Below are 57,671 nucleotides of genomic sequence, written 5' to 3' on the forward strand. Positions count from 1 at the left end.
TATCCTGTGTCTACGTACTATAAAGACGATACTGCACCTGAAAATGTAGTTTTACTTGGGTTTGCGATATTATCAGAGGAAGAAATTGCGAAAGCGATTCAATTATTACACACGGCATGGTTTACAAGAAAGTAAAAAACATCCTCCAAACATGAGGATGTTTTTTATTATTTATTTTCATCTAAGAATAAGACCATATGCTCTTCGTCCCAATATTGTCCGTTATATTTTAATGAACGTTCTTGTACACCGAATGTTTTAAAACCTAATGATTCATAAAGTTTTTTCGCTCCATCGTTGCCAACAACAACATCAAGCATAACTTGTTCTACTTCTAAAGATTTAGCAAGCTCAAGACATTCTTTAATAAGTGCTTTTCCTGCTCCAAGTCCGCGCGCTTTTGGAGATACATATACAGAACCGATTTTAGCTTTATGTTCTTGTTTTACATATGGTTTCGTTTCCAGTGTTGCAACCCCGATTAATTTTCCATCTTTAAATGCACCTAGCGTATAGTTTTCATCTTGTGCTAATTTTTGTGCTTTATATTCAATCGCACACTCTTTATTAATAATATCTTCATAAGAAGAGCTGAATGCTTCAGGGTTTTGCTTTAATCCTTCTACGCGAAGTTCTAAGTAAATTTCTGCTTCGTCTTTTGTTAATACATGGATATCCAATTATATCACCCTCCAAATCTTTGCAAATGTACCTTTATTTTATATTGAAATAAGAATAATTTCAAAAGCTTAGCTTATATGAGCTGTTTTTATGAACAAAATAACACCAGTAGTGTTTACTGCTACTGGTGTTTTCACACGCATATTATTCAAAAGGTAGCTCGATTATAAAGTTTGTTCCCGCTCCTAATTGGCTTGTTACTAGAATAGAACCGTTATGCAATTCTACAATTTCCTTTGCAACAGCTAGCCCGATACCTTTTCCGCCTGTAGCTCGTGTTCTAGATTTATCGACACGATAAAAACGGTCAAATATATGCGGGATATCTTCTTCAGGAATACCTTCACCTTCATCTTGTACACTTATTGTAAAAGAATCTGTTTCCATGAGTACACGTATCGTAATGGCTGTGTTTTCTGGCGAATGTTGATAAGCGTTGTGTAATAAATTTAACATAACTTGTTCCATACGTCTTTCGTCTATACAAACTTCTAAATCATCTTTGCAATATACATGAAGTTGCATTTGCTTATTTGTTAATGTTGTTTTTGTTTTTTCTACCATTCGTTCTAAAAATGGCTGAAGAAGCACTTTTTGTTTTTTTATAACAAATTGGTGTTGTTCTAATTGTACAAGCATAAATAAATCTTGGACGAGATCGGTTACACTATCCGTTTCATCCTCAATAATTTGTAAGTATTCTTCTCGCTCCTCTTTTGTTAAAGAGTCTCTCTTTGCTACCTTCGCATAACCTTTCATATAGGTCAATGGAGTTAATAGTTCATGAGCGACACTAGCGAGAAATTCATTGCGCTCTTTTTTCATATACGTAAGTTCACTCGATAAATCTTCAATTGTTTTTGCTAAACTTCCGAGTTCATCATTTCGTTTAATACCTAATTGAATTGGCTTGTTTAATTTTGACATTTTTTCTGTCGCTCTCTTCATTTTTACAAGTGGTTCTGTAATAACGCGTGAAAAAACAAAGACAGAAATTGTTGTTAAAATAATTGTTAAAACGCTAATGATAAGAAATTGGTTCATGAGTTTAAGTAACATATTTTCTAGGAAAGATGTTTTTAATAACATATATAGCTTTCCTTGAAACTTTGTTGTGTTAAGTGGGCTTACTGTTGTGATGAACTTTGATTTTTTCCAGTTCCTTTCAACGACCAATCCGCCGTCTGGGACAGTTTCTGTTTTACAAGTAAGTTGTTTTTGCATATCTTTTGTTACGGGTTCTGAGGTCGAAATAATTTTGCCATTATGGTCAGTAATAATGATAGCTATATCGGAGTTAGAAATTGATTCCGATTCAACTAAGTGTGCAGCCTCATTCGTAATATCGAACTCAGGGTACACAGGACGTTTAGGATTTTTATTATGTTCAGCGTGTTTCATTTCTTTATAATATTCATCCCGTCTCTCGCGGCTTTTAATTTTTTTACTATAGCGATTACCTTTCTCTAAAAGAGCATCTGTTTCCTCTACAATACGCATTTTTGAAAGGCTTTTATAAAAAGATACGAAAGCAATTGTTTCAATACATAAAGCTAATATTAAAAAGTATGTCCCAATTTTAAGGGAAAGTTTACTCATTTTTTCACCATACCTTATTCATAATAAAGAGTCAGTGGTATACGATTTCCCACTGACCGAAGTAATTATTCACTTTTCCATTTATATCCGACTTTATAGACCGTTTCTAGGTAATCTTCAATCGGAAATCCTTTTTTGCGTAGTTTATCACGGATATTACGAATGTGTGAGTCAATTGTTCTATATTCGATATCTGTTTCATAGCCCCAAATTTTTTCGATTAAATCATCTCGGCTATAAGCACGGTTTGTATTTTGTAAAAATAGTCCGAGTAACGAAAATTCGATAGGAGTTAATGAGATTTTTTCATCATAAACTGTGACAGTATGTTTCGTTTTATCCCACTCAATACCATTGAAACTAACAAAGCCATCTTTTTTTGTACGGCGTAATATAGCCTCGATTCGTGCGACTAATACATGCTCATCAAATGGTTTTGTAATATAATCATCTGCGCCCATCGTGAGGCCTTTCACCATATCGTAGTTTTGGTTGCGAGCTGTTAACATAATGATAGGAACGTTGGAAATTTGACGAATTTGATAGCAAGTATCCCATCCATCCATACTTGGCATCATAACATCTAATAAAATAATATCGAATTCTTTTTGTTCGATTAATTTTAGTGCTTCAAGGCCAGAGGTAGCTTTCATACAAAAATAGCCGCGAGGGCTTAAGAACAGATCTAATAATCGTAACATACGTTCTTCATCGTCTACTAATAAAATTTTTACCATAATCTTGTGCACCCCAAACTGTTCATTCTACTTGTATAGTTTACATGAAAATAATAAAAAACTCTTTTTATGTGATTGAATGGAGGGCTGATTTTTTCGCTCAGAGTAATTGACATAAAAAATGCACTAGTTTTGCACAACTATTTTTTATAATAGAAAACGTAGCGACACAAAATACCCTATGTTGCGACATAACGTCATGTCATTTTATTTATAAAATGACAATTCCATTCTATTGTGTATGTGAGATAGAGAGGGTTTTCGTATTCACCTCGCATCGGATAAGAAAAATTTCCTATCTCACACTTTTTTTAAAAGGAGATCATACACATGAATTCAAAAGAAGAAATTTCAAAAAAAGAAAAGCAAGATCGTAATACGGTTGTCATGTGCGTTGCCGTATCTATGGTTATTATTATAAGTTGCGTAAATAAAATTTTGGGGATTTTATAATATAAAAAAAAGCTGATTGCTTCTTAAGAAGCAATCAGCTTTTTTCATTGTTAGGGGGAGTGTTCATATAATAAACCAAGGTAAAATTGCTAATCCAGAAGTTACAATTGCTGTAGTAAATATTAAAAGCATAGCTCGTTTGTTTTGTTTCATGTCACATTCTCCTCTACATATCAAGTACATGCGATCAGCGTGGGATGTAGTTCCCCACTGAGTAAAGTTTCACTTTATATTTTTAGTATAATGAATGGAAAGGTTTGGTACGATCGATAAAGGTGACATGAAGATTACATTGTTGTAATGAAAAAAGCATCTTTCTTAATAAAAAGATGCTTTTGGAAAACTATATTGAAGTATTAATCATTTAAGAACAGAACCATATGTTCCTCGTCCCAATATTGACCGTTATGTTTTAATGAACGCTCTTGTACGCCGTAAGTTTGGAAACCTAATGACTCATATAATTTTTTTGCTGCATCGTTACCAACTACAACATCGAGCATAAGTTGTTCTACATGTAATTTATCGGCATTTTCAATAATTGCTTTAATTAGAGCTCGTCCTGCTCCAAGGCCACGCGCTTTTGGGGAAACAAAAACGGAGCCAATTTTTGCTTTATGTTCTTGTTTAATGAAAGGCTTTGTTTCTAAAGTAGCGATACCAATTAAATCGTTATCTTTGAAGACCCCTAGAGTATACTTATCCGGATTGCTTAATCGTTTTGCCATAGCAGCTACAGGATCCTCATGTTTCAAAACATCTTCATAGGAAGAGCTAAAAGCTTCCGGGTTCTTCGTTAAACCTTCCATACAAACTTTTAAATATATTTCTGCGTCCTCTGTCGTTAATAAGCGAATTTCCATAGTTGTAACCTCCTTGGTCGATTTCAAATAAAATAAATCCATTACTTTTATAAGAGTGTGTATGTGTTTTGTTAGCAGTCTCTTTTAATTTGTAAAAGAATGAAAAGATATATGCTACAATGTTTTGTTTTTTAATATGTAATGAAATTATATATTAACTTTATTAACTATTCAAGCCTTTAATATATTACATTTTCATAACTAAAATAACTCCTCAATTGAGGAGTTATTTTAGTTATTCGATTGATAACCATCAATTCGATGTGGATGTGTGTAAATATTGCAGGATTCATTTCTGATAAATCCTACGACTGTAATGCCTAAATCGTGAGCGAGTTGCAATGCTAGTTTTGTTGGGGCAGATTTAGATAGAACAATTTCACATCCGATTTTTGAAACTTTGAGTAAAATTTCAGATGAAATACGTCCGCTAAATGCGATAATTTTTCCTTTAACAGATATATCGTTGCGTAAACAATGACCATATATTTTATCTAATGCATTATGTCTGCCAATATCCATTCTTGATAGGAGGATTTTGTTTCGATCACAGAGCGCGGTATTGTGAACACCGCCGGTTTGGCGAAAGGTAGTGGAAGATTGTTGTAACGTATTCATTAAGTAAAAACATTCTTCAGGAGTAATTTTTACATGTATATCATGTAAGTCTTTTGCTTTTGCTGCATCGTTTACGAAAATAAAACCTTGTCTACCTTTTCCGCAGCAAGAAGTGACGTATCGTTTATTATATAAAGTTTGATAGAGCGGATTCACTTTTGATGATTTTACATGGACAATTCCGTTATCTTTTTGAACCCATAGTTCTTCAACATCGTTATAGGAAGAAATAATCCCCTCGGAAATTAAAAAACCAATTACCATATCTTCAATATAATTTGGTGTGCATACGACTGTTACATATTCTTCACCATTCAATTTAATAGTAATAGGAGATTCTGTAACAATCTCATCAAGTTGTTTTGAAAATGTACCAGATTGATAACGTACAATTGTATAAGTCTCTTGCGTAGGCCCCATATTTAATTCCCCTTTTATATGTATTTCTCTCCCACATTTATCATAAAACAATGGGAAAAATAAAAACACCTATTAACAAGAAGATCACAGATTATTTTGGTTATTATTGTATATGTACGATATAATAGAACTGTAGAATAGTGATATTTTCAAGCTTTCGTAGTTATACCTTATAACATCTAGAATCGACTTCATAAGAAAGTATTTGGGTAGAGCGTTTCAAAAATATGTACAGTAATGCGATTTTGAAAACGGATTCATGATTGTGTTGTACAGTTGGTTGTAAGGAGAGGGGAAACTATGGCAGAACAGACAGTCCGTGTAACCGTCGATGGTAAAGAATTTTCTGCATCAGGTGAAAAGACGATACTACAATTATTTAACGAGAGTAATTTGGAACATCCTCAAATTTGTCATGTACCAGAAGTAGATCCAATTCAAACTTGTGATACGTGTATTGTAGAAGTAAATGGAAAGTTATTGCGTGCTTGTTCAACGAAATTAGAGAACGGTATGCATATCGAAAGGCAGTCCCAGCGTGCAAAAGAGGCACAGACTGAGGCAATGGATCGAATATTAGAGAATCATCTACTGTATTGTACCGTTTGTGATAACAATAATGGTAACTGTAAAGTCCACAATACAGTACATATGATGGGAATTGAGGAACAGAAATATCCGTATGAGCCAAAAGTAAGTGCGTGTGAAGTGGATATGTCACATCCGTTTTATCGATATGATCCAAATCAATGTATTGCTTGTGGACAGTGTGTAGAAGTATGTCAAAACTTACAGGTTAATGAAACAATATCGATAGACTGGAGCTTAGACCGTCCACGTGTTATATGGGACAATGGTGTAAGTATAAATGAATCATCTTGTGTAAGTTGCGGGCAATGTGTAACAGTATGTCCATGTAATGCGTTGATGGAGAAATCAATGTTAGGTGAAGCTGGATTCATGACTGGATTGAAACCGGATGTGTTAGATCCGATGATTGATTTTGTAAAGGATGTAGAGCCGGGATATAGTAGTATTTTAGCAGTTTCAGAAGTAGAGGCTGCGATGCGTAAGACGAAAGTGAATAAAACAAAAACAGTTTGTACATTTTGTGGTGTAGGTTGTTCATTTGAAGTATGGACGAAAGACCGCCACATTTTGAAAGTGCAGCCTGTTTCAGATGCGCCGGTTAACGGTATTTCAACATGTGTAAAAGGCAAATTTGGATGGGATTTTGTAAACAGTGAAGATCGTATTACAAAGCCATTAATTCGCCAAGGAGATATGTTTGTTGAAGCTTCATGGGAAGAGGCTCTTGAAGTTGTTGCATCCAATATGCAGCATATTAAATCAGAATATGGAAGTGATGCATTTGGGTTTATTTCTTCTTCGAAAGTAACGAATGAAGAAAATTATCTTATGCAAAAACTAGCCCGTCAAATATATGGAACGAATAATGTAGACAACTGTTCCCGTTATTGTCAATCTCCAGCAACAGACGGTTTATTTAAAACTGTCGGTATGGGCGGGGACGCTGGAACAGTGAAAGATATTGCGGAAGCAGGCCTTGTCATTATCGTTGGAGCAAATCCGACAGAAGGACATCCTGTACTTGCAACGCGTGTAAAACGTGCTCATAAATTACATGACCAAAAATTAATTGTGGCGGATCTTCGTAAACATGAAATGGCAGAGCGTGCGGATTTATTCATTCATCCGCGCCAAGGAACAGATTACGTATGGCTCGCTGGTATTACGAAATATATTATTGATCAAGATTGGCACGATAAAAAGTTCATAGCTGAAAATGTGAAGAATTTTGATGAATATAGCAAAATGGTAGAAAAGTATACGCTTGATTATACAGAAGAAATTACGGGGATTTCGAAAGAAAATCTGAAAGAAATGGCTCGTATGGTATATGAAGCAGATGGTACTTGTGTACTTTGGGGAATGGGTGTAACGCAAAATACTGGAGGAAGTACAACTTCAGCAGCAATTTCAAATCTATTGCTTGTTACGGGTAATTATCGTCGTCCTGGTGCAGGAGCATATCCATTACGCGGACATAATAACGTACAAGGCGCTTGTGATATGGCAACATTACCAAACTGGCTTCCAGGTTACCAAGCGGTTTCAGATGATGCGCTCCGTGCGAAATTTGAAAAAGCATACGGTACTACAATTCCGAAAGCACCAGGCTTAAATAATATTGCAATGTTACTTGCGGCAGATGAAGGAAAACTGCGTGGTATGTATGTTATGGGTGAAGAAATGGCTTTAGTAGATTCGAATGCCAACCATGTACAACATATTTTAGCGAATTTAGATTTCCTTGTTGTTCAAGATATGTTCTTATCGAAAACAGCTCGTTTTGCTGATGTTATTTTACCGGCAGCACCAAGCTTAGAAAAAGAGGGAACATTTACGAATACAGAGCGCCGTATTCAAAGATTATATGAAGTATTGAAGCCGCTTGGTGATTCAAAGCCAGACTGGTGGATTTTACAAAAAGTAGCTCGTGCACTTGGCGGGGACTGGAATTATGAAAATCCAAGTGAAATCATGGATGAAATTGCATCGCTTGCACCTTTATATTCTCAGGCAACATACGATCGTTTAGAAGGATGGAATAGTTTATGTTGGGGTAGCCATGATGGTAGCGATACACCACTATTATATGTGGACGGATTTAACTTCCCAGATAAACTAGCTCGTCTATCATTAGATGAATGGGTACCACCAGTTGTAGCGCCAGATGAGTATGATTTACTTTTAAATAATGGTCGTATGTTAGAACATTTCCATGAAGGGAATATGACGAATAAATCGGCTGGTATTTTATCTAAAGTATCTGAAGTGTTCGTTGAAATCTCGCCTGAACTTGCCCTAGAGCGCAATGTGAAAGATGGTGGTCTTGTAGAATTAGCATCACCATTTGGGAAAATTAAAGTACAGGCACTTGTTACAGATCGTGTAATGGGGAAAGAGCTATATTTACCGATGCATGCAACGGTAAATGAAGAGGCAATCAATATTTTAACTGGAACGGCGACAGATCTTTATACGTGTACACCAGCGTACAAACAAACGATGGTAAAGATGCGTGTATTACGTGAAAAAGGGAATCGTCCGTTACCATCTTCAAACCCGAGAGATAAAAAGCGTAATCCGCAAAACGGTGTTGAAATTCAGCAAAAATGGCAAAGAAAACAATACGTATCACTTGTGGACTAGGGGGCGGAGATAGTGGCGAAAGAAATTACTGTAATTAAAAAGAAAGTTGTAACAGAGGAAGAACAGAAACAGCAAGTAGCAGATGAACTTCTAAATGAGCTATCTAATAATCGTGAAGCAGTAGAAGAAACGATGCAGCTTTTAGCACAGTTGCAGAAGGCCGGTATATTAGATGCGGCAATTAGTTTACTTGCTGCGAAGGAAGATGTTTCAAAAATCGCTGTGGAGCAATTAAATCGTGAACCCGTTAAAAATGCGTTAAATAATATGATGGGGGCAGGAGAAGCGTTATCTTCAGTTGACCCAGAAATAACGAAGCAAATTACGTCAAGTTTAGTTACAGGATTGCAATTTGCAACAGACGAATTAAATAGTGGTAAAAAAACAAAAGTGATGGATTTCTTTAAAGTATTAAAAGATCCAGATATCAATAGAGCTATTACATTCGGTTTTAGCTTCTTGAAAGCATTTGGACAAGGGTTAGAGAAAAAATAGAATAGATGAAAAAGTGATGGGAAGTAGCCATCACTTTTTTCATTATATGTATAAGAGTGTTCATGTTAAGCGGAATATATTATTATTAAAAAGATGGATTAGAACTGGAAATATGGAATCCATCTCAAATACCGTTTTAGAATTTGGAGGAATATATGCAACACCGTAAAAAACTATCTATACCAGGAGTAATGAGACATTCCTTTCAAACAGTTAAATTTGCTTTTTGGAATGTATTAACTTTTCAACTTGCTTATAAATTATTAGCAGCGATTGTGTTTGTTCCACTATTTGGAATCATTTTTAATAAATTATTGTATTTTGGTGGTTATGCAAATGCGACAAATGATGAATTATTAGCGTTTTTAAAGACGCCTTATGGCATCTTAGCAATCGTAATTTTATCATTGTTAGCACTGTTTCTTATCTTTACAGAATTTGCGGTGCTTATTATTATTTCGTATTTCGCTCATAAAAGACAGAAGGTGAAATTACGTCCGATTTTATATAAAACGGTAACGTATTTACCTACTCTTTTCACATATTGCTTACCAGGATTTATTTTATATGCTGTCGTATTGTTGCCTCTTTTAAATATGGGATATGAAACGGCATTAATCCCGCAAATTCAAATTCCTAACTTTATTACAGGAGAACTGTTTAAGACAACGATGGGACAAGTTGGTTATTACACGTTCTTTGCTGTAGTCGCGTATTTGAATCTTCGATGGATTTTCGTTCTACCTATTGTTGTTTTAGAGCAAAAACCATTTCGCGTGGCAGCACGTAAAAGTGCAACTTTAGTAAAGGAAAGCTTTTTTAAAGTACTATTCTTTTTAGTAGGATTTTTTATCTCAATTGGAATTGTATATGTCGTGTTTTTGGGAATGTATTTATTGTGCCTATGGGGTGTTTATGAATTTACAAACCCGAAAGGAACATTTGCATTATTAGCTGAATCAACGATTTCTGTATTTTTAACGAGTACATTGTATTTATTCAGCTTTATCGTGACGCCATTTTATATTATGGCGATTACGCGATTATACTTACAAAAGGTTCCAGTTGAGGATGTTTTATTAGAAGAAGGATTAGATTATTCGAAAACGAAAGCAGATAAATGTTTCTTCCAAAAACATCGTTGGAAATTCATTGGCGTATACATTGTAGGAATTATTACTGCGGGAATGGTCGTTGCCTTCATTGTAACGTTTATTTCAAATTCGTATAAAGAACCGATTATTATGGCGCACCGCGGGTATATATCAAAAGGCGTAGAAAATACGAAAGAAGCTGTGCAAGGTGCTATTGATGCAAAAGCAGACTACGCTGAAATAGATGTATTACAAACGAAAGACGGTGAACTAGCGGTTATACATGATTTGAAGCTGAAACGTCTCGCAAATGCCAATGTGCATGTGTCAGATTTAACGATGGCGGAGTTAAGGCAGCTTACCCTTAGTCAAGATGGACTTTCAGGACAAATAAGTACACTTGATGAAATCATTAAGCTAGCAAATGGCAAAATCAAACTTAATATAGAAGTGAAGCTTCATGGGGGCGAAAAAGATTTTGTAAACAAAGTCTTAAAAACGATTAAAGATAATGAATTTGAGAAGCAATGTGTAATTCAAACGTTACACTATCCACTTATTAAAGAGTTTAAGCGTGCAAATCCAGATATAAAAGTAGGGTATATACTGTATGCAAGTAGAGCTAACTTAAAGAATGTGAAGGCTGACTTTTACGTAGCAGAAGAATATATGTTAAATAAGAAATTAGTAAAAGAAGCAAGGAAGTTAAACAAACCAATTTACGTATGGACAGTAAATGATATGGAAAATTTAAAGGCATATTATAAGTTAAACGTAGATGGTATTATAACCGATTACCCTGAAGATGCACGTGAAACAATTAAGATGTTAAAAGAGCAAGAAGCGGAAGAAAGTGATCTGTTTGATAAAATTACTGAAACGACAGATGATTTATTTTCTAAGTTATTTATAAGTTACCCAGCTGCTAGCTAAATGCTAGCAGCTGTTTTTTTGTGAAAAGAATATATCTCTAAAGTATTGAGTAAAGTAATAACTGTATATGTATACGTTATCGCTTAGGTTTCTTACATTGTTAAATTATTGTCAAATAATAAATGATTGCTATTTATTTTGAAGCAGTATAATAAAAATAGAGTGAAAGATAATGGAATGACACGAAACCCCTAATAGAATCAATGTTTTATATATTTACACTATTCTAAATATAAAAACTTTAGGAAAATGATATGTTAGCGTTTTCATAACTTTTAAGTTATGCTAGAATAAGGACATAAGTTATTAATTATTACAAAAAGAAAAAAGAATCTCTTTTTTCTGTTAATTATAAGGGGGCATTTCATTATGCGTATTGGGGTACCAGCAGAAATTAAAAACAACGAAAACCGTGTGGCAATGACACCAGCAGGTGTTGTACATTTAATTCGTAACAATCACGAAGTATTCATTCAAAAGGGTGCAGGTTTAGGGTCTGGTTTCACAGATGCTCAGTATGTTGAAGCAGGAGCAAAAATTGTTGATACAGCTGAAGAAGCTTGGAATATGGAAATGGTTATGAAAGTTAAGGAACCAATTGAAAGCGAATACAAACACTTCAGTGAAGGCTTAATCTTGTTCACATACTTACACTTAGCTCCAGAGCCAGAATTAACAAAAGCTTTAATCGAGAAAAAAGTTGTTTCTATCGCATATGAAACAGTACAATTAGAAAACCGTTCATTACCATTACTTGCACCTATGAGTGAAGTAGCTGGTCGTATGGCTGCACAAATTGGTGCACAATTCCTTGAGAAAAACAAAGGCGGTAAAGGTATCTTACTTGCAGGTGTTCCAGGGGTTAAACGTGGTAAAGTAACAATCATCGGTGGTGGACAAGCTGGTACAAATGCTGCTAAAATTGCAGTTGGACTAGGTGCGGATGTAACAATCATCGACTTAAGTGCAGAACGTCTTCGTCAATTAGATGACATTTTCGGAAACCAAGTAAAAACTTTAATGTCTAATCCTTACAATATTGCAGAAGCTGTTAAAGAGTCTGATCTTGTAATCGGTGCAGTATTAATCCCAGGTGCAAAAGCTCCAAAACTTGTAACAGAAGAAATGATTAAATCAATGGAACCAGGTTCTGTTGTTGTAGATATCGCGATTGACCAAGGTGGTATTTTCGAAACAACTGACCGTATTACAACTCATGATAACCCAACTTACGAAAAACACGGCGTTGTTCATTATGCAGTTGCAAACATGCCAGGTGCGGTTCCACGTACATCAACTCTTGCATTAACAAACGTAACAGTACCATATGCAGTACAAATTGCTAACAAAGGCTACAAAGAAGCTTGCCTAGGCAACTCTGCATTACTAAAAGGTATTAACACATTAGATGGCTATGTAACATTCGAAGCAGTTGCAGAAGCTCACGGTGTAGAGTACAAAGGTGCTAAAGAATTATTAGAAGCAGAAACAGTATCTTGCTAATAGAAGCATTATACAAAACAAAATCGAACAATATATAAAACAACATGATAAGAGCTAAGAGTGAAGATCTCTTAGCTCTTCTTGGCAAAAGGGGGCATACATCGTGGCCAACCTATTTAAAAAGAAATCCGTTACGCAATTGTTAGGGGAAAGTAAAAGTAAAACTTTGACGAAAACGCTAGGGGCATTTGACCTAACAATGCTAGGGATTGGTGCGATAATTGGTACAGGAGTTCTAGTATTAACTGGATTAGTAGCAGCAAGAGATGCTGGTCCAGCAGTTATTTTTTCATTCATGATTGCAGCCATCGTTTGTGGATTTGCAGCATTATGTTACGCAGAGGTGGCTTCTACACTTCCTGTTTCAGGTAGTGTGTACACATACTCATATGCAACTATTGGTGAGTTTGTAGCTCATTTAATGGGATGGACATTACTATCCGTATATGTTGTAACGACTGCCGCAGTAGCTGGCGGATGGACTGGTTACTTCCATAACTTAGTGAGTGGATTAGGGCTTGAAATTCCAAAAGCACTGCTAACGATTCCGTCTCAAGGTGGTATGGTGAATTTACCAGCAGTTATCGTTACATTAATTATAACTTGGTTATTATCAAGAGGTACGAAAGAAAGTAAACGCGTGAATAACATAATGGTATTAATTAAAATTGGTATCGTTGTTTTATTCATTGCAGTTGGTGTATTCTACGTGAAACCAGAAAACTGGATACCATTTGCACCGTACGGTTTAAGTGGAGTTTTCGCGGGGGGAGCAGCAGTATTCTTTGCTTTCTTAGGATTTGATGCATTAGCAACTTCTGCTGAAGAGGTAAAAAATCCGCAACGTGATCTACCGATTGGTATTATCGCTTCGTTAGTCATTTGTACAATCATTTATGTTGTAGTTTGTCTCGTTATGACGGGTATGGTTTCTTATAAAGAATTAGATGTACCAGAAGCTATGGCATATGTGTTAGAAGTTGTAGGACAAGATAAAGTAGCAGGTGTAATCGCAATTGGAGCTGTAATTGGTATTATGGCAGTAATTTTTGCTTACATTTATGCAACGACACGTGTATTCTTTGCGATGAGCCGTGACGGTTTATTGCCAGAATCTTTCGCGAAAATTAATAAAAAGACAGAAGCGCCAACATTTACAGTTTGGTTAACAGGAATTGGTAGTGCTTTAATTGCTGGATTTATCGATTTAAAAGAATTGTCGAATTTAGCGAATATTGGAGCGTTGTTAACATTTGCGATGGTTGGTGTGTCAGTTATTATTCTTCGTAAAACACACCCAAAATTACAACGTGGATTTATGGTACCACTTGTACCGATCTTGCCGATTATTTCGATTGCATGTTGTCTATTCTTAATGGTAAATCTACCATTAAAAACATGGATGTACTTCGGTGCTTGGTTAGCAATTGGAGTAGTTGTATACTTTGTTTATTCGAAAAAACATAGTCATTTAAAAGACGATGGAAGTTCGCAGGATAATTTAGAACAAGCTAATTAAAAGCTTAATTAAAAGGGATATAAGTATAGTAAGCCTTGTGCGTCTAGGGAGCGCGCAAGGCTTTTTCTTTTGTTGAAATAAAGGGAATATATATTACTTTGTTGAATTTTTATGTCGGAATATGAAAAAAGGTGTGCGAATTGTGCATCCTTTTTTGTATGAGAATATAGAGGGTGCGGAAAATATGTATACGACTTATTAAAATGTGAACGGAATGTTCATAAAAAAAATTCAGATTTCATTGACACATATGAGTAGGCGCTCATATAATAAGAGTATAATATATATGAATGATTGTTCATATGTTCAATTAAAGAGGTGAGCTATAATGGCTGGAAATAAAGTAGAAACACCACAAGAGACATGTTCTCAAACGATAATTCATGAAGAAGTTGTAGAGCAAGTAAAACAAACAATTCCAACTGATGAAAGTTTAAGTAAAGTAGCAGAACTATTTAAAGTGTTAGGTGACCGTACACGTACGAGAATATTACATGCGCTATTTGAAGCTGAAATGTGCGTTTGTGATTTAGCTTATTTATTAGGAATGACACAATCATCTATTTCGCATCAGCTTCGTGTGTTAAAGCAAGCGAAACTTGTGAAGAATCGTAAAGAAGGAAAGGTTGTTTATTATTCGTTAGCTGACCAGCACGTAATTCATATCTTCGAGCAAGCGTTTGAACACGTAAACGAAGAAGAATAAAAAGAACGCGAGGAGGGAGAACGATGGCTGAAGCGTTAGTGAAAAAGAAACTGATGTTAGAAGGTTTAGATTGTGCGAATTGTGCAATGAAAATTGAAAAAGGTGTTGGGAATATAGAAGGAGTAAATTCTTGCTCTGTAAACTTTGCAACAAAGACAATGATTTTAGAAACGGCACAAAATAAAGAAAACGAAGTTGTTACGGAAGCAAAACAACTCGTTACAAAATTAGAACCGCATATTAAAGTGCAAGAAGAACAAAAAAATAAAATTGCTAAAGAAGTATTTATATTAGAAGGTTTAGATTGCGCGAACTGTGCAATGAAAATTGAAAATAAAGTTAAGGAAATGCCAGCTGTCTCAGAAGCAACTGTTGATTTCGTATCGAAGAAACTACGAGTAGAAGTTGCGAATAAAAGAGAACTAGAAGCGACTGTAGCAAATATAACAAATGTCGTTCAAAAGTTAGAGCCAGACGTGAAAGTTGTTCGTGAAGAGAAGAACGGTCATGACCACGGGCATAGTCATGATCATGGTGAAGCAAATGTGAAAAAGATGGTAGGGAGATTAGTGGTCGGCGGAATTTTGACAGCAATTGCTGCATTAGCGGGCTTACCACAAATGGTAACAATTCCGTTATTCGTCCTTGCTTATTTATTAATAGGTGGAGATATCGTTTGGAGAGCGGTAAGAAACATAACTCGTGGCCAAGTATTTGATGAAAACTTCTTAATGGCAATTGCAACTGTAGGAGCTTTTGCAATTCAACAATACTCAGAAGCTGTAGCAGTAATGCTATTTTATCAAGTAGGAGAACTATTCCAAAGCATTGCGGTAAACCGCTCTCGAAAATCAATTACTTCATTAATGGATATTCGTCCTGATTATGCGAATGTAAAGCTTGGAAATGAAACGAAACAAGTATCACCAGAAGATGTACAAATTGGCGATTATATTATCGTTAAGCCAGGTGAGAAAGTGCCGTTAGACGGAAAAGTAATTGAAGGAACATCAATGGTAGATACTTCAGCATTAACAGGTGAATCTGTACCACGTGAAGTTGAAGTTGGAAATGATGTATTAAGTGGCTTTGTGAACCAAAACGGTGTGTTGACAATTGAAGTTACAAAAGAATTCGGTGAATCAACTGTATCGAAAATTTTAGATTTAGTTCAAAATGCAAGCAGTAAAAAAGCACCAACGGAAAACTTTATTACGAAGTTTGCACGTTACTACACTCCAGTTGTAGTTATTACAGCGGCAATCATGGCGTTTATTCCACCACTTATTTTAGAAGGAGCTACATTCTCTGAGTGGATTTATAGAGCTTTAGTGTTCTTAGTAATCTCTTGTCCATGTGCGTTAGTTGTATCCATTCCGCTTGGATTCTTTGGAGGTATTGGTGGTGCATCTAAAAGTGGTGTGTTAGTAAAAGGTAGTAACTATTTAGAAGCTTTAAATGATGTGAAATATATTGTTTTTGACAAAACAGGAACATTAACAAAAGGTGTTTTCAAAGTTACAAAAATGGAACCGAGCGAAGGTACTACAAGTGAAGAGTTATTAGAGTATGCGGCATTTGCTGAAGTATATTCTAACCATCCAATTGCCCAATCTATTCGAAAGGCATATGGAAAATCAATTGATGAAAAAATAATCGATGATTATAACGAAATTTCTGGTCACGGTACAGTCGTAAAAGTACAAGGAAAAGAAATTTTTGCAGGTAATGCAAAATTAATGAGAAAAGAAAATATTGAATTTAAGCAACCAGAAACAGTAGGTACATTAGTTCACGTTGCTGTAGATGGAAGATATGCAGGTTATATTGTTATCTCTGATGAGGTAAAAGAGGATTCGAAACAAGCGATTCAAAAGTTAAAAGAACTAGGTATTAAAAAGACAGTAATGTTAACTGGTGATGCAAAACCAGTTGGTGAAGCTGTTGGTAAAGAATTAGGCTTAGATGAAGTTCATGCGGAATTACTACCGCAACAAAAAGTAGAAGAGATTGAAAAAATTGATGCAGCGAAGCACGGAAAAGAAAAAATTGCCTTCGTTGGTGACGGTATTAACGATACACCAGTATTAGCCCGTGCAGACGTTGGTATTGCGATGGGTGGTTTAGGGTCAGATGCAGCAATTGAAGCGGCAGACATCGTTATTATGACTGATGAGCCTTCAAAAATTGCGACAGCTGTAAAAATTGCAAAACGCACAAGAAGTATAGTGTGGCAAAATATCATCTTTGCTCTAGGTGTAAAAGGGATCGTTTTATTACTTGGTGCCTTTGGTATTGCAACAATGTGGGAAGCTGTTTTCTCAGATGTTGGTGTGACACTACTTGCAGTGTTAAATGCAATGCGTGTATTACGAGTGAAAGATTTATAAAAAAGAGGACGCGAACCGCGTCCTCTTTTTTATTGGTGATTTTGTTGAAATTGACTCAATAAAATAATATCAAATATTATTTTACTTTAAAATAGTATAATATTAAAATTTACAAATAAGACACATTCGTCTTATTATTTTAATATATTTTTTACAAATATCCATATAGTATTGAAAAAACAGAGAAGGGGAAACTTCTCTGTTTACTTTTGTATGTTTTTTTCAACTTGTTCTCGAACTGTTTGAATGTAATTCATTTTATGATCCCAGCACTCTTGGCTTAAATCGACAGGGTATTCTTCAGGGTTTAAAGTTCGCATATATTCTTCCCAAAATAGAGAGAGGCTCTGTTCATTATATTTTTGAATATCTAATATACTTGGTAGTTCATATGTTCTTTCACCGTTAACGAAAATGTCTTTATGCAGTTCACGGGCTTCAAAGTTTGTTACGAATTTACTTATATATGTGTGAACTGGATGGAACATTTTTAAGCGCTCTTCTTTTCCTGGTTCTTCAGAATCTAACGCAATATAATCGCCTTCTGCATGATCGTTAACCCGATTGATAATACGATAAATTCGTTTCAGTCCTGGAGTGGTAATTTTTTCAGGGTTAGATGAAATTTTAATTGTATCATTTAATTTTCCGTCAGTATCTTCAATCGCAACGAGTTTGTAAACAGCCCCCAATGCAGGTTGCTCAAAGGACGTAATTAATTTCGTTCCAACGCCCCATACGTCAATTTTTGCTCCTTGAGATTTAAGGTGCATAATTGTGTATTCATCTAAATCGCTAGAAGCGATAATTTTTGTATTTGTAAACCCTGCTTCATCTAGTAGTTTTCGTGCCTTTTTCGATAAATAAGCCATATCACCACTATCAAGACGTATGCCATAGAAATCAATACGATCCCCAAATTCTTTTGCAACACGAATCGCATTTGGAACACCAGATTTCAATGTGTCATATGTATCAACGAGAAAGACGCACTTTTTATGAGTTTCAGCGTATTTTTTAAACGCGACGTATTCATCGCGATATGCTTGAACGAAAGAGTGAGCGTGTGTGCCAGCTACAGGAATCCCAAAGCGTTTCCCAGCACGAACGTTGCTTGTAGAGGAGAAACCACCAATAAAGGCAGCACGCGTCCCCCAAAGGGCAGCATCGAACTCATGGGCACGTCTTGTGCCGAACTCTAAAAGCTCATCATTACTTGCAGCATGTTTCATACGTGCTGCTTTTGTGGCAATTAATGTTTGGTAATTCACAATATTTAAGAGGGCAGTCTCAATAATTTGTGCTTCACCAAGTGGTGCATCAACACGTAATAAAGGCTCGTTATTAAATACAACTTCACCTTCTTGCATACTGCGAATCGTCCCAGTGAATTTCATATTTTGTAAATAATGAAGGAATTCTTCTTCGAATTGTAATTCTGCTAAGTAAGCGATATCGCTTTCAGTAAAACTGAAATTTTCTATGTACTCTACAATTTTCTCAAGGCCAGCAAAAACAGCGTAGCCGTTCTCAAATGGAAGCTTTCGAAAATATAAATCAAAAACAGAACGGCGATTATGAATACCATCTTTCCAATATGTATAAGCCATGTTGATTTGATATAGGTCTGTATGTAAGGCATAACTATCGTCTTTATAATGAGTCATCGCGAGAACACCTCCATAATTTGGTTATAGTATACCAATTTTTCACCATTCGTAGCAAAGAAGAGATATTGATGTGAAGTCAAGAGAGAAAAAAATGAAATTATGCATATTTTTTAGAAAATTTATATTTATCAATTTATATTTCTCCAAATTTTATGTATTATTAGAGTAATGGGGGTAATGAGAATGGAGGAGGACAATGCAACAAACATTAGAAAAAATAGGCAAACAAGTCTTTTATAAACGGCTCCAGCAAAAAATGACACAAGAAGAATTATGTCAGGGCATTTGTTCTGTCTCATACTTAAGTAAGATCGAAAATGGAAAGATCGAAGCATCAGAAGAAATTCTACAATTGCTCTGCACAAGACTAGAAATTGCTGTGACGGATTTGAGAGATGTAGAAGAAGATGTGAAGGGGAAGCTAGATGAATGGTTAAATGCACTAGTTCATTTAGACAAGCAACAAGTAGAACGTATATATGAAGAGTTGCAAGGTGAAATGAAGCATGTGTTGGATTTTGAAATTATAAATTATTATAAACTGCTGTATACACGTTATTTAATTATGAAAAGGGATATTTCTGCACTCGAAGAAGAATTAGATAAGTTGAAGAAGGTATATAAAAAATATTCTCCATTTCAGAAGTTGTTATATATGTATAGTAGAGGATTATTGTGCTGTTTACAGTATAGATGGAAGGATGGGCTAGATTACAGCCCTTTCCGAACGGGAAAGCCCATCGCCTTTAGGCATGGGATGAAAGTGAGGTTGGATACGGAGTACCACTAAAAATCGCTAAGTTTGTGGTACTTTAAGTATCCAAAATATTGGTATCTTTTGTGGTGTAGTTTAAAAGTAAAACTGATACAATGTGAATATGATAAATGATTATAGAAGAACCAAAACAACTGTGTCATTAATTAACTACCATTTTGTGTTTTGCCCGCGATACAGAAGAAAAATTTTTCTTAACACAAAAGTAGAAGAACGTTTCAAAGAGTTGGTTCAAGAAATATGCGGAGAAATGGATGTTGCTATTGTCGCAATGGAATGCGACAAAGACCACGTTCACTTGTTCTTAAATACACTACCAACACTTAGTCCTGCTGACACAATGGCGAAAATTAAAGGAGTGACATCGAAGCGTTTGAGAGGAGAGTTTCCTCATCTTCAACACTTGCCAAGTCTATGGACACGTTCCTATTTTGTTTCTACTGCTGGAAATGTATCGACTGAGACAATTAAACAGTATGTTGAAAATCAAAAGACGAGGGGGTGAAAATTGTGTCACAAACAATCACAGTCAAAGTTAAATTGCTTCCAACAAAAGCTCAAATTCAGTTATTGGAACAAAGTAGCTATGAGTATATCAAAGTCATTAATACACTTGTATCTGAAATGGCTGAAGCGAAGAAGAGCACTAAGAAAAGTACAAAAGATGTTGAAGCGAATCTTCCAAGCGCAGTGAAGAACCAAGCAATTAAAGACGCTAAAAGTGTGTTTTCTACAAAGGTGAAAAAAAGTAAATACAAAGTTATTCCGATTCTAAAGAGACCTGTTTGTGTATGGAACAATCAAAACTATTCGTTTGACTTCACGCACATTTCAGTTCCACTCATGGTAAATGGAAAATCAACTCGCTTAAAGGTTCGTGCTTTATTAACTGATAAATATAATCGCAATTTTAATTTGTTAACACACAAGTTAGGTACACTTCGTATCACGAAGAAATCTAATAAGTGGATTGCTCAAATATCTGTCACAATTCCTACAAATGAAAAAACAGGAACGAAGATTTTAGGGGTAGATTTAGGTCTTAAAGTCCCTGCGGTAGCCATCACAGACGATGAGAAAGTTCGTTTCTTCGGCAATGGTAGACAAAACAAATATATGAAACGTAAGTTTCGTAGTGTTCGTAAGAAGTTAGGTGAAAATAAGAAATTAAATGCCATTCGACAACTTGATGATAAAGAACAAAGATGGATGCAAGACCAAGACCACAAAGTAAGTCGTGAAATCATTGACTTTGCAACTGATAATAACATTTCTGTTATTCGTTTAGAACAACTAACGAATATTAGACAGACGGCAAGAACAAGCCGTAAAAACGAGAAAAATCTACACACTTGGTCATTCTATCGTTTAGCACAATTCATTGAATACAAAGCGAATTTAGTTGGTATTAAGGTAGAATATGTGAACCCTGCTTATACAAGTCAAACATGTCCGAAATGTTCTGAAAAGAACAAAGCACCAGACAGAAAATACAAGTGCCGATGTGGATTTGAGAAACATCGTGATATTGTTGGGGCGATGAATATTCGCTACGCAACTGTGATTGATGGTAACAGTCAATCAGCCTAAGATGCTATACGCACTGTCTTAGGAGGGGCAATGAGATGCCCTCATCTTGAAGTCTGTTCAAAACAGAAATGGACTGCGAACGTTTAGTCATTCAAGAATCCCACCCGTCAATCCGTAAGGATTAGGGCTTGCGACTTTAGTCGTGGGAGTCTCAATTATTAAAAACAGAAGTAATGGCCAAAGAACAAGGGTATCATGAAACAGGCTTGTATTATAATATAGCGCTTGCATATACTCATTTAGATATTCATCATCTTGCAATTCATTTTGTAAATATGGCATTAGAAGGATTTCGTAGTGAATATAAGTTTAGAAATATAATTAATTGCCAAATCCTTATTGCGGTAAGTTATACAGAAAAAGGTCAGTATGAAGAAGCTTTAAAAATGTATGAGAGTATATTGAGAGAGGCCACATCTTTTGCTGATAAGGATGTACTATTAGCTATTACTTTAAGTAATATGGGAAGTATCTATTATAAAAAAGGTAAATATCAGCAAGCGAAAAAATATTATTTAGATAGTCTACAACTTCAAAAACAAATAGATTTAAACTATTTAGATACAATATACGAAATGGCATTAGTATGCATTAAATTAGAAGAATTGGAAGAGGCAAGGACATTAATTGATAAGGGAATTGATGCAGCAAAACAGGAAGAGAGATTTAATGCAAAATTATATTTGCTTTTAATGCTTAGATATAAATATTTTGAAGAAGCAAAAGATTATAAAGCATTTTTGGAAAATGAGGCTATCCCGTTGTATAAATCTGCAGGAAATAAAATAGAATTAAAGAAAGTATACGTTGAACTAGCAGAACATTTTTCCAGTTTATCGAGATTTGAAGAAAGTAATCGATATTATAGGTTAGTTATTGATTTAATGAATGATAATAAGGAGGAATAAACATGAAAAAGATGGTATTTGGAGTATTGGCGTTTATATTGACTCTTACAGTTGCTGGAGGAATACATCAATATAGCAGTAAACCTGATATTGTTGGTCAACAAGCTAAAACTGTTGAACAAGTTAATTTATAATCTCCACCCTTTCCAATCGGAAAGGGTTTTTTCAATATTTGTTCCTCAAAATTCTACAAAACTTGAGAAAAAAATTATTTGAATTTTTAGTATATTAATAGTGGAAACATAATGCTAATATAAAACTACTCTTTTTCAAAAAAAATTTTTATTAGGGGGAAGGTTCATGAAAAAGAAAAGTTTAGCGTTAGTGTTAGCGACAGGAATGGCAGTTACAACATTTGGAGGGACAGGCTCTGCATTTGCGGATTCTAAAAATGTACTCTCTACGAAGAAGTACAATGAGACAGTACAGTCACCTGAGTTTATTTCTGGTGATCTAACTGGAGCGACTGGTAAGAAAGCGGAATCTGTTGTGTTTGATTACTTAAATGCAGCAAAAGGTGATTACAAGCTAGGGGAAAAGAGTGCGCAAGATTCTTTCAAAGTGAAACAAGTGAAGAAAGATGCTGTAACTGATTCAACAGTAGTACGTATGCAACAAGTTTACGAAGGAGTGCCTGTATGGGGTTCTACTCAAGTGGCTCACGTAAGTAAAGACGGTTCTTTAAAAGTATTGTCTGGAACAGTTGCACCTGATTTAGACAAAAAGGAAAAGTTGAAAAATAAAAATAAGATTGAAGGCGCAAAAGCAATTGAAATCGCGCAACAAGATTTAGGGGTAACACCGAAATATGAGGTAGAACCAAAAGCGGACTTATATGTATATCAAAATGGTGAAGAAACAACATATGCATACGTTGTAAATCTAAACTTCTTAGATCCAAGTCCAGGAAACTACTACTATTTCATTGAAGCAGACAGCGGTAAAGTATTAAATAAATATAATAAATTGGATCATGTAACAAATGAAGATAAATCACCAGTTAAGCAAGAGGCTCCTAAACAGGATGCGAAAGCAGTAGTAAAACCTGTAACAGGAACAAATAAAGTAGGAACTGGTAAAGGTGTATTAGGAGATACGAAATCACTTAATACAACGTTATCTGGTTCATCTTACTACTTACAAGATAATACGCGCGGGGCAACAATTTTCACATATGATGCGAAAAATCGTACTACATTACCAGGAACTTTATGGGTAGATGCAGATAATGTTTTCAATGCAGCGTATGATGCAGCAGCAGTAGATGCTCATTACTATGCAGGTAGAACATATGATTATTATAAAGCTACATTTAACAGAAACTCTATTAATGATGCAGGAGCTCCGTTAAAATCGACAGTTCATTACGGAAGTAAGTATAATAATGCATTCTGGAATGGCTCACAAATGGTATACGGAGATGGTGATGGTGTAACATTCACTTCATTATCTGGTGGAATTGATGTAATTGGTCACGAATTAACGCATGCTGTTACTGAAAATAGCTCGGACTTAATTTATCAAAATGAATCAGGAGCGCTAAATGAAGCAATTTCTGATATTTTTGGTACTTTAGTAGAATTCTATGATAACCGTAACCCGGATTGGGAGATTGGTGAAGATATTTATACGCCTGGTAAAGCAGGAGATGCGCTTCGCTCTATGAGTGATCCAGCGAAATACGGTGATCCAGACCATTATTCTAAGCGTTACACTGGTACTAGTGATAACGGTGGGGTTCATACAAACAGTGGTATCATTAACAAACAAGCTTATTTATTAGCAAATGGTGGTACGCATTCGGGTGTAACTGTAACGGGCATTGGTAAAGATAAGTTAGGTGCAATTTATTACCGTGCAAACACACAATATTTCACGCAATCTACTACATTTAGCCAAGCTCGTGCTGGTGCAGTACAAGCTGCAGCTGATTTATATGGTGCGACTTCTGCGGAAGTAGCAGCAGTTAAGCAATCATTTAGTGCTGTTGGTATTAACTAAGGATTTAAAGGATAGCTATTAATAAAATACCTCAAAAATAAAGAAGGAGCCTATGCTCCTTCTTTATTTTTTTCTCCATTTTTTCCACAAATAATATAATCCGATACAACCTGCAATTGTCACAATCCACTTTGCTTCATTTGTTCCGTTCATGACATGATAGGCAGAATATACTTCGATTAACAATGCCGGTATTTTCCCTATTGTGCTGGCAATACTGAAGGAGAGTAATGACATCTTACCTAGAGCCGCAAATAAAGTCACAATACTTGATGGGATGAAAGGTATCAAGCGAAACGATAGAACGAGTAGAAAGGCCTCTCTACCTTCTACATAAAGAAGACGCTCTACCTTTGGGTATTTATTTACTTTATCGTGAGTGAACTTTTGAAGGCCCATGCGGTAAATATAAAACGAGATAATAGCCCCTAATGCTTCGCCTGCGATCGAAATAACAGTACCATTTGTTACGCCAAAGAGCTGTATATTAATGGCGGTTAAAAAAATACTAGGGATAAAACCTAAAAGACTAATGATGATGTTAATTAAGATACTAAGTGGAATTGCGATTGAATAGTATTCTGTTAAGAAATTTTGAATCGTTTCAGCCACTGTTTAAAATCCTCTATCTTTTTTTGCATTACACCACATTTCGTTTGTATAGGCAAGGGGAAATTTACATAATGTAGAAAAACGTTGATACAAAGGGTGTTTTATACCTTATATGGGTATTGGGTATGTAAAAATAGGGGTATTTTAAAATATTTTTAAAAATACTATAAAAACCTTTGTATAAAAGAGTTTTATAGTTATGTTATCGGTGATTTCATCTGGGAAATAATCGAAAAATATAGGGGGTATATATTATAAAAGGCAAAAAATAGAGGGTTGATGAAATTGCTGGGGTAAATATGGAAAAATAGATGAAAAAAATGAAAACTGATAGATTTTTTCGTTGTGAAATTGACTTTTAGTGAAGTTGCGATAATAATCATGGAAGAGGTGATATGATGAAACGAATAAGTAGTCTTTTCTTCAGTAGTTTATTGGCATTAATGCTGATCTTAAGCGGATGTGCAGGAAAAGAACAAAAAACAGAGAAACAGACAGGGAATCAAGCTACATCGGTAGAAAAAATTAGTGATAATATTTTAGATGAAATGGAAGGACCACCTAAAAATGGTCATACGATTGAAAGACATGTAGGCAAGTCAGAAGAGGATTTGAAGAATCGCTTGAAGACAGATAAAGTGTCAGCCGCAAGTACATACTATGATAAAGAAACAGCGACGAAAGCTGTAAAAGATAGCTTGAAGCAACATGACAAGGAAATTCAAGATTGGTTAAAAAATTCTAAAGAGGCTCGTCTCGTATTAAATACAACTCATTCATTTCCTGTTGGAAAAACGGTAATAAAGAAAAATATGAGTGTAAAAGACAAGTTAGTAAAAACTGTTACTGTTTTAGCAAGAGATAAGTCAGGAGAATTAGGGTTTAAGATTATTACTTCTTATCCATCTGATAAATAAGAAGGGGGAGTACATTATGTATACGACATTACAATACTTTCTTAAATCGTACTGTACGTTAAGTATTCATGAGGATGAAATAGTAAGCGTGATGGAAGAGTTTATTGAACAAGAAGACGAAGAAATTGTTTTGAAATTACGTGATGAATTAATAAATATGAAGAAAAAGAACGCGTGGGAAGAGGCGTGTGTATTAGCTGCGAAGCAAGGAAATCGTATGTGGTCTTTAGAAGAAACGAAAGACCATCTTGAAACTTTTTTACTATTACTGCAAAAGAAAAAGGCGTGATTAAATCACGCCTTTTTCTTTATGCTATTCGGTTGATATTATCTATTCTTTTGGAGTGCTTTTATATACGCTTTTTGAAATTTGTCCATTTGATATTACTTCCCCGTTTTGTGTTACTTTTTTATACGTAACCGCGGTGATTTTATCACTAGTTCTACTAACTACTTGAGAAGAAACTTCAACATTTTTACCAGTATTTGTACCGAAAATGCGTGTAGTAATACTACCTCCATTTGAAAATGCTTGAATATAAATATGATTGCCTGTATTATTTTTAAATTTTAAATCTGGACCATAATCTGCTACTGCTGCATCTTGCCCAAGTGGTAAATAATTTACTGGCATAGAATGATTGCTTCGAGAAACAATGCCTAAATCTGCCCTTAAAGCTGCACTGTATAATGTACTACTGACTTGGCAAACTCCTCCGCCTGCACTTTGTATTACTTTACCTTGTGAATATACTGCTGCAGATTTATAACCATGTGCAGCATCAGTTACGCCAACGCGACCGTTAAAACTAAATGTTTCATCAGGTGCGACAATAACCCCACTTAAAGTATTAGCTGACTTATTTACGTTAAATGATTGATTTCCGTTACGGCCAGCCATTGGAGTAGAATATTCAGCAATGACTTCTTTAATACCCATTTTCTGTATGTCTTCTGTAGAACGTTCTGGTTTTATGAATGTAACTGGTAATATAACATCTGATTTACCAGTAGTAATAGCTTCATTTGTTAAACCGCTTAGTTTCCCTTTATCAATTTTTTCTCCGTTTTGGCTTTGACTAATATTTACTGTTGAGCCTTCAATACTTAATTCTGCGTTAACAGGATTTTTTAATGTTTCATTATATTTATCTTTTATAAAGGTTTCATAAGCTGTTGCATTTAATTGTGGTGTTAATTTATAGTCACGTTTTAATTCACCGTTTTCAGCTTGCTTACGCATTTTGTAACGATTCATTACGTTTCCTTCTTGTTCTTTGAAGATTTTGTCAATAATATCTTTCTCTTTATAATTTATCCCTAAATCTTTCCATGTGTAAGTTTGTTTATCGTTTTGGAATATGTAGGTAAGGGATTTTTGATCTAACTCAGTTACCTTTTGATTAATAATTGCTTGAATATCCTTCTTATTTTTTCCGTCGAGAGAAATACCTTCAAATGTAGTATTTGGTAATGCAGTAGTATCTAATTGATTATTTAATTTGGATACATATTGATATCCCCCAACACCGCCTACACAAAGTAATATGCCCCCAGCAATTGCAGAACCAATCAGTATTTTACTTAGCTTCATTTATTTCCCCCCAGAAATTTATGTATAAATATATGTATTACATTTTTTGTATAAAAATGATGAAAATAACATTATGTACGTACTAGTATACTATTATTTTCACTGTGTGTGTAATGTTTTCATAAAAAATGTTACACCGCTGTAATAATTGTCACTTCTTGTCACAATGTGTATGAAAAATATGTTGAAAAATATAATAAAAAGGCTGTCTAGAAAGATCTAGCAGCCTTTTTATTATAATTTTTTATGTTCATTTTTATTCGTAACACCGAGATGTTTTTGAAGGGTAGTTGAAATAGTATCGACGCTTTTTTCATTTGGAACGTAATAATAAATACCACCTATATATTTATCTGTACCCTCTACTTGCATTTTTTCCATTTTTAAATTTGAATCCATTGAATTTTTTGTAATTGTCATCATATCATCAAAAGTTAAATTAGTTTTTAAATCTTTATCGACAGCGTCTAGTAGGCCACCGATTTTATTAATGGAATTAAGAGATAGTGCCTTTTCAGCAATGGCCTCTAATACAAGCTGTTGACGTTGACCACGCATATAATCACTATCGATATGACGAGTTCTAGCTAGTGCCAGTGCCTCTTCTCCATTTAAATGTTGACGTCCTTTTTTTAGATGAATGGCATCTGCTTCATCTTTACTATTTTGCTCTGTGAACTCAACTGGAACGTCTACAGTAATACCACCAAGAGAATCAACAATTTTAATAAAGGATTTAAAATTGAATTTTACATAGTAGTCAACTGGAACATCTAAAAAGTTCTCTACCGTATCAATTGTGCTGTCTACACCACCGAATACGTGCGCATGTGTGATTTTATCGTATTTATCACGTGATTTAATGTAGACGCGTGAGTCACGTGGAATGCTTACAAGTTTAACGGATTTATCGTTTTTATTAATTGTTGCAAGTAATAACGCATCTGTTCGAGTTGCTTTTCCATAACCTTTTTCCCTAATATCACTTTCATCAACACCCATAATTAGTACGGAAATATTGTCGGTCATAGGTTTAACAGCTTTTTCACGTTTACTGGACTTATCTCCTCGACCTAGTTCAGCATAAGCGTTATTTAAGACGGACTTTGCTTTACTGTATATATGGAAGGAGTAGCCTCCTGCTCCAAGTGCTACAATTAGTAATGGAATAAGAAGGAACCAAAGTAGGCGTTTTTTCTTTGAGCGTCCTTTTTTGGCTCGCGTATTGTTGTTCGTGTCGGATTTCATCATTTTTTCTCCTTTAAAACTATCAAAGTGTATACATTTAGAAGTGTATTCAAACACATAAAAAATATTTTACGCTAAATAAAAGCGATTGTACATGTATAAAAAATAGATGTTTTGATTATTTATAAGACACCTATTCGTTATTGTATACAAAAGATAGGGATAAGAAAATGATAAAATTTTACCTAATTACAACATAATGCTTACGATAATTGCAGATAAAATACTAACGAGAGTAGCTCCATATAGTAATTTAAGGCCAAACCTCGCAACAACGTTTCCTTGTTCTTCGTTTAGTCCTTTTACCGCACCTGAAATAATACCAATGGAAGAAAAATTGGCAAAAGATACAAGGAAAACAGAAATAATACCAACTGTACGGGGAGAAAGGCTATTAGAAATTTTACTAAGGTCCATCATTGCGACAAATTCATTCGTTACAAGCTTCGTTGCCATAATGCTGCCAGCCGCGACAATTTCAGAACTGGGTACACCGATAAGAAATGCGATAGGTGCAAATACATAGCCGATTAATTGTTGGAACGTAATACCGAATATAATGAGGAACAGGTCATTAATACAACTAATTAATGCGACGAATCCGATGAGCATAGCGCCGACAACAATGGCTACACGAAAACCATCAAGAATGTATTCTCCAAGCATTTCAAAAAAGCTTTGTTTTTCACCTTTGATTTCTAAAATATCTTCGTCATCTTTAACGTCGTAAGGGTTAATGATGAGTATGATAATAAAACCGCTAAATAAATTGAGAACGAGTGCAGTTACTACATATTTAGGTTCAATCATTGTCATATAGGCACCTACGATAGACATAGATACGGTTGACATAGCAGAGGCACAAAGTGTATAAAGACGGTGTTTTGGAATTTGAGCTAATTGTTTTTTCACTGTAATAAAAACTTCTGATTGGCCGACAATGGCAGAGGCGATAGCGTTGTAAGATTCTAATTTACCAAGACCATTTATTTTACTAAGAAAGTACCCGATCCAACGAATAAAAAATGGTAGTATTTTGAAATGTTGTAATATACCAATTAAAACAGAAATAAAGACGATTGGTAATAATACAGTAAGGAAAAATGGCATTTCACCTTTATTTGCAAGACCACCAAATACGAAATTTATTCCATCAGCAGCATACTCGAGTAGCTTGGTAAACAAACTGGAAATGATTCTAATAAGTATGAGGCCGATTTCTGTATTTAATAGTAAATAGGTTAAAATTAACTGTATAATAAGCATGATAAAAATTGGTTTAAATTTAATATGCTTCTTATTATTGCTAGCAATATAAGCGAGCAAGAAAACAACAATTAGTCCGACGAAAAAAGTAATGAATTTCATGGTAAGCCCCCTAAAAGAGATATTCTGCTATATATGTTTTTCATTTCAAGGGAGAATATGCATCTTTGGTAAAGAAAGGAATAGAGAGAGCATGAATATATGTAGAGTGCATCACGTTGCAATTATTTGTTCGAATTATGAGATGTCAAAGGATTTTTATACTAGGATATTAGGGTTTAAAGAGATAAATGAAGTATATAGAAAGGAACGAGATTCTTATAAATTAGATTTATGTGTAGGAGAAGAGTATCAAATCGAATTATTTTCATTTCCAAATCCGCCTGAGCGCAAAAGTTTTCCAGAAGCAGCCGGTCTTAGACATTTAGCATTTGCTGTTACAAATATAGAAGAAGCTGTGAAGCATTTAAACCAATGTGGTGTTGAGACGGAACCGATCCGTATTGATGAAATAACGGGGAAGAAATTCGTCTTTTTCCAAGACCCTGATGCTTTACCTTTAGAATTGTATGAGGTTTGAAAATTGGTGGATTTTATATAGAGTTGCTGTCCAATAATTGAAGAAACTAAAGTGAAACTTCTTTTTAAAAGGAGGTGTAACTTTAGCTAAGAAAGCTAAAGAGCATATGTGGATATTTTAAAATTATTGATGGTAGTCATTCTTATTGGGTTAACAGCATTTTTTGTGGCTGTTGAATTTGCAATTATTAAGGTACGTAGCAGTCGTATTGATCAACTCGTTAGCGAAAAAAGACGAGGTGCACTGGCAGCTAAAAAGGTAACTTCAAATTTAGATGAATATTTATCGGCCTGTCAGCTAGGTATTACAATTACTGCTTTAGGGCTTGGGTGGTTAGGGGAACCAACCATTAAACATTTACTCGAGCCGTTGTTTTTAAAATTAAAATTCTCACCTGCAATTTCCAGTACAGTTTCATTTATTATTGCCTTTGCAGTAATTACATTTTTACATGTTGTCATTGGGGAACTTGCTCCAAAGACATTTGCTATACAAAAAGCAGAACAAGTTAGCTTATTGTTATCGAAACCACTTATTTATTTTTACCGAGTTATGTATCCGTTTATTTGGGCTTTGAATGGTTCAGCGAGGGTTGTAACTGGTTTATTCGGATTACATCCAGCTTCTGAACATGAAGTAGCTCATTCAGAAGAAGAATTAAGGTTAATCTTATCTGAGAGCTATGAGAGCGGAGAGATTAACCAAAGGGAATTTAAATATGTAAATAATATTTTTGAATTTGATAATAGAGTAGCAAAAGAAATTATGGTACCTCGTACGGAAGTTGTAGGCTTATATGAGGACGAACCATTTGAAACACATATTAAAGTAATCGCGCAAGAAAAGTACACGAGATATCCTGTATTTGGTGAAGATAAAGATGAAATTATTGGGATGGTTAATGTAAAAGATTTATTTATTCGTTATATGGATGGTAATCGGGATGAGGAGTGCTCAATTATGCCATATACAAGGCCAGTTATTGAAGTGCTAGAAAATATTCCAATTCATGATTTACTATTACAAATGCAAAGAAAACACATTCCATTAGCTGTATTGTATGATGAATATGGTGGTACAGCTGGGATTGTTACACTAGAAGATATTTTAGAAGAAATTGTTGGAGAAATTCGAGATGAATACGATGAAGATGAGAATCCCCCTATAGAGCATATAAGTGAAGGTTATAAAATCGTAGAAGGAAAAGTGCTTATTAGTGAAGTAAATGATTTGCTTGGCATACATTTAATTGCTGATGATGTAGATACAATTGGTGGCTGGATTATGGTACAAAAACAAATCGTTGCTGAAGGAGATATTATTGAGAAACACGGTTTTTATTTTAAAGTCCTTGAAAAGGATATGCATCAAATTAAACGAGTGGAAATAAGGAAAGTAGAAGAATGATTTTCTATAAACTTTAATAAAAAGGATATACAGAAAAATAAATGTTTGCGCTTTCAAAAAAGGTGCTATATAGTGAAGGTGGATACTGAAAAATTCTTCTGAATGATACTCGTGTTTTTAGAGGGCGGATTTTTTGGATAAGGATTTAGAATGAAAAAGTATAGGTGATAAAAATGATAGCAACGAAGGATATACGTATAGAAAAAGATTTTTTAGGTGAAAAAGAAGTACCAAGTGCAGCTTATTATGGTGTACAAACATTACGTGCCGTAGAAAACTTCCCAATTACAGGATATCGCATTCATCCATCACTCATTACAGCAATGGCAATTGTGAAAAAAGCGGCGGCGCTTGCGAATATAGATACTGGTTACTTAGCTAAAGACATTGGACATGAAATTGCAGAAGCAGCGCAAGAAATTGTTGATGGAAAGTTTCATGATCAATTTATCGTGGATCCTATTCAAGGCGGAGCCGGAACTTCTATTAATATGAATACAAATGAAGTAATTGCGAATAGAGCGTTAGAACGTATGGGATATGAAAAAGGGGCGTATGCGAAAATTAGCCCAAACACTCATGTGAACATGGCCCAATCAACGAACGATGCGTTTCCAACAGGGATTCATATTGCAACTCTTATGATGTTAGAAAAGCTTCTTATTACAATGGAAGAACTTCATTCTGCTTTTCGTAAAAAAGCAAAAGAGTTTGATCACGTTATTAAAATGGGACGCACACATTTACAAGATGCAGTTCCAATTCGCCTTGGACAAGAATTTGAAGCGTATAGCCGAGTGCTTGCGCGTGATATAAAAAGAATTAAACAGTCTCGTCAGCATTTATATGAAGTGAATATGGGGGCGACAGCTGTTGGTACAGGATTGAATGCAAATCCTATGTATATTGAACAAGTGGTAAAACATTTAAGAACGTTTAGTGGATTCCCACTTGTTGGTGCAGAGCATTTAGTTGATGCAACGCAAAATACAGATGCATACACAGAAGTATCTGCAGCACTTAAAGTATGTATGATGAACATGTCTAAAATTGCAAACGATCTTCGTATTATGGCGTCTGGACCACGTGTTGGGTTAGCTGAAATTCAATTGCCAGCACGTCAGCCAGGTTCATCGATTATGCCAGGTAAAGTAAATCCAGTTATGGCAGAAGTGATTAACCAAGTCGCATTCCAAGTAATCGGAAACGATCATACAATTTGCTTAGCATCAGAAGCAGGACAATTAGAGTTAAACGTAATGGAGCCTGTGCTTGTATTTAATTTAATTCAATCTATTAGTATTATGAATAATGGATTCCGTGTATTCCGTGAATATTGTATTGAAGGAATTACGGCAAATGAAGAATTGCTGAAGCAATATGTTGAGAAAAGTGTTGGAATTATTACAGCAGTTAATCCTCATATTGGTTATGAAGTAGCATCTCGTATTGCACGTGAAGCAATTGAAACAGGGAAATCTGTTAGGGAGTTATGTTTAGAACATGGTGTACTGACAGAAGAGGAATTGGATATTATTTTAGATCCATTCGAAATGACTCACCCTGAAATTGCTGGAGCTTCTTTATTAAAAAATAAAAAAATGTAATGTGAAAAACACCGATCCACTTGGAGCGGTGTTTTATTTTTAAAAGATATTAAATACAGCGTTTAATTGAAGTAAGCTAATAACAGCTAAGAAGATTAAACTGTATTTCATTGCTGTTTTAAATAGAGCAGATTCTTTACCAACTAGTCCAACTGCGGCACAAGCAACTGCTACAGATTGTGGTGAAACCATTTTTGCCATTGTACCACCTACTACGTTTAAGGCAACGAGTGTAGAAGGAACGATGTTTAACTGGTCTGCTGTTACTGCTTGAAGTGGTGCGAATAAAGAACCACTTGAAACTACTGAACCTGTAATGAATACGCCAATCCATCCTAAGATTGGAGAAAGAACTGGGAATGCATTACCAGTAGAAGAGAATGCAAGTCCAAGTGTAGATGACATACCAGAGTAGTTTTCTACGTAAGCTAAAGCGATAACGCTACAAATTGTATATACTGGAGCTTTTAATTCTTTCATTGTTTCAATCATTAATTCTTTAACCATTTTACCTTTTACGCGGTAAACGATAAGTGAAACGATAATTGCTAGTACAATCGCAGTAGTTGTAGAAGAGAATACATCAAATTTGAAAACAGCTGCGAAAGGTGTATCAGCTTTTGTAATTGGTGTAGTTTTCATAACAGCATTATGAAGACCAGGGAACTGAATGTTAAATACTAAGTTTGCTAACGCACCATCTGGAGCAAATAAAGCTTTAATCGGTTTTAAGTTAAAGATTGTTACAAATGCAGTTAAGAATACGAATGGAGACCAAGCGTATAAAATTTGATTGAATGTATGTGATACTTTAGTTTCTTGTTTTTCTTCTTTAGTAGAAGATTTTGGTTGCCAAACACGTAAGAATAATGCAAGAGCAATCATACTTACAACTGCTGCGAAAATATTAGTAAGTTCTGCACCTAAGAAGTAAGTCACAGCGAATTGAGTAATAGCGAAAGAAACACCACTTACAAGAATACCTTGCCAAGTTTCTTTAATACCTTTAATTCCATCGACCATTGAAACAAGTAAGAAAGGTAAAATAATACTAATGAAAGGTAAAATAAGAACAGTTTGACGACCAATAGTTAATGCGTCAAGTTGAGTTAATTGTGCTGGCACTGTAACTGGAATACCCATAGCACCCATAGCACCACCAGCAATATTAGCTACTAAACAAATACCTGCTGCTTTTAATGGATTAAAGCCCATACCTACAAGTAGTGCGGCTGTAATAGCAACTGGAACCCCTAGACCAGCTGCACCTTCTAAGAAAGCACCGAAAGAATAAGCGATTAATAATACTTGTAAACGTTGATCATTTGTAATGCTTGAAATACTATCGCGAATAATATTGAATTGCTCTGTTTTAACAGTTAATTTGTAAAGGAAAATTGCGGCGATAACGATAGTACAAATTGGATAAAATCCAGATAAAACACCGAATCCAGCAGATGCTACAGCTACTGTTGCTGGCATTTTATAAACAAATATTGCAAGGATAATAGCGACAATCACACTATAAAGACCAGCCATGTAACTTTTCATTTTGAATCCCATTAAACAAATGATGAAACAAAAGATTGGAAGTGCTGCGATTAGTGCAGATAACCAAATATTGTTTAATGGGTCATAAATTTGTGTCCAAGTACTCATAATAATGACAACTCCTATCTATTATATGTGAAGAAATTCACATTATTTGTGAAATTATTCACAATCAACTTACATGCTTAGTATATTCTCCTTCAACACTATTGTCAACGTAAAAAAGTATAATTATTCCATAATAGTGTTAAAAGAAAAGCTTTGTTCATAAAGTAGACAAAAAACACACTCAAATGAATTTAAGTGTGCTGTATAAACTATTTGCATATTATTTTGCTTATTCAGCTGGCATGTTTCCTATAAGTGTATATTAGATGCCATCTTTTATATCGAGTATAAAGTTTGATATATGAACTGATCTGTCCTATTTGATCTAGTGTGAGGGAGGATTGGTGAGTGGATTTAAATAGGAAGTTTTGCACAACAGTCCAACCGCTTGCAATACGAATAAAAATTAGAAACAAACTTTTAATATCACATCATCTCTTTTTACTGAAAATTCCTTTTAGCGTAACAAAGAGGTTAATTATAGTTCAACTACATTACGATAGGTTATCAATTATAGACGGTATTTTACAATACCGTTACTGTGCGTTTCAATGAGGTGAAAATATAACAAAAAGCTTGATAAAACAACGTTTGCAAGCAAAGTATTCGTAGGCCATTATTTTGCTTTTTCGTTATATCATATAGTATAATATTCAAAATCAGCAAGGATTTTTTCCTGAATTTTTGCTGATAAAGATGGAAAAATTTTTCGGCTTTATAGGTTGATAAAGTTATGTCGTAACAGGAAATATAAGAACAGATATATAAATAAATAAAAAGAACATAAAAACGCAAATAAAAACGAAAATGAGGGGAACTTTATGAGCCAAAATCAATTCGAATGTCGTATTTCAGAAGAAGATGTACAAATGTTAAGAGCGTTAGCTCACCCACTTCGTCTACGTCTAGTAATGGAACTTATGCAAAGAGGAACATGTAATGTAACACAACTACAGGAAGTATTAGAAATTCCGCAATCAACGGTTTCACAACATTTAACGAAGTTAAAGCAAAATAAAGTAGTGCGCTTTGAAAGACGAGGATTAGAAGTGTATTATCAAATCCATAATGATAAAGTAAGTGCGGTAGTAAAAACATTATTTTCTTAAAATTTGAATATTATGGAAAAAGACGTATGGAATATACGTCTTTTTTTATTTGTCAGAAAGGTAGCGAGAGAGTAAATATTAGCATGTGAGGAAGAAATGACTATCAATCAACATGCTGCCTTACGGAATATATTCTAAAAGGAAAAGAAAAAATAGAAAGGAGTGTAGTAAGCAAAAGGAGGGACAGTAGTATGGATGTGAAACGTGTGAAACAAATTTTATCTTCTTCAAGTAGAATTGACGTTACATATGAGGGCGTACCAGTATGGATTGAGAGCTGTGATGAGCAGAAGGGGAGTGCTCAAGTGTATGATGTATCTAATCCTGGTGAGAGCGTTCATGTGGACGTGACAGCTTTAGAGGAGAAATAATAAAAAAGACGCTTCTCAATTGAGAAGCGTCTTTTTGTTATTCCATCATATGTGCAATTTTCTTAGAGAACATAAGAAGTACTAATCCCAGTACAATTACGATAATACCGATACTTGCGAATACTTCTAAATATCCTAAAGATTGAGTGAAAGCAGCTAATTGTCCTGCTAATAAGTTTGCGCAGCCAGTACCAGCTAACCATACACCCATTAATAATGATGCTAATTTAACAGGAGCGATTGCACTTACCATAGATAATCCGATAGGTGATAAGAATAACTCACCGATTGTATGGAACATGTAAGTGAATACAATGAATAGTAAGTTTGCCTTTATTGTAATATTACTTTCATCGCTACCAGTTTTTAATACAGCTAAAGTTAGAACTAGATATCCAATTCCTAGTAAAATCATACCTAATGCCATTTTTGTTGGGATTTTTAAATCGCCATTTTTTGTTTTCGAAAGTTTAATCCATAATGCAGAAACTGGTAATGCTAATAAGATAATGAATAGTGGGTTTACAGATTGGAACCAAGGTGTTGGAATTGTAAATCCACCAATTGTACGATCTACGAACTTATCTGTGTAAAGTGTTAAAGAACTACCAGCTTGTTCAAATCCTGCCCAGAAGAATACTACGAAACAAGTTAAAATTAAAATTGCAGCAGTACGTTTTTTCTCTTGTGTTGTTAAAGGTTTTTTCTCAATTACTTTTGCATTTTTTTCTTTAGATTTTTTCCCTACAACAGTTGTTCCGATAGATCCTAAGTAACGAGGTGCTAATAAGTTAAAGGCAATCTGACCAATGATCATACCGATACAAGCTGTTAAGAATCCATATTTATAATCTGCGAAATAACCGCAAATGAATGGAGCAACAAAAGCCCCTAAGTTAATTCCCATGTAGAAGATAGTGAAGGCACTATCACGACGAGAATCGTTTTCGCTATATAATTGACCTAATAAAGTCGAAATATTTGGTTTGAAGAATCCATTACCAATAACTAATAATCCTAATCCTAAAAATAGTCCGGTTTTTGTGTTCATTGAAAATAGTACAAAGTTACCAAGTGCCATGATGATACCACCAATAGTAATGGCATGTCGCTTCGTAATGAAATGGTCAGTTAACCAACCACCGATAATCGGTGTGAAGTATACTAACATTGTGAAAATACCGTAAATTTGAACTGCAACTGCTTTATCAAATCCTAAACCGCCGCTTACTAAGCTCGTTGTTAAATAAAGAACTAATAAGCCACGCATTCCGTAATAACTAAATCTTTCCCATGCTTCTGTAAAGAACAACAAGTATAACCCTGGTGGATGTTTTTTTGGTGATTGTTGCTCTCCAGCTTTGTCTAATTTTAAAGCTGCATCCATTTTGTTTCCCCCTAATCCTGTATAACGGATATTTATGTAATCATTTTAATTTACAAAATATTTAGAAGTCAATAGAATTATATGGAAATAGAAAGAAAATTTCTAAAAAAGTTCTATTTTTCTTCGACCGTTACTGTATTTTGCCCTGAAAACGAGATGATAAGCGTTTTCAAATGTAATAATTGAATTCTAAAAGAAAATAAAATAGTGATTAATCAGAAAATTTAGATTAAAACATTTATTCTGATATAAAGAAAATATATTCTATTTACTTTCTCAATATAACATATTGGGAATAAAAATACAAAACGAAATAATGTGACATTTAAGTGAATTGAAAAATAACCAGCTCCACAGAAGGGAGCTGGTTAAGGAAATATTATTTAACAAAGCGTTTTTCGATGTCATCTAGTAATAGGTTAGCAGCAATTACACCGCCAGCTGTATTCCAAATAACATCGTCGACTTTGTATGCTTTACCATTCTTTACGGCATTTAAATTTTTAAATAGAGGATCGTTTATATATTCTTTTTCTAGTTCAGATCCTTTTTTCTCATTTCCTTTATCGAATGTGAAGTAGAATAATACGTCACCATCCATAGCAGAAATACGCTCTTTAGATACGTTACGCTCTGCAAAATCATCTTTGTTTTGATCTCCAGGACGTTTAAATCCAAGTTCTTTTAAAATAACACCAGAGAATGTATCGCCATGATAAATACGAACATCACCAGGCATGAAACGAACCATAGAGATTTCTTGATTTACTTTATCGCCAAGTTTGCCTTTTAAATCTTTCATACGTGATTCGTAATCAGCTACAACTTTTTGACCTTCTTTTTCTTTATTTAATGCTTTTGCATAAAATTTGAAGTTATCTTTCCATTCACCACGTAATGTTTCTGAGAACACAGTAGGTGCAATTGCTTTTAATTGTTCGTACACTTTTTCGTGGCGCATTTTGTTACCGATAATTAAGTCTGGTTTTAAAGAAGCGATTGTTTCAACGTTAACTTGTCCTTCATCACCAACAACTTTTACATCTTTCATTTTATCCTTAATATGTGGATACCATGGGTCACCAGTCCAAGACTTTACAGCACCAACTGGTTTCACACCTAATTCAAGTAAAGCTTCAGTTCCTTCATTTGTTAAGATAACTACACGTTTTGGATTAGCAGGAACTTCTGTTTTACCCATTGCATGTTCTACAGTAACCACTTCTTTTTTATTATCTTCTTTTGTAGATTCTTCTTTGTTATTTGATTTTCCACAAGCGCTTAAAAGCATTGAAAATGCTAGTAAAAATACAAATACTGTAAACGATTTCTTCCGCATGAAATTCATTATGTACCCCCTATATGTTGAGAATATTTTTCAATAGCAAGCATGATATTAAGCCTTTATCTTTTGATTGTCAATACATATGCCCCATAATAATTCTCATTTCCGTTGACAATGAGAATTAAGTTGAAATACACTAACAACGTATCATTATACATTGAAGGGGAAACGCTGCATGTTATTAAAAACAAATCGAGCAAAATGGATTGGATTATTTGTTGGAATCATTGCAGTCGTTATTTGTATTTGGGGAAGTATTATTTTCGGATATACAAATACGAGTTGGAAACTAGCATTGGATGCTTTTTTCCATTTTAACGGTTCCAATGAACATATTATTATTCAAAATGTACGTCTGCCTAGGGCGTTAATTGCAGCTAGTGTTGGTGCTAGTTTAGCCATTGCTGGTTGTCTTATGCAAACTTTAACTAAGAATCCACTTGCTTCTCCAGATTTTATTGGATTAAATTCAGGTGCTGCGTTCTTTATAGTTGTAGCAATTGTAATCTTTTCAGTAACATCATTATCAGCTTTCACATGGATTGCCTTTTTAGGAGCGGCGGTTGCAGCTGTACTTGTATTTGCTTCTAGTTCTTTAGGAAAAGAAGGGACTACTCCTCTTAAGTTAACGTTAGCAGGGGTCGCAATTAGTGCATTATTTTCATCATTAACACAAGGATTACTTGTGTTAAATGAAAAAGCACTTGAAGAGGTATTATTTTGGCTTGCTGGATCTGTGCAAGGGAGAAAGTTAGAAATTTTACAATCTGTATTCCCATATTTATTAATAGGATGGATTGCATCTCTTATGATGGCAGGGAAAGTAAATACATTGATGATGGGAGAAGACGTCGCGAAAGGACTTGGACAACGAACAATTTTAATGAAATCATTCGTGTTACTTATTATTGTACTGTTGTCTTGGTGGTTCAGTTGCGGTTGCTGGCCCAATTGGATTTATTGGAATTATTACTCCGCATTTTGCGAGATTTCTTGTTGGAGTTGACCACATATGGAGAGTGCCTTATAGCGGATTGTTAGGTGCAATACTACTAATATTGGCTGATATAGCAGCAAGATATGTCATTATGCCACAAGAAGTACCAGTAGGAGTTATGACAGCATTTATTGGAGCTCCATTCTTTATTTATATTGCACGTAAGAGAGGGCTTAGCAAATGAAGAAATATATTCCGTTTCGTATAGGAAAAGGTGAGCTCTCGTTTTTAATGTATAAACGAGCTTGTCTCGTCTTGTTAAGTTTACTAGTTGTTTTAATAGGATTATTCTTTGCGAGCGCAGGTATGGGAGACATGAAAATTGCTCCTTATGACGTATGGCAAGCAATTACCGGAAATGGCGATGCAATGTCAAATATGGTTGTAAATAAGTTTCGTATGCCACGTATTTTAATTGCTATCCTCGTAGGAATTGCGCTTGCGGTAGCGGGCTGTATTTTACAAGGGCTCGTTCGAAATCCACTTGCTTCTCCTGATATCATCGGGATTACGGGCGGGGCAAGTGTCGCAGTTGTATTATTTTTAGCGCTATTTAGTGATAAAAATAATGCGCTAACTGTAAGCATTCATTATATGCCGTTAGCAGCTTTTGCAGGAGCAACGATTGTAGCGGTTTTTGTATACTTATTTGCATGGAAAAATGATGGATTATCACCAATTATTCTCGTTTTAATTGGTGTTGGATTTTGGGCATTAACGAAGGCGGCAACAACATTATTTATGTTGTTAGCACCAATTTATCAAGCGAGCCAAGCGAATGTATGGATTACGGGTACCGTTTATGGCTCTTCTTGGCAAAATGTTATGGTACTTGCACCGTGGGTTCTCATTTTAACAGTAATATCATTTATAGCTGCTAGACATTTAAATGCGCAAGAGCTAGGGGATGATATTGCGGTAGGACTTGGTGTTCCTTTAACGAAGTCACGCGTATTCATGTTATTACTTAGTACGGCTTTAATTGGGGGAGCAGTTGCCTTCGCCGGAGGGATTGGATTTGTCGGTTTAATGGCACCTCATATTTCACGAAGGCTAGTTGGTTCTTTATACGGTGCATTGCTCCCAGTTGCAGCTATTGTCGGTGCAATTCTAGTACTTGCTGCAGATTTAATAGGGCGTACAATTTTCACACCACTTGAAATTCCAGCAGGGGTATTTACATCAGCAATTGGTGCACCTTATTTTATTTATTTACTTTATAAAAGTCGGAATTCATAAAGGGAGATGAATATGCAAAAAGCATTGGAGACGAAACGCTTGACGTTGTCTTATGGTGAAACAATTATTATTGATGAGTTGAATTTAGAAATTCCAAAAGGTGAAATTACAATCTTTATCGGTTCCAACGGTTGCGGGAAATCAACTTTATTACGTTCACTAGCTAGATTATTAAAGCCAACAACTGGTGACATTTTGTTAGATAATCAAGCTATTCAAAGTATGCAAACGAAGCAAATTGCTCGTCAAATGGCAATTTTACCGCAAGGACCGCAAGCACCAGAAGGGCTTACAGTATTGCAACTTGTAAAACAAGGACGCTATCCATATCAAACATGGCTGAAACAGTGGTCAGAAAAAGATGAGGAAATGGTACAGAAGGCACTTGCAGCAACAGGTATGACAGAATTTGCTGAGCGTGATGTGCATGCTCTTTCAGGTGGGCAGCGTCAACGTGCTTGGATCGCAATGACACTTGCACAAGATACAGATATCATTTTACTGGATGAGCCAACTACATACTTAGATATGACTCACCAAATTGAAGTGCTAGATTTATTATTCGAATTAAATGAAACAGAACAAAGAACAATTGTTATGGTATTACATGATCTGAATTTAGCATGCCGCTATGCAGATAACATTGTAGCAATTCAAGATAAACAAATATATGCACAAGGTAAACCTGAAGAAGTGGTAGATGAGAAACTAGTACGTGATGTATTCCGAATGGAGTGTCAAATTAGTACGGATCCGTTGTTTGGAACACCGCTTTGTATCCCTCACGGAAGAGGAAGACGTGTAGTTAAAGAAGTTGCTCAGGCAATGAGATAAAAAAACGATGAGTGATTCATCGTTTTTTTTATTTGGTACAAGAAAATAAGAGGAAGAGAGGAATACGTAAGCGACGTTTATACTCTTCTTCATCTTGAAAATAGGTTGGATTTGGTGTAGCTTCTTTTAATGATGTAATGGTAAATCCGGCTTGCTGTAATAATGTGAAATACTCTTCCGTTGTACGATGATATTTAATAACTTCTTGGTCAATCCATGGTTCAACCCGTTTGCCTAGTTTAAAGTAATCATCGACGAGCCAAATCGTTCTTTTACCACTTGTTTGTAAGCTTTCAAATGAAGAAGTAATAACGGGATGTTGAACGCTAAAGGTAAAGGTGCCATTTGTTTTTAAAGTTTGAAATACATTTTGAAAAATAGTATCAAGATGTTCAATATAATGTAAGGCGAGTCTAGATGTTACTAAATCAAAAGTGGAAGAGGGGTAGGTATAATCTTTGAGGTTTAAAAAATGAACAGATCCATTTTTATTTTCTAGTTGTTTTTTAGCTTTTTCATACATAAGTTCGGAGCCTTCAATGCCGGTGTAAGAGTAGCATCCCTTCTCTAATAATTCCGCGCCAAACTTAGCATCACCACAGCCTAAATCGAGAATTTGTTTTCCTTGTACATGACCAATGAGCTGAAAGAATACTGGTTTTTCAATGGATTCATTTGGGCTATTTTCTCGGTATCTTCGTTTCATATATTGTTCGAAAAATGCTGTGTTATTGTATACATCAGATTCTGTAAATGCCATGTTTGAAACCTCCCGAAATATTTTTTTTATTCTATCAAATATGAAAAGTAAATGATAGATTTATTGTAATGAATCATATATAATCTAGAATTGTAAGCGGTTACTTTAAACTATTTTTCTATAATAAATTCTGAAAACGTGTTAAGCTAGTAGAGGGATTATTAGAACTATTAAGACAATAATCCGCTTACATGAACGATGGGAGGCTTCACGATGTCTAGTAAAACACTTGCGAAATTTTTAGAAGAAAATTTAGAGGATTTAAAATCAAAGGGGCTTTATAACGTAATTGATCCGCTTGAGAGTTCAAATGGACCGATCATTACAATTGGCGGAAAAGAATATATTAACTTATCTTCAAACAACTATCTGGGATTAGCAACAGATAGCCGTTTGCAAGAAGCAGCAATTGGTGCTATTCATAAGTACGGTGTTGGAGCAGGGGCTGTTCGTACAATTAACGGTACTTTAGATTTGCATATTAAGTTAGAAGAAACAATTGCAAAGTTTAAACATACAGAAGCAGCAATTGCTTATCAATCAGGATTTAACTGTAATATGGCAGCGATTTCAGCTGTTATGGATAAAAATGATGCGATTCTTTCAGACGAATTAAATCATGCATCTATTATTGACGGTAGTCGTTTATCAAAAGCAAAAATTATTGTTTATAAACATTCTGATATGGAAGATTTACGCCAAAAAGCAATCGCGGCGAAAGAATCAGGTCTTTACAATAAATTAATGGTAATTACAGATGGTGTCTTTTCGATGGATGGAGATGTTGCAAAACTACCAGAAATTGTTGAGATTGCAGAAGAGTTAGATTTAATGACATACGTAGATGATGCACACGGTTCAGGTGTACTTGGAAAAGGTGCAGGAACTGTAAAGCACTTCGGTCTTTCTGATAAAGTTGATTTCCAAATTGGTACATTATCAAAAGCAATTGGGGTAATTGGTGGATATGTAGCAGGGAAACAAAACTTAATTGACTGGTTAAAAGTTCGTTCACGTCCATTCTTATTCTCTACAGCATTAACACCAGCTGATGCAGCAGCTTGCATGAGATCAATTGAAATCTTAATGGAAAGCACAGAGTTACACGATCGCTTATGGGAAAATGGCCGCTACTTGAAACAAGGATTAAAAGAACTTGGCTTTAACATTGGGGAAAGTGAAACGCCAATTACACCTTGTATCATTGGGGACGAAGTATTAACACAAGAATTTAGTAAACGTCTAAATGAAGAAGGTGTATACGCAAAATCTATCGTGTTCCCAACTGTAGCAAAAGGAACAGGGCGCGTTCGTAATATGCCTACAGCAGCTCATACGAAAGAAATGTTAGATGAAGCAATTCTTAAGTATGAAAAAGTAGGAAAAGAAATGGGCATCATTTAAGTAACGACATCTTTTGAATAGCTTGCAAATGAGGAGTGGGGAAAATGAAAAAAATTCTAGTAACCGGTTCTTTAGGGCAAATTGGTTCTGAACTAGTAATGAAACTTCGTGATGTATACGGCGCATCAAATGTTATTGCAACAGATATTCGTGAAACAGATAGTGAAGTAGTAACGTCTGGTCCATTTGAAACGTTAGATGTAACAGATGGACAAAAACTACATGATATCGCAAAGCGTAATGAAGTAGATACAATTATTCATTTAGCAGCTTTACTTTCAGCAACAGCAGAAAAAAATCCGTTATTTGCATGGAATTTAAATATGGGTGGACTTGTAAATGCTCTAGAAGCAGCTCGTGAATTAAACTGTAAGTTCTTCACGCCAAGTTCTATCGGTGCATTTGGTCCATCAACGCCAAAAGATAATACACCGCAAGATACAATTCAGCGTCCTACTACGATGTATGGGGTAAACAAAGTGGCAGGAGAATTACTGTGTGATTATTATCATCAAAAATTTGGCGTAGATACGCGCGGTGTCCGTTTCCCAGGTTTAATTTCTTACGTAGCGCCTCCAGGAGGCGGAACGACTGATTATGCAGTTGAAATTTATTATGAGGCGATTAAAAAAGGTGCATACACCTCATACATTGCTGAAGGAACATATATGGACATGATGTATATGCCTGATGCTTTACAAGCGATCATTTCATTAATGGAAGCTGATCCAAGTAAGCTAGTGCATAGAAATGCATTTAACATTACAGCAATGAGCTTCGAGCCAGAGCAAATTGCAGCGTCAATTCGTAAACACATTCCGACGTTTACAATGGATTATGCAGTAGATCCAGCTCGTCAAACAATCGCTGATAGCTGGCCAAACTCTATTGATGCAACAGCAGCAATGAAAGAGTGGGGCTTTAAAGCAGAATACGATTTAGACAAAATGACAACTGACATGCTGGCTAAGTTAAAAAAAAAGCTCACAGCTGAGTTAGTGATGAATTAATAGGAAGAGTCGATTCTTAGGAATCGGCTCTTCCTCATTTTTGGAAGGAGAGAAGTCTTATGCAAAGAGTTGATGTCGTATATGCACTAATACATGACGAAGAAACAGATAAAATATTAATGGTACATAATGTAGAACAAAACGTTTGGTCATTGCCAGGTGGGGCTGTGGAAAAAGGTGAAATATTAGAGGAAGCACTAATAAGAGAAGTGAAAGAAGAGACAGGTTTAACTGCTACGTTAGGTGGACTTGTTGCGATCAATGAAAAATTCTTTGAAGAATCAGGGAATCATGCGCTATTCTTTACATTCCGAGCGAATGTAGAAAAAGGTGAACTTATTGCGGAAGATGAAGGTGAAATTTCTGCAGTAGAGTGGGTGGATCGAACAATTGCGAATGAGCGCTTCCCATACTATGACGGAGGATTTGAATATTTGTTAGAAGTAGCCATTCCATACAAGTTTCAACCAGAAACAAAGTAATTGAACGAAAAAACAGGAGCCACAAGGCTCCTATTTTCTATTCAATCGTCTTCAGTAATAATTTTTTCAGTAATGGTTTAATCTTCAGTCGTAAATCTTCAGCGTGATTTGCAACTAAGAAGTGATGGTTATAAATGTTTTTCATCAATTGATAAGTTGCTTCTTTCGCTTCGCCTTCTTCGATGAAGATACCGATTACTTCCATACCACTTTTACGCGCGAGTTTAACAGCTTCATGCGTATCTAAAATTCCGTCTTGTTGATAGTCTAGCGCAGAAGGCTCACCGTCTGTGAAGACTAGTAAGAATTTATGTTTCTCAGGTCTTTTGGCAAGCTTTTCAGAAACGATACGAATAATATATCCGTCGCGGTTATCTTCTTCTTCACGAAGTTGCATAATTTCTGGACCAACGTTTGGTAACGTTGAGTTTTTATAATTTACAACTTCATGGATAACGTTCGGCTTATCTTCAGGTTTAGCGCTAGAGGCATCTTCCCAAAATCCGCTAATAGCGTGCGGGATTTTTAAAGATTTTAAAGCTTCATGGAATAGTACAACACTCTTCTTCGTTTCTTCCATTTTGTTATACATAGAACCAGAACAGTCAACTAACAGTTGGAATGCAACGTCGAGCTCTTGTGATTCTTGCCCTTTTTTATAAAACATGCGAGGCTGCTTTTCAGTATAAATACGAAGGAATTTCTTACGAAGTCTTCCGTAATATTTATCACTATTTGCATTCGTTTTATTTTCAATCGTTTTTTCGATAATTTTCTTTAATTCTTTTACATCTTTATTAACGACTGATTTGATAGCTTGGTAATCCTTTTTCTCATCAGGATTTGGTTTACGTGCTTCTTTAAATGTATGAGAAGCGCCAGTGTTATATTTACCATATGCACCATCATTTTGACTAGAAGCGTGTGAAGCCCTTGCTTCTTCTGTATCAGCGCCATCAAAGTTGGATTGTGTACTTTTTTGAGAAGTACCTTGTACAGAACCAAGTGCTTGGTCGCCATCTTCTGATTCACGAGCAGTATCGCCCATCATGTTTGTTTTTGTTCCGCTTTCTAATTCAAAGCGTAAAAAGTTCTCGTTTTCGTTATTTTTATTTTCACGATGCCATGTGGAGAAACTTTCATCCATTTTGTTTTTATTTTCATCGTCATCTATAAGCTGCGTATCATCATTTGCTAAATCTTCGACGCGACAGTTCTTTTCGTCTGCAAGAACAGATAAGTAAAGTGGAGCATGTCCGAAATAGTTGTTAAGCATATCACTTTCAAGAAGCTCCTCTAAGCGGTAGCGAATTTTCTCAACGATATACATAATATCTTCCGTATTACGAGCTTGGAATGTTTCATGCAAAATAGCTTCAATTTGTTCGAAATATTCATTATTAAACATTTCATATTTATCGCTCGTTAATGAAAGATAGCATAGGCAAAATAGACGATCACCGTGATAGTTACGAACGCGATTGATTTCATTTTGTGAGCTAAAGTAATTGCGATACATTTCTTTTCTTCTTTTAAAAACATGCTTCGTGCCAGGACGTAAGTTCTTTACAATTTCCTCAACGCGTAAATCTTCTAATAGAACAAATAATTGTGTTAAAAACTTTTTTAGGGGCGATTCTTGCAATTCAATCGCATAAGAACGAATTAAAGTCATGTCCGAGTAATGTTTATTACCAAGTGCTTTTAAGAACACTTCGCTTTTTAATCCGATTACTGTATCTTCTTCTTTTCGATCATCCCAAAAGTGACTAATGACAACTTTCTTTTCAATTTCGTCGTAGTATGCTTTATAGCCATATTCAAGATAGGCATCGTCTTCTTTTAGAAGGGCATACATTAAGTTTTCCATTTGTAGAAACAGCGACGCATCAATTTTTTTGTCACTAAAAATTTGTCTCATAAATTATCCCTCAAAGAAATAACTTTCTGCTAATTCACGGACAGTCATTTGTTCTGTTTCATCATTAAGTTTTGCAATTATGCTTCGTTCAATCGCTCGCATAACAGGAATATATACACCTAAATCACATGCGTCGATAATACCACGAATACTTGCTGCTTCTTCACTTACACGTCCATCGCGAGCTAAAGGCATAAGGTCGCTTGCAAATGCAACAAACTTTTCAATTGTTGCAACATCATTTAATTTTGATTCTGCTAATAATAGTTCTTTTAATGTATCACCTTGAATGTAAGGAACTTCAATAATAACGAAACGGTTTTTTAACGCTTCATTTAGTTCACTTGTTCCAACGTAACCTTCGTTAATCGCAGCAATTACACGGTATTCGTCATCACCGTATACAACCTCTTGTGTAAATGGGTTTGTGATCATTTTACGGTAATCTAATGCACCGTGAAGAAGTGGTAACGTTTCAGGTTTTGCCATATTGATTTCGTCAATATATAGGAAGTGACCGTTCTTCATTGCTTTCATAAGAGGACCGTTAACGAATGAAACTTCAGATGCACCATCTTTCGTTTGTAGTGTGTTGTATCCTAAAATACCCTCTACATCTAAGTCGACAGAGCAGTTAATGCTATGCATTGGTTTTTGGAATAAAGAAGAAAGAGTTTCCGCTAGTACTGTTTTACCACTACCAGTCGGTCCTTTTAATAGAATGTTCTTGCCAAGAAGAAGTGCTGTAATCGCATCTTCAATAATGCTATTATCAGACGCTTTATATATTTTCGTTCCGATTAAATGTGCATTTTCACCAGCTTCTTGCTTATTCTTTTCATGAATCGTAGAAAGCTGTTGTTTTAAATCAGCATGTATATGAAATTGTTCTAACATGTATTTCCCACCTAACATTATTTTCATAAAGTAATACATCTTATGATAACTTGTTTTAATATGGTATGCAAAGAAAAGGAAGGGGGATAAAGGGAAAAGAAAAAGCAATCAAGATGAAGTTGATTGCCTACAGTAAAGGAGAAATAAGCCTCATGAAAGACTCCAATATGCGTTTTTTTATACTTCTTTTTTGGAAAGAGTTCCATTTAATTTCAGTTGAATGTTTAAAATCTTCTTCAAAATCACGTTTAATATCGTGAACTGTTTTTGATTCATAAAGTACACTAATAATTTCGTAATTCAATTCAAAGCTACGTACATCCATGTTCGCTGTTCCAATAGTTGCAATTGTATCATCAACGAGTACAATTTTTGCATGCATAAAACCATCTTTATAACTGTAAATAGAAGCACCAGCTTTTAAAAGCGGAGTGAAATAGGATTGAGATGCTTGATCACTAATGATGCTATCACTTTTACCTGGATATAAAATCCGTACATCTATTCCGGCAATTGCACTTAAGCGTAATAATGTTAAAGTTTCTTGATCTGGAATAAAGTAGGGTGTAGCGATCCAAATGGATTTTTTTGCAGAGCCCATAACAGCTAATAATGTATTACGAATACTTTTATCATCGGAGCTTGGTCCGCTTGCTACGATTTGAACAGCACCTTCTGCATTTGAAATCTCTTTACCTGGGAAGTATTGTCTATTCATGAATTGATCCCAGGAATAAGTATTTAAACCACTAGAGGCATAGAGCCAGTCTTCTAGAAAGATTGCTTGTAATTTATATAATGCTTTTCCTTCTATTTTTAAATGACTATCACGCCAAACAGGAAATTTCTTGGAACGGCCAAGATATTCATCACCGACATTGAGTCCTCCGGTAAAACCAATTTCGCCATCTACAATAACAATTTTTCGATGGTTACGATAATTGACAGTTTCAAGTAACCAAGCTGAAAAAATAGGGTCAAATTCTACAATTTCAATCCCAGCTTCTTTCATAGGTTGTAAAAATCGTCTTCTTAACGTATTACTTCCAAGGCCATCATAAAGGAAGCGTACAATAACACCATCTTTTGCTTTTTGTATTAAAGCATCTCGAACTTTTGTACCAATTTCATCAGATTTATAAATGTAGTATTGAATATGTATATGATGTTTTGCTTGCTCTATAGCTCGCAAAATTTCTGAAAATGTTTGATCTCCGTTTGTTAAAAGTTTTGTAGTTGTTCTATCTGCGGCAGGACCGCCTCCAAATTTTTGTATGACTTCTGTTAAATGTATGGAACGTTCATTTAGTGGGACTGTGAGTAATAACTCTAGTCTTCTTCCTTCTAATATTTCACGGAATAATTTTCTTTGTTCTTCTGAACGATGGAGATGTTTTTTTCTTCTCCAGCGGCTGCGTCCGAAAATAGCGTATAAAAGCACACCTATAATAGGAAGAAGTGCTAATACTAAAAACCATGCTAATGTACTTTGTGGAGATCTATTTTCTATAAAAATAACGAATGAAATTCCTACGATTGTGATGGACCATAGAGCACCGACAAATGTATATAACGAGATATACGATGTATTTAATAGGAACAGAACGATAGATACAATTGTAAATATTAATAGTAATTGAACGATAGGCTTCTTCATTTCTATATAATTCCCCTAATCTTTTTTCAATATAGACTTCTTAAATAGAAGATGTAATATGACATCTTTATTATAAGGTGTTTTGCTTTTTTTACAAAATATAGACATTTCACCTATACTTTCCGCATTTGTCCTACATACAGTGTACTATCCCATTTTTTATCCCACTCTTAACGCATATGAAAATGAAAAAATCGAAAAGGAGCGGAGAAACATGAATTATATAGAAAATAATGGATTGTATTATCGAAATCATCATGGAGGACACAATCATGGTGGGCACAATCATAACGGTGGACATCATCACCATGGAGGACACAATCACTATGATCACCATCATCATCACGGAGGCGGATGGGGCTGGGGTGGTGGTAGTTCATGGGGAGGCGGATTTTTCCCTGGAAGCTTTGCAGGAGGAGTGTTAGGCGGACTGACAGCTGGTGCATTAACAGGTGCAACAAGTGGAGGGTATTATCCCGCTCCATATCCAGTAGCTTATCCATCACCATACCCTGTAACGTATCCAATGCCATACCCAGGTTATCAGCAAATACCATATTCGTATTAAACTAAAAAAGAGGCTATCCTCTTTTTTAGTTTAATACGGTATTTATTTATAAAATACTTCCAAAATTAAGGTGAAAATATGTTAATATTTTGTTATTGTAATTCAAAAACATATACATTGATGTAGAGTTTTATATTATTATTCGTGAATAGTTATGTAGTATGCTCTAATTTCTATTTCGTTATTAAAAACAAAGAGATCAGATGTGAGTGGTATTAGTTGGAAACAAGGCTTGCATAGAGACACTTAAAGGGATTGCAGTATAATAAGGCGCGAAATAATTAGGGAGATGAGAAGCTACTATTTATAATTAGAACGGTATAATATTGCTTTTTATTACAAATAATATTATGTTATTTTAATCGGTCTATTCAAAAAGATAATTTATGTAATGGGCTAGTATTAGAAAATGAAATATCTCTATTTCTATGAAGAGAAACAGGTTGTGTTTTAGTCAGATAGAAGCAAGGAGAGATGCGCATGCTAGAACAGAGAGGTCATGCATTATATGACTCTTCATTGCGAGATTTAAAGTTAGCATTAGATGAGTCTTCAATTGTTGCAATTACAGATCGAAAAGGTCTTATTACATATGTAAATGATAAATTTTGTGAAATCTCTAAATACAAAAGAGAAGAATTAATTGGAAAAGATCACCGTATTTTAAATTCAGGACATCATCCAAAAACCTTTTTTCAAGATTTATGGAAACGTATTTTGAATGGGAAAGTATGGACAGGTGAGATTCGGAATCGAGCAAAAGATGGTACATATTATTGGGTCAAAACAACAATTGTTCCATTTTTAAATGAAAAAGGAGAGCCATACCAATTTATCGCAATTCGAAATGATATTAGTAGTAGAAAAGAAGCGGAACATAGATTGCGGCTAAGTGAAAGTCGTTATAGGGAACTTGCCTATCATGATGCTTTAACGAGTTTGCCTAACCGTTTACAATTAATAACGACCGTTAACGAATTGATTGCAGATAAAAAAGAATTTGGTATGATTTACTTTGATTTGGACCGTTTTAAATTAGTAAATGATACATTAGGTCATATGATAGGGGATTTACTTTTAAGTGAAGTTGCTTCAAGGTTGCATTATGTACTAGGAGAGAAAGATGTTTTGGCTAGGCTAGGTGGCGACGAATTTGTGCTGTTAACAAAAAATCATAGACAAGATGATATGAGTCAGTTAGCGACATCTGTATTGTCATGTTTTCAGGCACCATTTATGCTGGAAGGCCATGAAGTATACATTTCAGCTAGTCTAGGACTTTGTTCTTATCCACAAGACGGACAAGATGTGGAAACGTTATTGAAAAACTCTGACTTAGCTATGTATAGTGCAAAAGAACAGGGGAGAAACGCTGCGTGTTTCTTTACAGATGAGCTACGCGCGAAAATAAATCGTAGAATGAAAGTTGAGTTTGCTTTGCAAAAGGCAATTCGTGATGAAGAGTTAGATGTAGCATTGCAGCCTATTATTGATTTGAAAACGAAGAGATATTCTGGTATAGAAGCTCTAGTACGTTGTATGACAGAAGACGGACCTATTTCACCAAGCGAATTTATCCCTGTAGCTGAAGAGTCTGGACTTATTATAAAACTAGGAGACTGGGTATTAGAAAAATCATGTCGCTTGTTTAAAACATTGCCGAATTATCAAGAAGGACTAAAGTTATCTGTGAATTTATCTATACAACAATTAATGCAGAAACGTTTTATTTTATCAGTACGTAGCATTTTAAAGAGAACTGGTTTTCCTCCGAACCGTTTAATATTAGAAATAACGGAAAGTATTGCAGTCCGCCATTTTGATTATATTATTGCTACATTACAAGAATTAAGAAATATGGGTGTTTTAATTGCTTTGGATGATTTCGGAACTGGCTATTCTTCCTTATATTATTTAAAACAACTACCACTGGATATTGTAAAAATTGATCGTAATTTTATTCGTGAATTTCATTATGATCACGCACAACCAGAACGAACGATTGTAAAATCCGTTATTGAAATTGCTCATAGTTTAAATTTAGCAGTAGTTGCTGAAGGAGTAGAAACAGTAGAGCAAGAGAGTTTGTTACAATCAATGAGCTGTGATTATGTACAGGGATTTTATTATGCGAAACCTTTATCTGTAGGAGAGCTAAAAGAAAAGTTAATTACAGATTTTTAATAAAAAAGAGAAGCCAGCAGCTTCTCTTTATTTAATCCGTTTTTTGTGAGTCTTTCATTAGTACTGGATAAAGAATAAGACCTAATACGAACAATCCAATTCCTAAGAAGAACGTTTTTAAATCAGCAGTTCCCGTTTTGATAACCCAAATGGAGTATACCAACGCCAATGTAGTAATGATTCCATCTTTTACTCGAGATCCTGGCAGTATATCATACGTTTCTCCTGTAATAACTAATTTTAATTGGTACAAGGTAGAAACAAGGTATGGAATTAAATAGGCTAATGTTGCTACGACGATAGCGAAACTATACGCTTCTGAAACAGTACCAGAAATCGTTGAAAATAAGAAAATTTGCGTCATTACATTTGTAATCAATAATGATTTTGCAGGACTACCTTTTTTATTTGTTTTCCCGAAAAACTTAGGGAAAAGTCCATTTTTTGCTGCCTGGTAAGGTACCTCTGAACTAACAACAATCCAGCCAACTGTAGATCCAAATAAAGATATAAGAGCGAGTAAAGCCATTATATATGCACCTTTATTTCCAATTGCTAAATTTAATGCGTCTACTAATGGTTTTTGAGACTCTTTTAAAGCATCTTGCGGAAGAGCTCCCATTGTAAGTAAAGTAATTGACATGTAAATAAGAAGAGCGATAATTAATCCGAAAATCGTAGCTTTTTTTACATCGCGCTGTGATTTTGCACGATTAGAAAGCATAACTGCTGATTCAATACCGATAAATGCCCAGAGTGTTGCAATAGCAGCTGAATTGATTTGTCCACCTAATGAGATTGATTGTCCAGCTTCATTCATAAAGGTTTGACCGTCTCCGAAATTAGAGGCGTTGAAAATGAATAATGTAATTACAATAAACATTGTAAATCCAATAATTTTTGCAATGGTAGCAAGTAGATTCATGTTTCCAGCTCGATCAATATTTTGAGAAAGAATATATTGAATTCCCCAAAGCATAAGGCTACATACGAGGAAAGTTAATCCTTTTCCGAGTTCCAGTGAAAATCCATTTATTGAAAAAAGAATTTGCTTACTTTGTAAAACTGGAAAGAATGTTGATAAATATCCAGCAAAGGAAATAATAACAGATGCTGTTGCAGCCCAGTTAGCAGCCCAATATCCCCATGCCATACTATATCCTGCAACTTTACCAGCTTTTTTTGAAGGAAACATCGCTTGAGCATAGCTTTGTGGTCCAGCTTTTAATTCTGGTTTCCGAATCGCTAAATTTCCAAATACAAGTGCAATCATAAATACGCCAAGGCCTGTAATACTCCATGCGAGTGTAGAACCCATTGGCCCTGATACTTGTGCTAAATTTGCCGGAAGCATAAATACGCCACCGCCAACCATATTCCCGATAACAAATGCTGTTAAAACCCATAATCCCCATTTTTTCGTTTCCATTTTTGTTAACTCCTTTGTAGTAAGTTTTGCTTAAACATCATTTTTTACTAGCTTTTTGACAATAAAAAAAGAGCCATGTAGATAAAAAAATACCTACATGGCTCTTTCGCCAAAGCGTAGGTACAACGGGAATAACCCTTGTACCTACGCGTAATTTTTCCGCTAGGTTTCAAGGGTTACGTATGATGATGATGTTTTTGTGCAAATGTAACTACAGTTGTTGTATAAGTAAGCATAGTTCTTTGCTCCCTTTCTCCTCTGATTTTGAAGTTAGTATACTACATGTTTTTTTGAATGAAAAGAAAAATATAAAAATTTTTATAAAAATACGTTTTAAAGATTAAATATTTACCTATATTTTTCTTGTACTGGAAAATAAGTGAGAGATTGGCAGAAGAGTGAAGCATGTTATAATACATATAGAATTAGAAGGTGACAAGGGGCTATTGTAGATGATGAGTAAGTATGAACAAATTTATACAGAAATCAGTAAATCTATTGATAATAAACAATTAAAAGAGGGATGCAAAATCCCATCAGAAACAGAATTAATGAAGCAGTATGAGGCAAGCCGAGGCACGGTAAGAAAAGCTGTAGATTTACTGCAAGAGCGTGGATATGTGCAAAAAATTCATGGAAAAGGTGTTTTTGTTTTAAAGCGAAAAAATATTGAATTTAATTTTGGCGGTATTGTAAGTTTCCAAGAAGAAAATGAACGTTTAGGACGTCATTGTATTACGGAAGTTGTGGAAATGGACAAAGAAAAAGCCACAAAAGACATTGCGAAATTATTAAATGTAAAAGAAAAAACAGAGATTGACCATATTAAACGTGTACGAAATATTGATGGAGAAAAAGTAATTTTAGATATAAATCATTTTGTATCTGAGTTTATTCCAGGATTAACGAAAGAAATTGCAACTGCATCGATTTATAAATACATCGAGAAAGAGCTTGGGCTACATATTAGTTATTCGCAGAGGGTAATAGAAGTACAGCCATGTACAGAGGATGACAGAAAGTATTTAGATTTAAATGGAACAGACTATGTTGTCGTTGTGAAAAACTTTACACATTTGTATGATGGAAGTCAGTTTGAATATACAGAATCACGCCACCGTTTAGATATTTTTCACTTTTCGGATGTGGCACGCAGGAAGTAAAGAGGTGGAACAAAATATTGTTTCATCTCTTTTTTTTATAAAAAAAACACAAACTCGTATATACGAGTGTTGACTAACTTATATATACGAGTTAATATGTAATTGTAAACGGTATCAAAAAAAGAAAAGAGGGACGGGAATATGGGGAAAGACTATCGTAAAACAGCAGAGGAAGTGTTGCAGTATATTGGTGGGAAAGACAATATTGAACAAGCTGCACATTGTGTGACGAGGCTCCGTATCGCTTTAAAAGATGAAAGTAAAATAGATAATGATAAATTACAGTCTGTTTCATTAGTGAAAGGAGCGTTTCATAACGCTGGTATATTTCAAGTTGTAATTGGTCCAGGGGATGTAGATCGTGTTTACGCTGAATTGATAACGCTTGCAGGTATGAAAGAATCGACTGTAGCGGACGTAAAAGACTCTGGAAATCAGAAGTTAAATCCAGCTCAAAAGTTTGTAAAAATATTTTCGGATGTATTTATGCCGATATTACCAGCGATCGTAACAGCTGGTTTACTAATGGGTATTAACAATCTATTAGGCGCAAAGGACTTATTTTTTGATGGGAAAAATTTATTAGATGTTTATCCGAACTTAGGCGGGCTTTGGGATTTAATTAATATGATGGCCAATACAGCATTCGTATTCTTACCAGCACTTGTCGGTTGGTCAGCAACGAAGCGTTTTGGTGGTAGTCCAATACTAGGGATTGTTATGGGATTAATGCTTGTGCACCCGGCCTTATTAAACGCTTGGGACTATGGAAAAGCAGCGACTGGTTTAGAGGGTCAAAAGATTGAGTACTTCAATATTTTAGGACTATTCCAAATTGAGAAGGTAGGATATCAAGGACAAATTTTACCTGTTTTAGTAGCAGCATTTGTATTAAGTAAAGTGGAAATTTTCTTAAAGAAACATGTACCAAATGCAATTCAATTATTAGTTGTACCAATTACAACAATCGTTGTGACAGGTGTGTTAGCACTAGGAATTATCGGTCCGGTTACACGTCATATTGGAGATTTATTAACAGTAGGATTAGTAGGTGTATATGAAACAGTACCAGTAGTTGGAGCAGTATTATTTGGAGCGTTATATGCACCGCTTGTAATTACAGGTATGCATCATATGTTTATTGCAATTGATTTACAATTGATTGCACAACATGGCGGGACATTTATTTGGCCGATGATCGCTCTTTCTAACATTGCGCAAGGTAGTGCGGCACTTGCGATGTTCTGGATTTCTAAAAATCAAAATGATAAAAGTATGGCATCAACATCAGCCATTTCAGCATACTTCGGTATTACAGAACCAGCGATGTTTGGGGTGAATTTACGAAATAAGTTCCCGTTCTATGCAGCGATTATAGGATCTGCTGTGGCAGCGATATTCATTACATTAAATGGTGTATTAGCGCCTGCTATCGGAATTGGCGGATTGCCAGCATTTATTTCTATCATTCCGAAATCGATTCCAATGTTTATTGTAGGAATGATTATTGCAGTTGTAATCCCGTTTACTTTAACATGGTTATTTGCAAAAAGAGTCAAACAGAAGTAGGAGGAAGTTAAACATGAAGGATTGGCATAAAAGTGTAGTCTATCAAATTTATCCGAAGAGCTTTAATAGTTATTACAATAGAGAAACCGGGGATATAAAAGGTGTTACAGAGAAACTAGATTATTTAAAAGAACTCGGAGTGGATTATATATGGTTAACACCGATATACCAATCACCACAAAATGATAATGGATATGATGTAAGTGATTACTACAGCATTGATCCATCTTACGGAACGATGGAAGAGTTTGAAGAACTTTTAG

General features: G+C 35.0%; 48 protein-coding genes and 3 pseudogenes (2 of these 51 only partly in view). 33 read left to right on the plus strand and 18 right to left on the minus strand.

Annotation, left to right across the window (positions count from 1 at the left end; genetic code table 11):
* On the plus strand, window positions 1-135 hold the 3' end of the coding sequence (locus BC_RS02925; RefSeq protein ID WP_000891874.1) for a PLP-dependent aminotransferase family protein. Its footprint begins 1,266 nt before the window's first position; only the last 135 of its 1,401 coding nucleotides appear in the window; the start codon falls outside the window, past its left edge; the stop codon is at window positions 133-135.
* A gap of 32 nt (window positions 136-167) precedes the next feature.
* Here the strand turns inward: BC_RS02925 and BC_RS02930 are convergent, their stop codons facing one another.
* From BC_RS02930 to BC_RS02940, 3 genes are all read right to left on the minus strand, one after another.
* Complete coding sequence (locus tag BC_RS02930) at window positions 168-680, minus strand: GNAT family N-acetyltransferase (RefSeq protein WP_000351212.1); 513 nt, start codon at window positions 678-680, stop codon at window positions 168-170.
* Between the two features lie 145 nt (window positions 681-825).
* Window positions 826-2,280, minus strand: coding sequence for a HAMP domain-containing sensor histidine kinase (locus BC_RS02935; protein WP_000041022.1), 1,455 nt, complete (start codon window positions 2,278-2,280; stop codon window positions 826-828).
* 65 nt (window positions 2,281-2,345) lie between these two features.
* Entirely contained in the window at window positions 2,346-3,017 is a 672-nt protein-coding gene (locus tag BC_RS02940; RefSeq protein ID WP_000238957.1) for a response regulator transcription factor, read from the minus strand.
* Window positions 3,018-3,347: 330 nt separating this feature from the next.
* On the opposite strand from BC_RS02940, the gene BC_RS28145 reads away from it, so the two are divergent.
* The gene (locus tag BC_RS28145; RefSeq protein WP_001085006.1) at window positions 3,348-3,470 is read left to right on the plus strand and encodes a hypothetical protein; all 123 of its coding nucleotides are present in this window, start codon (window positions 3,348-3,350) and stop codon (window positions 3,468-3,470) included.
* Window positions 3,471-3,826: 356 nt separating this feature from the next.
* On the opposite strand, the gene BC_RS02945 is transcribed toward BC_RS28145, so the two are convergent.
* Both BC_RS02945 and fdhD read right to left on the minus strand, forming a co-directional pair.
* Window positions 3,827-4,333, minus strand: coding sequence for a GNAT family N-acetyltransferase (locus tag BC_RS02945; protein WP_000405875.1), 507 nt, complete (start codon window positions 4,331-4,333; stop codon window positions 3,827-3,829).
* Between the two features lie 231 nt (window positions 4,334-4,564).
* The gene (fdhD, locus tag BC_RS02950; protein ID WP_000529239.1) at window positions 4,565-5,371 is read right to left on the minus strand and encodes a formate dehydrogenase accessory sulfurtransferase FdhD; all 807 of its coding nucleotides are present in this window, start codon (window positions 5,369-5,371) and stop codon (window positions 4,565-4,567) included.
* A 300-nt stretch (window positions 5,372-5,671) separates the two neighbouring features.
* Here fdhD and fdhF point away from each other — a divergent pair, with 300 nt between their 5' ends.
* The 7 genes from fdhF to BC_RS02985 all read left to right on the plus strand — a co-directional run bounded on the left by fdhF (window position 5,672) and on the right by BC_RS02985 (window position 17,248).
* A complete protein-coding gene (fdhF, locus tag BC_RS02955; protein WP_000840679.1) occupies window positions 5,672-8,608 on the plus strand; it encodes a formate dehydrogenase subunit alpha in 2,937 nt (978 codons plus the stop codon).
* A gap of 12 nt (window positions 8,609-8,620) precedes the next feature.
* Window positions 8,621-9,103: a DUF1641 domain-containing protein gene (locus BC_RS02960; RefSeq protein WP_001040540.1), complete on the plus strand. Its 483-nt coding sequence runs from the start codon at window positions 8,621-8,623 to the stop codon at window positions 9,101-9,103.
* Window positions 9,104-9,258: 155 nt separating this feature from the next.
* A complete protein-coding gene (locus BC_RS02965) occupies window positions 9,259-11,130 on the plus strand; it encodes a glycerophosphodiester phosphodiesterase (RefSeq protein WP_001164717.1) in 1,872 nt (623 codons plus the stop codon).
* A 369-nt stretch (window positions 11,131-11,499) separates the two neighbouring features.
* Window positions 11,500-12,633, plus strand: a complete 1,134-nt coding sequence (ald, locus tag BC_RS02970; RefSeq protein WP_001219742.1) for an alanine dehydrogenase — start codon at window positions 11,500-11,502, stop codon at window positions 12,631-12,633.
* Window positions 12,634-12,736: 103 nt separating this feature from the next.
* Window positions 12,737-14,152: an amino acid permease gene (locus BC_RS02975; RefSeq protein ID WP_001284889.1), complete on the plus strand. Its 1,416-nt coding sequence runs from the start codon at window positions 12,737-12,739 to the stop codon at window positions 14,150-14,152.
* Window positions 14,153-14,480: 328 nt separating this feature from the next.
* A complete protein-coding gene (locus tag BC_RS02980; RefSeq protein ID WP_000918378.1) occupies window positions 14,481-14,858 on the plus strand; it encodes an ArsR/SmtB family transcription factor in 378 nt (125 codons plus the stop codon).
* A gap of 23 nt (window positions 14,859-14,881) precedes the next feature.
* A complete protein-coding gene (locus tag BC_RS02985) occupies window positions 14,882-17,248 on the plus strand; it encodes a heavy metal translocating P-type ATPase (protein ID WP_000796568.1) in 2,367 nt (788 codons plus the stop codon).
* A gap of 203 nt (window positions 17,249-17,451) precedes the next feature.
* Here the strand turns inward: BC_RS02985 and BC_RS02990 are convergent, their stop codons facing one another.
* Window positions 17,452-18,915 carry a nicotinate phosphoribosyltransferase gene (locus BC_RS02990; RefSeq protein WP_000150184.1) on the minus strand — a complete coding sequence of 488 codons (1,464 nt, stop codon included), beginning with the start codon at window positions 18,913-18,915 and terminating at the stop codon, window positions 17,452-17,454.
* Window positions 18,916-19,114: 199 nt separating this feature from the next.
* Here BC_RS02990 and BC_RS02995 point away from each other — a divergent pair.
* From BC_RS02995 to BC_RS03020, 6 genes and pseudogenes are all read left to right on the plus strand, one after another.
* Window positions 19,115-19,633, plus strand: a pseudogene (locus tag BC_RS02995) (helix-turn-helix domain-containing protein); the annotation flags it as partial.
* Between the two features lie 163 nt (window positions 19,634-19,796).
* Complete coding sequence (gene tnpA, locus BC_RS03000) at window positions 19,797-20,198, plus strand: IS200/IS605 family transposase (RefSeq protein WP_000606465.1); 402 nt, start codon at window positions 19,797-19,799, stop codon at window positions 20,196-20,198.
* A gap of 5 nt (window positions 20,199-20,203) precedes the next feature.
* Window positions 20,204-21,283: an RNA-guided endonuclease TnpB family protein gene (locus BC_RS03005; RefSeq protein WP_000084133.1), complete on the plus strand. Its 1,080-nt coding sequence runs from the start codon at window positions 20,204-20,206 to the stop codon at window positions 21,281-21,283.
* Between the two features lie 155 nt (window positions 21,284-21,438).
* Window positions 21,439-22,191, plus strand: a pseudogene (locus tag BC_RS03010) (tetratricopeptide repeat protein); the annotation flags it as partial.
* A 2-nt stretch (window positions 22,192-22,193) separates the two neighbouring features.
* Entirely contained in the window at window positions 22,194-22,325 is a 132-nt protein-coding gene (gene nprX / locus BC_RS03015) for a quorum-signaling peptide NprX (protein WP_000738910.1), read from the plus strand.
* Window positions 22,326-22,491: 166 nt separating this feature from the next.
* Window positions 22,492-24,192: a M4 family metallopeptidase gene (locus BC_RS03020; RefSeq protein ID WP_000730383.1), complete on the plus strand. Its 1,701-nt coding sequence runs from the start codon at window positions 22,492-22,494 to the stop codon at window positions 24,190-24,192.
* A gap of 63 nt (window positions 24,193-24,255) precedes the next feature.
* Here BC_RS03020 and BC_RS03025 read toward each other — a convergent pair whose 3' ends face one another.
* Complete coding sequence (locus BC_RS03025) at window positions 24,256-24,804, minus strand: TVP38/TMEM64 family protein (protein WP_000852222.1); 549 nt, start codon at window positions 24,802-24,804, stop codon at window positions 24,256-24,258.
* A gap of 398 nt (window positions 24,805-25,202) precedes the next feature.
* Between BC_RS03025 and BC_RS03030 the strand changes: the two genes are divergently transcribed.
* Window positions 25,203-25,721: an RNase A-like domain-containing lipoprotein gene (locus tag BC_RS03030; RefSeq protein WP_000822694.1), complete on the plus strand. Its 519-nt coding sequence runs from the start codon at window positions 25,203-25,205 to the stop codon at window positions 25,719-25,721.
* A gap of 16 nt (window positions 25,722-25,737) precedes the next feature.
* Window positions 25,738-26,010, plus strand: a complete 273-nt coding sequence (locus BC_RS03035) for a hypothetical protein (protein WP_000288803.1) — start codon at window positions 25,738-25,740, stop codon at window positions 26,008-26,010.
* A 42-nt stretch (window positions 26,011-26,052) separates the two neighbouring features.
* Here BC_RS03035 and BC_RS03040 read toward each other — a convergent pair whose 3' ends face one another.
* The 3 genes from BC_RS03040 to BC_RS03050 all read right to left on the minus strand — a co-directional run bounded on the left by BC_RS03040 (window position 26,053) and on the right by BC_RS03050 (window position 29,931).
* Window positions 26,053-27,315, minus strand: a complete 1,263-nt coding sequence (locus BC_RS03040; protein WP_000777354.1) for a VanW family protein — start codon at window positions 27,313-27,315, stop codon at window positions 26,053-26,055.
* Between the two features lie 234 nt (window positions 27,316-27,549).
* On the minus strand, window positions 27,550-28,566 hold the full coding sequence (locus BC_RS03045) for an LCP family protein (RefSeq protein WP_002163841.1): 1,017 nt from the start codon (window positions 28,564-28,566) through the stop codon (window positions 27,550-27,552).
* Between the two features lie 186 nt (window positions 28,567-28,752).
* A complete protein-coding gene (locus tag BC_RS03050) occupies window positions 28,753-29,931 on the minus strand; it encodes a NupC/NupG family nucleoside CNT transporter (RefSeq protein ID WP_000668866.1) in 1,179 nt (392 codons plus the stop codon).
* Window positions 29,932-30,022: 91 nt separating this feature from the next.
* On the opposite strand from BC_RS03050, the gene gloA2 reads away from it, so the two are divergent.
* The 3 genes from gloA2 to aspA all read left to right on the plus strand — a co-directional run bounded on the left by gloA2 (window position 30,023) and on the right by aspA (window position 33,423).
* Entirely contained in the window at window positions 30,023-30,409 is a 387-nt protein-coding gene (gene gloA2 / locus BC_RS03055; RefSeq protein WP_001017671.1) for an SMU1112c/YaeR family gloxylase I-like metalloprotein, read from the plus strand.
* 108 nt (window positions 30,410-30,517) lie between these two features.
* Entirely contained in the window at window positions 30,518-31,816 is a 1,299-nt protein-coding gene (locus BC_RS03060; protein ID WP_000353313.1) for a hemolysin family protein, read from the plus strand.
* Between the two features lie 173 nt (window positions 31,817-31,989).
* Window positions 31,990-33,423, plus strand: a complete 1,434-nt coding sequence (gene aspA, locus BC_RS03065) for an aspartate ammonia-lyase (protein WP_000562128.1) — start codon at window positions 31,990-31,992, stop codon at window positions 33,421-33,423.
* A 39-nt stretch (window positions 33,424-33,462) separates the two neighbouring features.
* Here the strand turns inward: aspA and BC_RS03070 are convergent, their stop codons facing one another.
* Window positions 33,463-35,082: an L-lactate permease gene (locus tag BC_RS03070; RefSeq protein WP_000109096.1), complete on the minus strand. Its 1,620-nt coding sequence runs from the start codon at window positions 35,080-35,082 to the stop codon at window positions 33,463-33,465.
* An 821-nt stretch (window positions 35,083-35,903) separates the two neighbouring features.
* On the opposite strand from BC_RS03070, the gene BC_RS03075 reads away from it, so the two are divergent.
* On the plus strand, window positions 35,904-36,191 hold the full coding sequence (locus BC_RS03075) for an ArsR/SmtB family transcription factor (RefSeq protein ID WP_000081428.1): 288 nt from the start codon (window positions 35,904-35,906) through the stop codon (window positions 36,189-36,191).
* Window positions 36,192-36,382: 191 nt separating this feature from the next.
* Complete coding sequence (locus BC_RS03080; RefSeq protein WP_000382679.1) at window positions 36,383-36,562, plus strand: acid-soluble spore protein H; 180 nt, start codon at window positions 36,383-36,385, stop codon at window positions 36,560-36,562.
* Window positions 36,563-36,599: 37 nt separating this feature from the next.
* On the opposite strand, the gene BC_RS03085 is transcribed toward BC_RS03080, so the two are convergent.
* Together BC_RS03085 and BC_RS03090 are read right to left on the minus strand one after the other, a co-directional pair.
* Window positions 36,600-37,949: a peptide MFS transporter gene (locus tag BC_RS03085; RefSeq protein WP_000338317.1), complete on the minus strand. Its 1,350-nt coding sequence runs from the start codon at window positions 37,947-37,949 to the stop codon at window positions 36,600-36,602.
* A 379-nt stretch (window positions 37,950-38,328) separates the two neighbouring features.
* Window positions 38,329-39,297 carry an ABC transporter substrate-binding protein gene (locus tag BC_RS03090; RefSeq protein WP_001010276.1) on the minus strand — a complete coding sequence of 323 codons (969 nt, stop codon included), beginning with the start codon at window positions 39,295-39,297 and terminating at the stop codon, window positions 38,329-38,331.
* Between the two features lie 172 nt (window positions 39,298-39,469).
* On the opposite strand from BC_RS03090, the pseudogene BC_RS03095 reads away from it, so the two are divergent.
* The 3 genes and pseudogenes from BC_RS03095 to BC_RS03105 all read left to right on the plus strand — a co-directional run bounded on the left by BC_RS03095 (window position 39,470) and on the right by BC_RS03105 (window position 42,364).
* A pseudogene (locus tag BC_RS03095) lies at window positions 39,470-40,475 on the plus strand (FecCD family ABC transporter permease).
* Window positions 40,472-41,530, plus strand: coding sequence for a FecCD family ABC transporter permease (locus tag BC_RS03100; protein ID WP_000760056.1), 1,059 nt, complete (start codon window positions 40,472-40,474; stop codon window positions 41,528-41,530). Before BC_RS03095 ends, BC_RS03100 begins: the two are co-directional and overlap by 4 nt.
* A gap of 12 nt (window positions 41,531-41,542) precedes the next feature.
* A complete protein-coding gene (locus BC_RS03105) occupies window positions 41,543-42,364 on the plus strand; it encodes an ABC transporter ATP-binding protein (protein ID WP_001167962.1) in 822 nt (273 codons plus the stop codon).
* Between the two features lie 28 nt (window positions 42,365-42,392).
* On the opposite strand, the gene BC_RS03110 is transcribed toward BC_RS03105, so the two are convergent.
* Window positions 42,393-43,124, minus strand: coding sequence for a class I SAM-dependent DNA methyltransferase (locus BC_RS03110; RefSeq protein WP_000885971.1), 732 nt, complete (start codon window positions 43,122-43,124; stop codon window positions 42,393-42,395).
* 213 nt (window positions 43,125-43,337) lie between these two features.
* On the opposite strand from BC_RS03110, the gene BC_RS03115 reads away from it, so the two are divergent.
* From BC_RS03115 to BC_RS03125, 3 genes are read left to right on the plus strand one after another with little or no spacing between them, the layout of a single operon-like run.
* Window positions 43,338-44,528 (plus strand): glycine C-acetyltransferase, encoded by a 1,191-nt coding sequence (locus BC_RS03115; protein WP_000095905.1) that lies wholly within the window; start codon window positions 43,338-43,340, stop codon window positions 44,526-44,528.
* 44 nt (window positions 44,529-44,572) lie between these two features.
* Window positions 44,573-45,538, plus strand: coding sequence for an L-threonine 3-dehydrogenase (locus tag BC_RS03120; protein ID WP_000723125.1), 966 nt, complete (start codon window positions 44,573-44,575; stop codon window positions 45,536-45,538).
* A 59-nt stretch (window positions 45,539-45,597) separates the two neighbouring features.
* Window positions 45,598-46,020, plus strand: coding sequence for an NUDIX hydrolase (locus BC_RS03125; protein ID WP_001189941.1), 423 nt, complete (start codon window positions 45,598-45,600; stop codon window positions 46,018-46,020).
* A gap of 37 nt (window positions 46,021-46,057) precedes the next feature.
* On the opposite strand, the gene BC_RS03130 is transcribed toward BC_RS03125, so the two are convergent.
* The 3 genes from BC_RS03130 to BC_RS03140 all read right to left on the minus strand — a co-directional run bounded on the left by BC_RS03130 (window position 46,058) and on the right by BC_RS03140 (window position 50,495).
* Window positions 46,058-47,941, minus strand: coding sequence for a vWA domain-containing protein (locus tag BC_RS03130; RefSeq protein WP_001248875.1), 1,884 nt, complete (start codon window positions 47,939-47,941; stop codon window positions 46,058-46,060).
* Between the two features lie 3 nt (window positions 47,942-47,944).
* Window positions 47,945-48,838 carry an ATP-binding protein gene (locus BC_RS03135; protein ID WP_000892973.1) on the minus strand — a complete coding sequence of 298 codons (894 nt, stop codon included), beginning with the start codon at window positions 48,836-48,838 and terminating at the stop codon, window positions 47,945-47,947.
* 127 nt (window positions 48,839-48,965) lie between these two features.
* Complete coding sequence (locus BC_RS03140) at window positions 48,966-50,495, minus strand: cardiolipin synthase (RefSeq protein ID WP_000743034.1); 1,530 nt, start codon at window positions 50,493-50,495, stop codon at window positions 48,966-48,968.
* 214 nt (window positions 50,496-50,709) lie between these two features.
* Here BC_RS03140 and BC_RS03145 point away from each other — a divergent pair, with 214 nt between their 5' ends.
* Together BC_RS03145 and BC_RS03150 are read left to right on the plus strand one after the other, a co-directional pair.
* Window positions 50,710-51,063: a hypothetical protein gene (locus BC_RS03145; protein WP_001106379.1), complete on the plus strand. Its 354-nt coding sequence runs from the start codon at window positions 50,710-50,712 to the stop codon at window positions 51,061-51,063.
* A 480-nt stretch (window positions 51,064-51,543) separates the two neighbouring features.
* Window positions 51,544-53,247, plus strand: coding sequence for a putative bifunctional diguanylate cyclase/phosphodiesterase (locus tag BC_RS03150; RefSeq protein WP_000893345.1), 1,704 nt, complete (start codon window positions 51,544-51,546; stop codon window positions 53,245-53,247).
* A gap of 31 nt (window positions 53,248-53,278) precedes the next feature.
* Here BC_RS03150 and BC_RS03155 read toward each other — a convergent pair whose 3' ends face one another.
* The gene (locus BC_RS03155; RefSeq protein ID WP_000448441.1) at window positions 53,279-54,676 is read right to left on the minus strand and encodes an amino acid permease; all 1,398 of its coding nucleotides are present in this window, start codon (window positions 54,674-54,676) and stop codon (window positions 53,279-53,281) included.
* A gap of 452 nt (window positions 54,677-55,128) precedes the next feature.
* On the opposite strand from BC_RS03155, the gene treR reads away from it, so the two are divergent.
* The 3 genes from treR to treC form a co-directional block, all read left to right on the plus strand.
* A complete protein-coding gene (treR, locus tag BC_RS03160) occupies window positions 55,129-55,839 on the plus strand; it encodes a trehalose operon repressor (RefSeq protein ID WP_000987240.1) in 711 nt (236 codons plus the stop codon).
* Between the two features lie 141 nt (window positions 55,840-55,980).
* A complete protein-coding gene (gene treP / locus BC_RS03165) occupies window positions 55,981-57,408 on the plus strand; it encodes a PTS system trehalose-specific EIIBC component (RefSeq protein WP_000513942.1) in 1,428 nt (475 codons plus the stop codon).
* A gap of 13 nt (window positions 57,409-57,421) precedes the next feature.
* Window positions 57,422-57,671: the 5' portion of an alpha,alpha-phosphotrehalase gene (gene treC, locus BC_RS03170; RefSeq protein ID WP_000656142.1), read on the plus strand. 1,412 nt of this gene lie beyond the right edge of the window; 250 of the gene's 1,662 nt are visible here — the first part of the coding sequence; it begins with the start codon at window positions 57,422-57,424; its stop codon lies off the right edge, out of view.

This window comes from Bacillus cereus ATCC 14579, from assembly GCF_000007825.1.
In the GTDB taxonomy this organism is placed as follows: domain Bacteria; phylum Bacillota; class Bacilli; order Bacillales; family Bacillaceae_G; genus Bacillus_A; species Bacillus_A cereus.

Bases quoted from the DNA above. Each gene is read 5' to 3' on its own strand.
- BC_RS02935 (WP_000041022.1), bottom strand. From the start codon at position 2,280: ATGAGTAAACTTTCCCTTAAAATTGGGACATACTTTTTAATATTAGCT.
- BC_RS02940 (WP_000238957.1), bottom strand. From the start codon at position 3,017: ATGGTAAAAATTTTATTAGTAGACGATGAAGAACGTATGTTACGATTA.
- BC_RS28145 (WP_001085006.1), top strand. From the start codon at position 3,348: ATGAATTCAAAAGAAGAAATTTCAAAAAAAGAAAAGCAAGATCGTAAT.
- BC_RS02945 (WP_000405875.1), bottom strand. From the start codon at position 4,333: ATGGAAATTCGCTTATTAACGACAGAGGACGCAGAAATATATTTAAAA.
- fdhD (WP_000529239.1), bottom strand. From the start codon at position 5,371: ATGGGGCCTACGCAAGAGACTTATACAATTGTACGTTATCAATCTGGT.
- fdhF (WP_000840679.1), top strand. From the start codon at position 5,672: ATGGCAGAACAGACAGTCCGTGTAACCGTCGATGGTAAAGAATTTTCT.
- BC_RS02965 (WP_001164717.1), top strand. From the start codon at position 9,259: ATGCAACACCGTAAAAAACTATCTATACCAGGAGTAATGAGACATTCC.
- ald (WP_001219742.1), top strand. From the start codon at position 11,500: ATGCGTATTGGGGTACCAGCAGAAATTAAAAACAACGAAAACCGTGTG.
- BC_RS02980 (WP_000918378.1), top strand. From the start codon at position 14,481: ATGGCTGGAAATAAAGTAGAAACACCACAAGAGACATGTTCTCAAACG.
- BC_RS02985 (WP_000796568.1), top strand. From the start codon at position 14,882: ATGGCTGAAGCGTTAGTGAAAAAGAAACTGATGTTAGAAGGTTTAGAT.
- BC_RS02990 (WP_000150184.1), bottom strand. From the start codon at position 18,915: ATGACTCATTATAAAGACGATAGTTATGCCTTACATACAGACCTATAT.
- tnpA (WP_000606465.1), top strand. From the start codon at position 19,797: ATGATAAATGATTATAGAAGAACCAAAACAACTGTGTCATTAATTAAC.
- nprX (WP_000738910.1), top strand. From the start codon at position 22,194: ATGAAAAAGATGGTATTTGGAGTATTGGCGTTTATATTGACTCTTACA.
- BC_RS03020 (WP_000730383.1), top strand. From the start codon at position 22,492: ATGAAAAAGAAAAGTTTAGCGTTAGTGTTAGCGACAGGAATGGCAGTT.
- BC_RS03030 (WP_000822694.1), top strand. From the start codon at position 25,203: ATGAAACGAATAAGTAGTCTTTTCTTCAGTAGTTTATTGGCATTAATG.
- BC_RS03035 (WP_000288803.1), top strand. From the start codon at position 25,738: ATGTATACGACATTACAATACTTTCTTAAATCGTACTGTACGTTAAGT.
- BC_RS03040 (WP_000777354.1), bottom strand. From the start codon at position 27,315: ATGAAGCTAAGTAAAATACTGATTGGTTCTGCAATTGCTGGGGGCATA.
- BC_RS03045 (WP_002163841.1), bottom strand. From the start codon at position 28,566: ATGATGAAATCCGACACGAACAACAATACGCGAGCCAAAAAAGGACGC.
- BC_RS03050 (WP_000668866.1), bottom strand. From the start codon at position 29,931: ATGAAATTCATTACTTTTTTCGTCGGACTAATTGTTGTTTTCTTGCTC.
- gloA2 (WP_001017671.1), top strand. From the start codon at position 30,023: ATGAATATATGTAGAGTGCATCACGTTGCAATTATTTGTTCGAATTAT.
- aspA (WP_000562128.1), top strand. From the start codon at position 31,990: ATGATAGCAACGAAGGATATACGTATAGAAAAAGATTTTTTAGGTGAA.
- BC_RS03070 (WP_000109096.1), bottom strand. From the start codon at position 35,082: ATGAGTACTTGGACACAAATTTATGACCCATTAAACAATATTTGGTTA.
- BC_RS03075 (WP_000081428.1), top strand. From the start codon at position 35,904: ATGAGCCAAAATCAATTCGAATGTCGTATTTCAGAAGAAGATGTACAA.
- BC_RS03080 (WP_000382679.1), top strand. From the start codon at position 36,383: ATGGATGTGAAACGTGTGAAACAAATTTTATCTTCTTCAAGTAGAATT.
- BC_RS03085 (WP_000338317.1), bottom strand. From the start codon at position 37,949: ATGGATGCAGCTTTAAAATTAGACAAAGCTGGAGAGCAACAATCACCA.
- BC_RS03090 (WP_001010276.1), bottom strand. From the start codon at position 39,297: ATGAATTTCATGCGGAAGAAATCGTTTACAGTATTTGTATTTTTACTA.
- BC_RS03100 (WP_000760056.1), top strand. From the start codon at position 40,472: ATGAAGAAATATATTCCGTTTCGTATAGGAAAAGGTGAGCTCTCGTTT.
- BC_RS03105 (WP_001167962.1), top strand. From the start codon at position 41,543: ATGCAAAAAGCATTGGAGACGAAACGCTTGACGTTGTCTTATGGTGAA.
- BC_RS03110 (WP_000885971.1), bottom strand. From the start codon at position 43,124: ATGGCATTTACAGAATCTGATGTATACAATAACACAGCATTTTTCGAA.
- BC_RS03115 (WP_000095905.1), top strand. From the start codon at position 43,338: ATGTCTAGTAAAACACTTGCGAAATTTTTAGAAGAAAATTTAGAGGAT.
- BC_RS03120 (WP_000723125.1), top strand. From the start codon at position 44,573: ATGAAAAAAATTCTAGTAACCGGTTCTTTAGGGCAAATTGGTTCTGAA.
- BC_RS03125 (WP_001189941.1), top strand. From the start codon at position 45,598: ATGCAAAGAGTTGATGTCGTATATGCACTAATACATGACGAAGAAACA.
- BC_RS03130 (WP_001248875.1), bottom strand. From the start codon at position 47,941: ATGAGACAAATTTTTAGTGACAAAAAAATTGATGCGTCGCTGTTTCTA.
- BC_RS03135 (WP_000892973.1), bottom strand. From the start codon at position 48,838: ATGTTAGAACAATTTCATATACATGCTGATTTAAAACAACAGCTTTCT.
- BC_RS03140 (WP_000743034.1), bottom strand. From the start codon at position 50,495: ATGAAGAAGCCTATCGTTCAATTACTATTAATATTTACAATTGTATCT.
- BC_RS03145 (WP_001106379.1), top strand. From the start codon at position 50,710: ATGAATTATATAGAAAATAATGGATTGTATTATCGAAATCATCATGGA.
- BC_RS03150 (WP_000893345.1), top strand. From the start codon at position 51,544: ATGCTAGAACAGAGAGGTCATGCATTATATGACTCTTCATTGCGAGAT.
- BC_RS03155 (WP_000448441.1), bottom strand. From the start codon at position 54,676: ATGGAAACGAAAAAATGGGGATTATGGGTTTTAACAGCATTTGTTATC.
- treR (WP_000987240.1), top strand. From the start codon at position 55,129: ATGATGAGTAAGTATGAACAAATTTATACAGAAATCAGTAAATCTATT.
- treP (WP_000513942.1), top strand. From the start codon at position 55,981: ATGGGGAAAGACTATCGTAAAACAGCAGAGGAAGTGTTGCAGTATATT.